At 72.2% G+C, this 57,671-nt stretch carries 46 protein-coding genes, 2 pseudogenes and 1 riboswitch (1 of these 49 running past the window's edge); of the genes and pseudogenes, 33 read left to right on the top strand and 15 right to left on the bottom strand.

Going from position 1 to position 57,671, the window contains the following annotated elements; translation table 11 throughout:
* Window positions 1–1,592, top strand: partial view of a cobaltochelatase subunit CobN gene (cobN, locus tag AB0D32_RS13925; RefSeq protein ID WP_357089181.1) — the 3' end only. Its footprint begins 2,047 nt before the window's first position; the window shows 1,592 of its 3,639 coding nt (coding positions 2,048–3,639); its start codon lies off the left edge, out of view; it ends in the stop codon at window positions 1,590–1,592.
* A 45-nt stretch (window positions 1,593–1,637) separates the two neighbouring features.
* Here the strand turns inward: cobN and cobA are convergent, their stop codons facing one another.
* The 4 genes and pseudogenes from cobA to AB0D32_RS13905 form a co-directional block, all read right to left on the bottom strand.
* Window positions 1,638–2,417 (bottom strand): uroporphyrinogen-III C-methyltransferase, encoded by a 780-nt coding sequence (gene cobA / locus AB0D32_RS13920; RefSeq protein WP_357089504.1) that lies wholly within the window; start codon window positions 2,415–2,417, stop codon window positions 1,638–1,640.
* A 126-nt stretch (window positions 2,418–2,543) separates the two neighbouring features.
* Window positions 2,544–3,935: pseudogene (locus AB0D32_RS13915) on the bottom strand (cobyrinate a,c-diamide synthase); the annotation flags it as partial.
* Window positions 3,929–4,543 carry a cob(I)yrinic acid a,c-diamide adenosyltransferase gene (cobO, locus tag AB0D32_RS13910; protein ID WP_357089178.1) on the bottom strand — a complete coding sequence of 205 codons (615 nt, stop codon included), beginning with the start codon at window positions 4,541–4,543 and terminating at the stop codon, window positions 3,929–3,931. The pseudogene AB0D32_RS13915 and the gene cobO, both read right to left, overlap by 7 nt.
* Window positions 4,543–6,606, bottom strand: a complete 2,064-nt coding sequence (locus tag AB0D32_RS13905; protein WP_357089501.1) for a magnesium chelatase subunit D family protein — start codon at window positions 6,604–6,606, stop codon at window positions 4,543–4,545. The genes cobO and AB0D32_RS13905 overlap by 1 nt, the downstream gene beginning before the upstream one ends.
* Before the next feature lie 117 nt (window positions 6,607–6,723).
* Window positions 6,724–6,826: riboswitch (cobalamin riboswitch) on the bottom strand.
* Between the two features lie 88 nt (window positions 6,827–6,914).
* Between AB0D32_RS13905 and cbiE the strand changes: the two genes are divergently transcribed.
* From cbiE to cobF, 3 genes are read left to right on the top strand one after another with little or no spacing between them, the layout of a single operon-like run.
* Complete coding sequence (gene cbiE / locus AB0D32_RS13900; RefSeq protein WP_357089498.1) at window positions 6,915–8,132, top strand: precorrin-6y C5,15-methyltransferase (decarboxylating) subunit CbiE; 1,218 nt, start codon at window positions 6,915–6,917, stop codon at window positions 8,130–8,132.
* Window positions 8,129–8,899 carry a precorrin-4 C(11)-methyltransferase gene (cobM, locus tag AB0D32_RS13895; RefSeq protein WP_357089176.1) on the top strand — a complete coding sequence of 257 codons (771 nt, stop codon included), beginning with the start codon at window positions 8,129–8,131 and terminating at the stop codon, window positions 8,897–8,899. Before cbiE ends, cobM begins: the two co-directional genes overlap by 4 nt.
* A 5-nt stretch (window positions 8,900–8,904) precedes the next feature.
* On the top strand, window positions 8,905–9,675 hold the full coding sequence (gene cobF / locus AB0D32_RS13890; protein ID WP_357089174.1) for a precorrin-6A synthase (deacetylating): 771 nt from the start codon (window positions 8,905–8,907) through the stop codon (window positions 9,673–9,675).
* 499 nt (window positions 9,676–10,174) lie between these two features.
* On the opposite strand, the gene AB0D32_RS13885 is transcribed toward cobF, so the two are convergent.
* On the bottom strand, window positions 10,175–10,630 hold the full coding sequence (locus AB0D32_RS13885) for a MarR family transcriptional regulator (protein ID WP_357089172.1): 456 nt from the start codon (window positions 10,628–10,630) through the stop codon (window positions 10,175–10,177).
* A gap of 86 nt (window positions 10,631–10,716) precedes the next feature.
* On the opposite strand from AB0D32_RS13885, the gene AB0D32_RS13880 reads away from it, so the two are divergent.
* From AB0D32_RS13880 to AB0D32_RS13865, 4 genes are all read left to right on the top strand, one after another.
* Window positions 10,717–11,631 carry an ABC transporter ATP-binding protein gene (locus AB0D32_RS13880; RefSeq protein ID WP_357089171.1) on the top strand — a complete coding sequence of 305 codons (915 nt, stop codon included), beginning with the start codon at window positions 10,717–10,719 and terminating at the stop codon, window positions 11,629–11,631.
* Entirely contained in the window at window positions 11,624–12,412 is a 789-nt protein-coding gene (locus AB0D32_RS13875; RefSeq protein ID WP_357089167.1) for an ABC transporter permease subunit, read from the top strand. Before AB0D32_RS13880 ends, AB0D32_RS13875 begins: the two co-directional genes overlap by 8 nt.
* Before the next feature lie 321 nt (window positions 12,413–12,733).
* The gene (locus tag AB0D32_RS13870; RefSeq protein ID WP_357089164.1) at window positions 12,734–13,624 is read left to right on the top strand and encodes an ABC transporter ATP-binding protein; all 891 of its coding nucleotides are present in this window, start codon (window positions 12,734–12,736) and stop codon (window positions 13,622–13,624) included.
* Window positions 13,621–15,258 carry a hypothetical protein gene (locus tag AB0D32_RS13865; protein WP_357089161.1) on the top strand — a complete coding sequence of 546 codons (1,638 nt, stop codon included), beginning with the start codon at window positions 13,621–13,623 and terminating at the stop codon, window positions 15,256–15,258. Before AB0D32_RS13870 ends, AB0D32_RS13865 begins: the two co-directional genes overlap by 4 nt.
* A gap of 108 nt (window positions 15,259–15,366) precedes the next feature.
* Here the strand turns inward: AB0D32_RS13865 and AB0D32_RS13860 are convergent, their stop codons facing one another.
* Window positions 15,367–16,308, bottom strand: a complete 942-nt coding sequence (locus AB0D32_RS13860) for a helix-turn-helix transcriptional regulator (RefSeq protein ID WP_357089159.1) — start codon at window positions 16,306–16,308, stop codon at window positions 15,367–15,369.
* Window positions 16,309–16,568: 260 nt separating this feature from the next.
* On the opposite strand from AB0D32_RS13860, the gene AB0D32_RS13855 reads away from it, so the two are divergent.
* The 20 genes from AB0D32_RS13855 (at window position 16,569) to AB0D32_RS13760 (ending at window position 40,009) form a co-directional block, all read left to right on the top strand.
* Window positions 16,569–16,928, top strand: a complete 360-nt coding sequence (locus AB0D32_RS13855; protein WP_357089157.1) for a hypothetical protein — start codon at window positions 16,569–16,571, stop codon at window positions 16,926–16,928.
* A gap of 219 nt (window positions 16,929–17,147) precedes the next feature.
* Entirely contained in the window at window positions 17,148–17,429 is a 282-nt protein-coding gene (locus AB0D32_RS13850) for an acyl carrier protein (protein WP_350917821.1), read from the top strand.
* 6 nt (window positions 17,430–17,435) lie between these two features.
* Entirely contained in the window at window positions 17,436–20,645 is a 3,210-nt protein-coding gene (locus AB0D32_RS13845) for an amino acid adenylation domain-containing protein (RefSeq protein WP_357089155.1), read from the top strand.
* Window positions 20,642–22,180, top strand: coding sequence for an amino acid adenylation domain-containing protein (locus AB0D32_RS13840; RefSeq protein ID WP_357089152.1), 1,539 nt, complete (start codon window positions 20,642–20,644; stop codon window positions 22,178–22,180). Before AB0D32_RS13845 ends, AB0D32_RS13840 begins: the two co-directional genes overlap by 4 nt.
* Complete coding sequence (locus AB0D32_RS13835) at window positions 22,177–22,929, top strand: SDR family oxidoreductase (RefSeq protein ID WP_357089150.1); 753 nt, start codon at window positions 22,177–22,179, stop codon at window positions 22,927–22,929. Before AB0D32_RS13840 ends, AB0D32_RS13835 begins: the two co-directional genes overlap by 4 nt.
* Before the next feature lie 7 nt (window positions 22,930–22,936).
* The gene (locus tag AB0D32_RS13830) at window positions 22,937–24,262 is read left to right on the top strand and encodes a glutamate-5-semialdehyde dehydrogenase (protein WP_357089148.1); all 1,326 of its coding nucleotides are present in this window, start codon (window positions 22,937–22,939) and stop codon (window positions 24,260–24,262) included.
* Window positions 24,255–24,548 (top strand): acyl carrier protein, encoded by a 294-nt coding sequence (locus tag AB0D32_RS13825; RefSeq protein WP_278136073.1) that lies wholly within the window; start codon window positions 24,255–24,257, stop codon window positions 24,546–24,548. Before AB0D32_RS13830 ends, AB0D32_RS13825 begins: the two co-directional genes overlap by 8 nt.
* A complete protein-coding gene (locus tag AB0D32_RS13820; protein WP_357089145.1) occupies window positions 24,545–25,897 on the top strand; it encodes a TrpB-like pyridoxal phosphate-dependent enzyme in 1,353 nt (450 codons plus the stop codon). Before AB0D32_RS13825 ends, AB0D32_RS13820 begins: the two co-directional genes overlap by 4 nt.
* Window positions 25,894–27,135, top strand: a complete 1,242-nt coding sequence (locus AB0D32_RS13815) for an acyl carrier protein (RefSeq protein ID WP_357089143.1) — start codon at window positions 25,894–25,896, stop codon at window positions 27,133–27,135. Before AB0D32_RS13820 ends, AB0D32_RS13815 begins: the two co-directional genes overlap by 4 nt.
* Window positions 27,125–28,627: a class I adenylate-forming enzyme family protein gene (locus AB0D32_RS13810; RefSeq protein WP_357089141.1), complete on the top strand. Its 1,503-nt coding sequence runs from the start codon at window positions 27,125–27,127 to the stop codon at window positions 28,625–28,627. The genes AB0D32_RS13815 and AB0D32_RS13810 overlap by 11 nt, the downstream gene beginning before the upstream one ends.
* Window positions 28,620–29,939, top strand: coding sequence for a type III PLP-dependent enzyme (locus AB0D32_RS13805; RefSeq protein ID WP_357089138.1), 1,320 nt, complete (start codon window positions 28,620–28,622; stop codon window positions 29,937–29,939). Before AB0D32_RS13810 ends, AB0D32_RS13805 begins: the two co-directional genes overlap by 8 nt.
* Before the next feature lie 6 nt (window positions 29,940–29,945).
* Window positions 29,946–30,206, top strand: a complete 261-nt coding sequence (locus AB0D32_RS13800; protein WP_278136078.1) for a phosphopantetheine-binding protein — start codon at window positions 29,946–29,948, stop codon at window positions 30,204–30,206.
* A complete protein-coding gene (locus AB0D32_RS13795) occupies window positions 30,203–31,363 on the top strand; it encodes an acyl-CoA dehydrogenase family protein (protein ID WP_357089135.1) in 1,161 nt (386 codons plus the stop codon). Before AB0D32_RS13800 ends, AB0D32_RS13795 begins: the two co-directional genes overlap by 4 nt.
* Window positions 31,356–32,522, top strand: a complete 1,167-nt coding sequence (locus AB0D32_RS13790; RefSeq protein ID WP_357089133.1) for an acyl-CoA dehydrogenase — start codon at window positions 31,356–31,358, stop codon at window positions 32,520–32,522. Before AB0D32_RS13795 ends, AB0D32_RS13790 begins: the two co-directional genes overlap by 8 nt.
* Window positions 32,519–33,208 carry a 4'-phosphopantetheinyl transferase superfamily protein gene (locus AB0D32_RS13785; RefSeq protein ID WP_357089130.1) on the top strand — a complete coding sequence of 230 codons (690 nt, stop codon included), beginning with the start codon at window positions 32,519–32,521 and terminating at the stop codon, window positions 33,206–33,208. The genes AB0D32_RS13790 and AB0D32_RS13785 overlap by 4 nt, the downstream gene beginning before the upstream one ends.
* Complete coding sequence (locus AB0D32_RS13780; RefSeq protein ID WP_357089128.1) at window positions 33,208–34,128, top strand: hypothetical protein; 921 nt, start codon at window positions 33,208–33,210, stop codon at window positions 34,126–34,128. The genes AB0D32_RS13785 and AB0D32_RS13780 overlap by 1 nt, the downstream gene beginning before the upstream one ends.
* Window positions 34,125–35,687: an amino acid adenylation domain-containing protein gene (locus AB0D32_RS13775; RefSeq protein ID WP_357089126.1), complete on the top strand. Its 1,563-nt coding sequence runs from the start codon at window positions 34,125–34,127 to the stop codon at window positions 35,685–35,687. Before AB0D32_RS13780 ends, AB0D32_RS13775 begins: the two co-directional genes overlap by 4 nt.
* Window positions 35,684–36,196: a flavin reductase family protein gene (locus AB0D32_RS13770; RefSeq protein ID WP_357089124.1), complete on the top strand. Its 513-nt coding sequence runs from the start codon at window positions 35,684–35,686 to the stop codon at window positions 36,194–36,196. Before AB0D32_RS13775 ends, AB0D32_RS13770 begins: the two co-directional genes overlap by 4 nt.
* On the top strand, window positions 36,193–38,682 hold the full coding sequence (locus tag AB0D32_RS13765; protein ID WP_357089121.1) for a condensation domain-containing protein: 2,490 nt from the start codon (window positions 36,193–36,195) through the stop codon (window positions 38,680–38,682). Before AB0D32_RS13770 ends, AB0D32_RS13765 begins: the two co-directional genes overlap by 4 nt.
* Window positions 38,672–40,009, top strand: a complete 1,338-nt coding sequence (locus tag AB0D32_RS13760) for an MFS transporter (RefSeq protein WP_357089118.1) — start codon at window positions 38,672–38,674, stop codon at window positions 40,007–40,009. Before AB0D32_RS13765 ends, AB0D32_RS13760 begins: the two co-directional genes overlap by 11 nt.
* A gap of 46 nt (window positions 40,010–40,055) precedes the next feature.
* Here AB0D32_RS13760 and AB0D32_RS13755 read toward each other — a convergent pair whose 3' ends face one another.
* From AB0D32_RS13755 to AB0D32_RS13735, 5 genes are all read right to left on the bottom strand, one after another.
* Window positions 40,056–40,457, bottom strand: coding sequence for an integrase (locus AB0D32_RS13755; protein WP_357089115.1), 402 nt, complete (start codon window positions 40,455–40,457; stop codon window positions 40,056–40,058).
* Window positions 40,454–40,825 carry an AbrB/MazE/SpoVT family DNA-binding domain-containing protein gene (locus tag AB0D32_RS13750; RefSeq protein ID WP_357089112.1) on the bottom strand — a complete coding sequence of 124 codons (372 nt, stop codon included), beginning with the start codon at window positions 40,823–40,825 and terminating at the stop codon, window positions 40,454–40,456. The genes AB0D32_RS13755 and AB0D32_RS13750 overlap by 4 nt, the downstream gene beginning before the upstream one ends.
* Window positions 40,826–40,997: 172 nt before the next feature.
* Entirely contained in the window at window positions 40,998–41,204 is a 207-nt protein-coding gene (locus AB0D32_RS13745) for a hypothetical protein (RefSeq protein ID WP_357089109.1), read from the bottom strand.
* A gap of 339 nt (window positions 41,205–41,543) precedes the next feature.
* A complete protein-coding gene (locus AB0D32_RS13740; RefSeq protein ID WP_357089106.1) occupies window positions 41,544–42,191 on the bottom strand; it encodes a hypothetical protein in 648 nt (215 codons plus the stop codon).
* A 65-nt stretch (window positions 42,192–42,256) separates the two neighbouring features.
* A complete protein-coding gene (locus AB0D32_RS13735) occupies window positions 42,257–42,430 on the bottom strand; it encodes a hypothetical protein (protein ID WP_357089103.1) in 174 nt (57 codons plus the stop codon).
* 383 nt (window positions 42,431–42,813) lie between these two features.
* On the opposite strand from AB0D32_RS13735, the gene AB0D32_RS13730 reads away from it, so the two are divergent.
* The 3 genes from AB0D32_RS13730 to AB0D32_RS13720 all read left to right on the top strand — a co-directional run bounded on the left by AB0D32_RS13730 (window position 42,814) and on the right by AB0D32_RS13720 (window position 45,734).
* Window positions 42,814–43,446, top strand: coding sequence for an ABC transporter ATP-binding protein (locus AB0D32_RS13730; RefSeq protein ID WP_357089101.1), 633 nt, complete (start codon window positions 42,814–42,816; stop codon window positions 43,444–43,446).
* A 1-nt stretch (window position 43,447) separates the two neighbouring features.
* The gene (locus AB0D32_RS13725; protein WP_357089099.1) at window positions 43,448–44,983 is read left to right on the top strand and encodes a DUF6297 family protein; all 1,536 of its coding nucleotides are present in this window, start codon (window positions 43,448–43,450) and stop codon (window positions 44,981–44,983) included.
* A gap of 370 nt (window positions 44,984–45,353) precedes the next feature.
* Window positions 45,354–45,734: a glyoxalase gene (locus AB0D32_RS13720; RefSeq protein WP_357089096.1), complete on the top strand. Its 381-nt coding sequence runs from the start codon at window positions 45,354–45,356 to the stop codon at window positions 45,732–45,734.
* Window positions 45,735–46,143: 409 nt separating this feature from the next.
* Here AB0D32_RS13720 and AB0D32_RS13715 read toward each other — a convergent pair whose 3' ends face one another.
* The 3 genes from AB0D32_RS13715 to AB0D32_RS13705 all read right to left on the bottom strand — a co-directional run bounded on the left by AB0D32_RS13715 (window position 46,144) and on the right by AB0D32_RS13705 (window position 55,134).
* Entirely contained in the window at window positions 46,144–49,077 is a 2,934-nt protein-coding gene (locus tag AB0D32_RS13715; protein ID WP_357089092.1) for a hypothetical protein, read from the bottom strand.
* 55 nt (window positions 49,078–49,132) lie between these two features.
* Window positions 49,133–51,976 (bottom strand): S8 family serine peptidase, encoded by a 2,844-nt coding sequence (locus tag AB0D32_RS13710; RefSeq protein ID WP_357089089.1) that lies wholly within the window; start codon window positions 51,974–51,976, stop codon window positions 49,133–49,135.
* Between the two features lie 206 nt (window positions 51,977–52,182).
* Window positions 52,183–55,134: an AAA family ATPase gene (locus tag AB0D32_RS13705; RefSeq protein WP_357089087.1), complete on the bottom strand. Its 2,952-nt coding sequence runs from the start codon at window positions 55,132–55,134 to the stop codon at window positions 52,183–52,185.
* A 388-nt stretch (window positions 55,135–55,522) separates the two neighbouring features.
* Between AB0D32_RS13705 and AB0D32_RS13700 the strand changes: the two are divergent.
* Window positions 55,523–55,952, top strand: a pseudogene (locus tag AB0D32_RS13700) (transposase); the annotation flags it as partial.
* Window positions 55,953–56,121: 169 nt separating this feature from the next.
* Complete coding sequence (locus tag AB0D32_RS13695) at window positions 56,122–57,021, top strand: 2-hydroxyacid dehydrogenase (RefSeq protein ID WP_357089084.1); 900 nt, start codon at window positions 56,122–56,124, stop codon at window positions 57,019–57,021.
* 335 nt (window positions 57,022–57,356) lie between these two features.
* Here AB0D32_RS13695 and AB0D32_RS13690 read toward each other — a convergent pair.
* Window positions 57,357–57,671: transposase (locus AB0D32_RS13690; protein ID WP_357089081.1), on the bottom strand; the 315-nt coding region annotated here is incomplete at its 5' end.

Below are 57,671 nucleotides of genomic sequence, written 5' to 3'. Positions count from 1 at the left end.
GGGTCAACCTGATGCTGGCCATCCTGCGGGCCCGTCAGGTGTTCGGCGGGCAGGCCGATGCCGTGCCCGGGTTGCGCGCCGCGCTCGGCCTCGACGAGTCCGGGGCGGAGCAGACCGCCGAGGTGGACCGGATCGAGGCGGTGGCCCGGCGGCTGGTCGAGGCGATGGAGGGCCACGGCTGGGCGTCCGAGGCGGTGGATCGGGTCAGCGCGGAAGTGCTCGGCGTCGACGCGCCCCGCGTCGATGCCGTCCGGCGGGTGCTCACCTTCGCCACCACCGAGGTCGCGCCGCGGCTGGCCGGCACCGCTGGGGAACTCGACGCGGTCCTGCACGCCCTCGACGGCGGGTACGTGCCCGCCGGACCGAGCGGCTCACCCCTGCGCGGGCTGGTCAACGTGCTGCCGACCGGCCGCAACTTCTACACCGTCGATCCGAAGGCGATCCCCAGCCGGCTGGCCTGGGAGACCGGACACGCCATGGCCACCTCGCTGCTGGAGCGGTATCGCCGCGACACCGGCGACTGGCCCCGTTCGGTCGGCCTGTCGGCGTGGGGCACGTCGGCGATGCGCACCTCCGGCGACGACATCGCCGAGGTACTCGCGCTCATCGGCGTACAGCCGACGTGGGATCCCGCATCCCGGCGGGTCACCGGCTTCGAGATCATCCCGCTGGCCGACCTGGGCCGGCCCCGCATCGACGTCACGCTACGGATCAGCGGCTTCTTCCGGGACGCCTTCCCGCACGTGGTGCTGCTGCTGGATGACGCGATCCGGGCGGTTGCCGCCCTCGACGAGCCGGACGAGGACAACTACCTCGCCGCGCACGCCCGCGCCGACGCCGCCCAGCACGGCGACGAGCGCCGCGCCACCACCCGTATCTTCGGCTCCAAGCCCGGGGCGTACGGGGCGGGACTGCTGCCGCTGATCGACAGCGGCAACTGGCGTGACGACACCGACCTCGCCGAGGTGTACACGGTCTGGGGTGGTTTCGCCTACGGCCGCGACCTCGACGGGCGGCCCGCCCGGGATGATATGGAGTCGGCGTACCGGCGGATCGCGGTGGCTGCCAAGAACACCGACACCCGTGAGCACGACATCGCCGACTCCGACGACTACTTCCAGTACCACGGCGGAATGATCGCCACGGTACGGGCGTTGACGGGGCAGGCTCCGCGCGCCTACATCGGCGACAGCACCACCCCGGACGCGGCCCGGACCCGGTCGTTGACCGAGGAGACCGCGCGGGTGTTCCGGGCCCGGGTGGTCAACCCGCGCTGGCTCGCCGCGATGCGCCGGCACGGCTACAAGGGCGCGTTCGAGATGACCGCCACGGTGGACTACCTGTTCGGTTACGACGCGACCGCCGGGGTGGTCACCGACTGGATGTACGAGCAGCTCGCCCAGAGCTACGTGCTGGACCCGGAGAACCAGCAGTTTCTGCGCCGGTCGAACCCGTGGGCACTGCGCGGCATCGTCGAACGGCTCACCGAGGCCGCCGACCGAGGGCTGTGGGCCAAACCCGACCCGGCGTTGATGGACGCGCTGCGCCAGGCGTACCTCGACGTCGAGGGTGACCTGGAGGACGCCGGCTGACCTGCGCCACCCCCGGGGCCGGCCTGGCTCCCGGGGGCGGCGCGCTCAGGCGTCCGTGAGTTGCCCGGCGTCGGCGAACGCCGCGACCTGTCCCACCACGGTGATGGCGGGTGGCCGCAGGCCGTGGGTGGCGGCGATGGCCGCGATGGTGTCCAGCCGGCCCGGCAGGACCCGCTGCTGGTCTGTGCCACCGTTCTCGATGCTGACCGCCGGCGTGGCCGGATCCATGCCGTGCGCCAGCAGCGCCGCCACTACCTCGGGCAGGGTCTGCACCGCCATCAGCAGCACGATGGTGGTGCCCGCACGGGCCACGCCGGCCCAGTCGACGGTGCTGCCAGGATCATCCGGGGGCAGGTGGGCCGACACCACGGTGAAGCCCTGGGTGAGACCACGGTGGGTCACCGGCACTCCGGCCAACTCCGGTACGGCGATGGCGCTGGAGATCCCCGGCACCACCTCCACCGGCAGGCCGGCGGCCTGGCAGGCGTGCACCTCCTCCATGCCGCGGCCGAAGACGAACGGATCGCCGCCCTTCAGTCGCACCACCCGGTTTCCGGCGCGGGCCTCCTCGACGAGAATCTGGTTGATCCGCTCCTGAGGAACGAACGCGCCACGCGGCACCTTCGACACATCGACGACCCGCACCCCCGCCCTCAGCTCGCGGAGCAGGGCGTGCGGCACCAGCCGATCGGCGACCACGACATCGGCCTCGGCGAGGCGGTCCAGTCCCCGCTGGGTGACCAGACCCGGATCGCCCGGGCCGGCGCCCACCAGGGTGACCCGGCCGACGGTGGGTGGGCTGACCGTTGCGGCGGGCCAGGGCACCGCAGGCGTGCCCACCGTCTGGGCTGGGATTCCCTCAGACCGCCGCTCGGCCGCCGGGCCACCACGGGGCGCCGTGGCAGTCGGGCGGGTGGTTCGCGGCGCGGGTCCCGCCGATCCGGTGGTGTGCCGATGGACGGCGGCAGCGAACCGAGCGGCCAGCTCCGGATGTCCGGCCCAGTGCACGTGCAGGTAGGAGGCGTGCACGGTGCCGCCGGGACCACCGACGATGCCGTCGAGCGTCAGCGCGGCGGTGCCGTGCGCCGCGGACGGTCGGGGCCGGAACCGCCAAGCGGGCCCCGCCCCGGGATCCGCCTCGACGCGGGTGCGGTGGAACTCGTGCCCCGTGACCGGGTCGTCGACGTCGGCGATCATGCTGGCGGTGGCGGCGCGGGCCTCCCGGTAGCCCAGCACCAGCCGGTCGGTCATCCGGGCGCGCACGGGCAGCACTCCGGTCATCGCCGCACCGTCGAGGTCACGGCCGAGGTAGAGCAGCCCGGCGCACTCGGCCACGACCGGTAGGCCGGCCGTCGCGGCGCGGGCCACCGCCTGGCGCAGCGGTACGTTCTCCGCCAGCCCGTCCGCGTACACCTCGGGGAACCCGCCGCCGAGGTAGAGCCCGGCCGTGCCGTCGGGCAGCGCCGGGTCGTGCAGGGGATCGACGGAAGCCAGCCGGAGGCCGGCGGCGTCGAGCAGTTCGTCGGTCTCGGCGTACCGGAAGGTGAACGCCGACCCGGAAGCGACCGCGACGGTCGCGTCGACGCTGACGCCGCCGACCTCAGCGGTCGGGTCCCAGGCGGGGCCGGGGAGCGCGGGTGCGCGGCGGGCGACCGCGACGACCGCGTCCAGGTCGACCCCGGCGGCGATGTACGCGGCGAGAGTGTCGACCGTGCGTCGCGCGGCGGCGACCCGCTCGGCGGCCGGCACCAGGCCGAGGTGCCGGCTCGGGGTGTCCAGCGCCAGATCGCGGCGCAGTGCGCCGAGCACCGGGACGCCGGTGGCGGCGAGTGCCTCCCGGATCTCCGTCTCATGGGTCACCGAGCCGACCTTGTTCAGGATGACTCCGGCGACGGTGAGCTGTGGGTCGAACGTGGCGAAGCCGTGCACCAGCGCGGCGATGCTACGCGAGGCGCCGGAGACGTCCACCACGAGCAGCACGGGGGTACGGGTCAGCCGGGCCACGTGCGCGGTGGAGGCGAAACCTGCCCTGCCGACGGCACCGTCGAGCAGGCCCATCACACCCTCGATGACCGCGACGTCGGCGGGTGCCCCGACCGTGGCGCCGTGCCGCAGCAGCGGCAGGACACGCTGCTCGCCCTGCAGGAACGGATCGAGATTGCGGCCTCGGCGTCCGGTGGCCAACTCGTGATAGCCGGGGTCGATGTAGTCGGGACCCACCTTGTGGCCGCTGACGGTCAGACCGCGCTGCCGCAGCGCCGCCATCAGGCCCGTGGCCACGGTCGTCTTACCCTGCCCGGAGGCGGGAGCGGCGACGAGCACCCGCGGTGGGACGATCACCATTCGATTCCCCGTTGGCCCTTCTGACCGGTGTCCATCGGATGCTTGACCTTGGTCATCTCGGTGACCAGGTCCGCCGCGTCGATCAGCCGTGGGTCGGCGTCGCGGCCGGTGATGACGACGTGTTGGTGGCCGGGTCGCTGCCGCAGCGTGTCCACCACCTCGTCGACGTCGACCCATCCCCACTTCACCGGGTACGTGAACTCGTCAAGCACGTAGAGATCGTGTTCGGCTGCGGCTAGGCGACGCTTGATCTCCGCCCAGCCCTCGGCGGCCTGCGCGGCGTGGTCGTCCTCGGTACCGCGGGTGCGGCTCCAACTCCATCCGGCGCCCATCTTGTACCAGGCCACCGGGCCGCCTTGCCCGGTCTGGTCGTGGAGCTGGCCGAGAGCACGCAGCGCGTTCTCCTCTCCGACCGTCCATTTGGCGCTCTTGACGAACTGGAACACCGCGATCGACCAGCCCTGGTTCCAGCCGCGCAGCGCCAGGCCGAAGGCGGCGGTGGACTTGCCCTTCATCTGGCCGGTGTGGACGATCAGCAGCGGCCGGTTGCGGCGCTGGCGGGTGGTGAGCCCGTCGTCGGGGACGGTGACCGGTTGGCCCTGTGGCATCAGGCGGCTTCCCTTCGGTGCCGGGTGGCGGTGTGGGATCGCACCACGTGGGTGAGCGTGTCGGCGGCGACACCCTCCAGAGGCAGGTGTTCCCCGCCGAGGGTGACGGCGAGCTCCGCGGCCAGCCGCATCCTGACCCGGCCCTGCTCGCAGTCGACGACCACGACAGGGGTGCCGTCTGCGGCGAGTAGCCGGGCGGCGTGCTGGGCTCGCGCCACGGCGTCCGGGCCTGCGGTGGCACGCCCATCGGTGACGACCACCAGCAGCGGGCGCCGACGCGGGTCACGGATCCGCTCGACGCGCAGTACCTCGCGGGCGCGCAGCAGCCCCTCCGCCAGTGGTGTGCGGCCCCCAGTCGGCAGGGTCGCCAGGCGGGCGGCGGCCACCTCCACGCTGGCGGTCGGTGGCAGGGCCACCTCGGCGGCGGCGGCCCGGAAGGTCACCAGACCGACCTTGTCGCGGCGCTGGTAGGCGTCCAGCAGCAGGGACAGCACCGCAGCCTTGACCGCGGCGACGCGCTGGCGGGCGCCCATCGAACCGGAGGCGTCCAGGCAGAACAGGATCAGGTTGCTTTCCCGACCGTGCCGTACGGGCAGGCGGACGTCCCCCGGGCGGACCAGGATGCCGGGGCCACGCCGACCGCGGGCCTGCTGGTGCGGGGCGGCGGCGCGCAGCGTCGCCACCAGGTGCGGCCGGCCGCTCGCCGCACCGGCGGGACGCCGCGCGCCGACGGTACGTCCGCTGGTGGTCAGGGCCGGGGACCGGCGCCCGGCCACACCGGCACCGGTCCCGGTGACCTGCAACAGCCGCGCCCGGTAGGGCGCGCCGGCCGGGACCGGCGTGGTACGAGGCCGGTCACCGTCGGTTCCCGTGGCAGGTGGGGCGTCGGTGCGCTGCCGGTACGGCCGCTCGTCATCTCGCCCGCCGCGCTCCGCCGGGCCCCCCGGTCCGCCGCCGTCGGGCGGCTCAGGCGGGCCATCGGGGCCGTCCGGACCTCCGGAGTCGTCTGGATTGTCCGGGCCGTTGGGGCCCGACGGTCCGTCCGATGGCGGATCCGGGTCGCCGTCGGGCGGCGCGGAATCGTCCAGGCCGGCGTCGCTGAGCGCACGGTCGAGGTCCGCGGCGTCCTGCTGGGGAGGGTCGAACGGGTTGCGGCGACGACGGTGCGGCAGGGCAAGCCGGGCGGCGACCCGCACGTCGCCGACAGCCACCTCGGTGCGTCCGCACCAGGCGGCGTGTGCGATCGCGGTGCGGGCGATGACCAGATCAGCGCGCATCCCGTCGACCTCGGCGGCGGCACCGAGGGCGGCGATGCGGGTCACCATGGCGTCGTCGAGGCGCACCGCCGGCAGCAGCTTCCGGGCGTGGGCGACCTGGGCACCCAGCGCAGCGTCGGCGTCGGCGTAGCGGGTGGCGAAGCCGTCCGGGTCGGCCTCGTACGCCAGGCGCCGGCGCATCACCTCGGCCCGTACCTGCGGGTCTCGGCTGGCGGCGACCTCGACGGTGAGACCGAAGCGGTCCAACAGCTGAGGCCGTAGCTCCCCCTCCTCGGGGTTCATGGTGCCCACCAGCACGAACCGGGCCGCGTGATTCACCGACACGCCTTCGCGTTCGACGGTGGCGCGTCCCATCGCCGCCGCATCGAGCAGCACGTCAACCAGGTGATCGTGGAGCAGGTTGACCTCGTCGACGTAGAGCAGGCCACGGTGGGCGGCCGCCAGCAGGCCCGGATCGTAGGCGGTCACGCCCTCGCTGAGGGCCCGTTCGAGGTGCAACGCGCCGAGGACCCGGTCCTCCGCGGCTCCGACCGGTAGCTCCACCAGCCGTGCCGGCCGGGTGCGCGTCGGCGGGGAGGCCGGGTGCGGCCCGTCCGGGCAGTGCGGGTCAACCGCGACAGGGTCGCAGGAGAACCGGCAGTCTGTCACGACCTCGACGGGCGGCAGCAGGGCTGTCAGGGCCCGGACCGTGGTGGACTTCGCGGTGCCCTTCTCACCCCGCACCAGCACGCCGCCGATCGCCGGGGAGACGGTGCACAACGCCAACGCCAACGCCATGTCGTCCATGCCGACGACGGCGGAAAACGGGTACGACCGCACGGTCACACCTTTCACCTCGCGTGGATCCTCGTCCACGGCCGGTCAACGACCGCGCCAGCGAACAACGGCGCGGTACGGCGCCGCGAGTGTCTGGCTCCCGGATCCGGCACAGGGCCGTACCGGTCACAGTGGCGGGACCGCCCCGGAGTCGTCGGCCCTGCTCGGGCCGACCCACCGGTGTTCCTCACCGCGCCGTCGCCGCCGATGATGTCACACCCGCACCCGGGACGGCAGAGCCCCGACCTGCTGGGCTACCGTTGCGCCGCGTGAAGTCCATGACACCCGATAAGCCAGTCACCGTCGTCGGCGTCGGCGCCGACGGCTGGGCGGGCCTTGACGACAGCGGACGCAACGCCGTCGAGCACGCTCAGGTGATCCTGGGCGGGCAGCGGCACCTCGACCTGCTGCCGGCGACCGTGCCGGCACAGCGGGTGCCCTGGCCGACGCCGCTGCTGCCCGCCCTACCCGATCTGTTGTCCGCACATGCCGGGCGGCGGATCTGCGTGCTGGCCAGCGGCGATCCGATGTGGTTCGGCATCGGCAGCCACCTGGTGCGGCTACTCGGCGCCGAGCGGGTACGCGTGGTCACCCACCCGTCATCGATCGTGTTGGCGTGCGCGCGGATGGGCTGGCCGGTGGAACAGGTCACGGTGCGCAGCGCGGTGGCCCGCGAGCTGGATGTCATCCGCCGCGACCTCGTTCCAGGCCGGCTACTGCTGGTGCTCAGCCAGGACGCCACCACCCCCGCCGCCGTGGCCCGCGTCCTCACCGACGCCGGGTACGGCGCCAGCGAGATGAGCGTCCTCGCCGCACTGGGCGCCGATCGGGAACACCGGGTTGACGGCTGTGCGCAGGAGTGGGCTGCCGAGCCGGGCGATCCCCTCAACGTCGTCGCGGTCCGGGTCGCCGCCGCGCCCGGCACCCGCGTGCTTCCCACGGTGCCGGGGCTGCCCGACGACGCCTTCGACCATGACGGTGCCCTCACCAAACGGGAGGCGCGGGCGCTCGCCCTGTCCCGCCTGGGCCCCGCCGCCGGGGAACTGCTCTGGGACATCGGTGCCGGTAGCGGCAGCATCGCCGTCGAGTGGCTGCGCAGCGACCCCGCCACGTCGGCCGTAGCGGTGGAAAGCCGCGACGACCGCGCCGACCGGATCACCGCCAACGCCCGGCGCCTCGGCGTACCGCAGCTGCGCGTGGTCCGTGGCCGGGCACCGGACACCCTCGCCGGGCTACCCGCACCCGACGCGGTCTTCATCGGCGGCGGACTCACCACTCCGGGGGTTTTCGACGCCGCCTGGGCCGCACTGCGCCCCGGCGGACGGCTCGTCGCCCACGCCGTCACCCTGCAAGGGGAACGCGAACTCGTCGACCAGGCGGCCCGACACGGTGGGGACCTCACCCGGGTCTCGGTCGAACGCGTCACGCCGCTGGGCAGCTTCACCGGCTGGAAACCCGCCCGACCCGTCGTGCAGTGGGCGGTGAGCAGGCCGTGACCGTCTACTTCATCGGCGCGGGACCGGGCGCAGCCGACCTGATCACCGTGCGCGGGCAGCGGATCCTCGCCCGCGCCCAGGTCTGCCTGTACGCCGGCAGCCTCGTCCCCGCCGACCTGCTCGCCACCTGCCCACCCGCAGCGCGTCTGATCGACACCGCCGACCTGACCCTCGACCAGATCATCGCGGCGATGACCGACGCGCACCGCGACGGCCACGACGTGGCACGGCTGTGCTCCGGCGACCCCGCCGTGTTCAGCGCCGTCGCCGAACAGGCACGCCGCCTGGATGCCGCCGACGTGCCGTACGAGATCGTCCCCGGCGTGCCGTCCTACGCCGCCGCGGCAGCCGCACTGCGCCGGGAACTGACCGTGCCGACGGTCGGGCAGACCGTCATCCTCACCCGCACCCAGGCACGCTCGACACCGATGCCCCCCGGCGAGGACCTCGCCGAACTGGGCCGCAGCCGCGCCACCCTGGTACTGCACCTGGCTGTCGCCCGCACCCGCCACCTCACCGACCAACTGACCCCGCACTACGGCGCGGACTGCCCTGTCGCCGTGGTCGCCCACGCCAGCCGCCCCGACGAGATCATCCTGCGTGGCACCCTCGCCGACATCGCCGACCAGGTCGAGGCACACGGGATCCGCCGTACCGCCGTCATCATCGTCGGCGCCGTCCTCGCAGCCGACTCCTTCCCCGACAGCTACCTCTACTCCCCCGGCCGGGACCGCGACGCGAAGCGCCCGGCCGAGCCGGCAAGGTGACCCGCATGCGCACCATCCTCGTCATCGGCATCGGCGCCGGCGACCCCGATCAGCTCACGCTGGCCGCCGCAGCGGCGATGCAACAGGCCGACGTCTTCTTCCTGCTCGACAAGGGCGCCGAGAAGCACGACCTGATCGCGTTGCGGCAGGACCTCATGACCCGCTTCGCCCGCCCTGACCACCGGGTCGTCGAGGTGCGGGATCCTGACCGGGACCGCACGACCGACGGGTACGTCACGGCAGTGGACGACTGGCGGCGACAGCGAGCCGACCTGCTGGAGACGGCCATCGCCGAGCATCTGCCGGACGGCGGCTGCGGCGCCTTCCTGGTCTGGGGCGACCCCGCCCTCTACGACAGCACCCAGGCCGTCGTCGAGGACATCCTGGCCCGCCAGCGCGTCGCCTTCACCTACCGGGTGATCCCCGGCGTCAGCAGCGTGGCGACCCTCGCCGCACGGCACCGGATCAGCCTCAACCGGGTCGGCCGCCCGTTCCTGGTCACCACCGGCCGCCGTCTGGCCGCGCAACTACCGCGCGATGTCGACGACATCGTGGTGATGCTCGACGCACACTGCACCTTCGCCCGCTACGTGGACGAGGACCTCGACATCTTCTGGGGCGCCTACCTCGGCACCCCTGACGAGATCCTCATCGCCGGCCACCTCGGGGAGGTCGCGGAACGGATTGTGCGCACCCGCCGGGAGGCTCGGGAACGCAAGGGCTGGATCATGGACACGTACCTGCTGCGCCGCCGGGACAGGCCAGCCGGACCGTAACCAGAGAGTTGGGTCCCGGTGGTGAAGGCAGTGCACCACCGGGCCAGCACATCGGCGGGGTGCGGGACAGCCGACGTCGTCCCAACGATCCGCCTTACACCCCGGCATGACGATGCCCTCAGACACGCTTCGCCTCGCCCGCCGACTTCCCGCCCGCCAGCCAGCAGCGGTGGACGGAAACCTGCTGCCCGACCAGCTACAGGACTGGGCCCGCCGCGAATGGCACGTCGAGAACCGGCTACACGGGGTCCGCGACCCCCACCCGTTGTCCTCGCTGGGGCCTGCCTGCTGGCCGTCACGGACCTGCCTCACGCCGCAGCGCCGGGAACTCCAGCCGGCACAGACGCTGCTGCTCGGCGGCGAGTGCCGGTCGGCGTGGCACGCAATCTGTGAGCCAACCCCAAGAGCGGCAAGGACCATGCGGACCCGAGCCAACTGACGCCTTGGGCGCCATGGCTGCAGACCCTCGCGTCTGTCCCCGATCTAGGGAATCGAACCCCTAGCCTTTTGATCCGTGGGCCTTCCACTGGTCGATGAGGGCCGGCAGTTCCCGCCACAGGTAGTCGTAGAAGTCCCGCATCTCACCGAGACGGCGGCCAGCGACGCTGTCTTCGCCAGTGGCCGCTATGCCCTGCTCAGCAGCCTCTCGCATCACCCTCACCAGCTGGTTCTGCTCCGACATCAGGGTCGCCCAGGCGCCTTCGCGGAAGCGGAAGTGCTCCCGGCGGCTGCCAGGGGCGGGCACCTTCTCGATCAGTCCGACCGAGGTGAGCGACTTCAACGCCGTCGAGACGCTACCCGAGCTGATGACCAGCAACTCGGTGATCTCGCCCGCGGTCAGCGTGTCCTGCTCGGTGAAGAGCAGCGCCGCCAACACCCGCGCGGTCATCCGCTGCATCCCCCCCTGGGTCAGGGCCAGGGCAAGGTGCTCCGCCGGATCGCTCAACGCTGACACCCCGGGTCCTCCTGTCACACATCTTGACGAAATCCTAACAGCTTCGAGTCTTCAGAGATCTCTGAATACTCGATAATGTCTCCGTCATGGAAGACGTGATTCAGCTGGAAAAGCTGACCAAGACGTACGGGACCCGCCGAGGGCTGGTCGAGCTGGACCTGGCGGTGGCCGAGGGTGAGGTGTTCGGCTACCTCGGCCCGAACGGCGCCGGGAAATCCACCACCATCCGGCTGCTGCTGGACCTCATCCGCCCCACGAGCGGCCAGGCCCGGCTGTTCGGCCGTAACCCGCGCGAGCACGCTGTCGCACTGCATCGGCGAATCGGCTACCTCGCCGGCGAATTCGTGGTCGACCCCCGCCAGCGGGTCAGCGAATGCCTGGCCTTCCTGGCCGACCTGCGCGGCGGCATACCCCGGACGCGGATCGACGAACTGGCCACCCGTCTCGATCTCGACCTGTCCGTCCGGATCAAGGCGCTGTCCAAGGGAAACCGGCAGAAAGTCGGCCTGGTCCAGGCGTTCATGCACCGACCCGACCTGCTGATCCTCGACGAGCCGACCTCCGGGCTCGACCCGCTCGTCCAACAGACCTTCCTCGACCTGGTCCGCGAGGCCAGGGCCGCCGGACAGACCGTCTTCATGTCGTCGCACATCATGACCGAGGTCGAAGCCGTCGCCGACCGGGTCGGAATCATCCGCGAGGGCCGGCTCGTCGCCCTCGACACCGTCGCCCGGCTCCGCGACCACGCCCAACACCGGTTCGAGATCACCTTCACCGGCCCGATCGACCAGGCCGCCCTCGCCACGCTCCCCGGCATCTCGGACCTGGCCATCGACGGCCCGACCGCCCGTTTCACCCTGGCCACCGACCCGAACGAGCTGATCACAATCCTCGCCCGACACCAGGTCGCCAGCCTACGGGCCAGCGAACCCGACCTCGAGGAACTCTTCTTCACCTACTACCAGACCACCGAGGTCGCCAAGGAGACCAGCCGTGCCTGACATCCTGACCAAGACCCTCTGGGACTCCCGCCGCAGCCTCACCGGCTTCACCGTCGGCACCGCACTGGTCGGCACCATGTACGCCAGCTTCTACCCCCAGGTCGCCGACGGGGCCATGGGCCAGGCCGTCGAGGGCTTCTCCCCCGCCCTGCGCGAAGCCCTCAACATGGAAGACATCGCCAGCGCCGCCGGCTACCTGGGCTCCAGCGTCTTCGGCATGATCGTGCCCCTGATCGCCGTCATCTACGGCATCGCCACCGGCACCAGGGCCATCGCCGGCGACGAGGAAGCCGGCTACCTCGACCTGCTCCTCGCCCACCCGATCAGCAGGACACGGCTGCTACTGCACCGCTGCGCCGCACTCACGATCGGCTCCTGCACCCTCGCCGGCCTCGTCCTGCTCGCCATGCTCGCCGTCCGTCCCAGCGCCCAACTCGACACCATCAGCATCGGCCAGTTCGCCGCCCAGTCCGTGGCGCTGGCACTGCTGTGCACCCTCTTCGGCGCCATCGCGATCACCATTGGCGCTGCCACCGGCAGCCGCGCCGCGGCACTCGCCGGCAGCACCGTCGTCGGCGTTCTCGCCTACGCCGCCAACACCTTCGCCACCCAGCTCGGCGCCGACGGCCTCCGCCATCTCTCCCCGTTCCACTACTACATCGGCAACGAACCGTTACGTAACGGCTTCCAATGGGCCGACCTCGGCGTCCTCGCCGCAACCATCGGCGTACTCGTTGCCATCGCCACCGCCGCCTTCAACCGCCGCGACCTAACCAGCTGAACCGCCAGCCCGTCTCCACCGACCGATACCCCGACGGGACGGTCAGAGGCCCGGCACGTGGCCCAGGTGCCGACCCGCCCACCCTCAGCCGGTCGGGTCGGCGCCGCCCTCGGCCAGCCGCCATGCTCCGGCTGCCGTCGAGGACCGCGACAGCGACGCCGACGGCGTTCGCCGGAACCGAGGTGGACAACCCACGGCCCCAACCTCCGCGGCTACCTGACACGCGCTTCCTAACGGTGGCTTCCGGGCGTACGCTCCGCTGAGGAGCGCCGGGAAGTCTGGTCGGCAGTGGTCATGTCGCGTCGACCGAAGAGGGCTCCCATGGATACTTTCGCCATCCGCACCGAAGGTCTCACCAAACGCTACGGGCGGCTCCTCGCGCTCGACGCGCTCGACCTCGCCGTGCCCGCCGGATCGGTGTTCGGGTTCCTCGGCCCGAACGGTGCCGGCAAGTCGACCACCATCCGCCTGCTGCTCGGCATGGCCCGACCGACCGCGGGACACGCCCGGATCTTCGACACCGACGCCCAGGACGTACGCACCGCACACCGGTCCTTGGCGTACGTGCCCGCCGACGTGGCGCTGTGGCCGCAACTGACCGGCGCCGAGACCCTGGAGCTGCTGGCTCGCACCGGTCCCGGTGTCGATCGAGGCTACCGTGACGAGTTGGTCGAGCGGTTCGCGCTGGACGTGTCGAAACCCGGCCGGACGTACTCGACCGGGAACCGGCAGAAGGTGGCCCTGGTGGCGGCCTTCGCCACCCGCGCCCCCCTGCTGGTGTTCGACGAGCCGACCAGTGGCCTGGACCCGTTGATGGAACGGGAGTTCCAGCGGGCGGTGGCGCAGGCCCGCGAGCGGGGACAGACGGTGTTCCTCAGCTCCCACCAGCTCGCCGAGGTCGAAGCCGTGTGCGACCGGGTCGCGATCCTACGCGCCGGCAAGCTCGTGGAGATCGCCGATGTCGCGGACCTCCGACGACTGCATCGCGGCCAGGTCGAGGTCACCTTCGCCGGCACGGCACCCCGGCTGGACGAGGTGCCGGGTGTCGAGGCGGTGGAACGGGTCGGGCCCGCCCGGCTACGGTTCACTTTCACCGGCCCGCCCGCGCCGGCCCTGCGGGCGCTGGCCACGGCGGACGTGACCGCGCTGACGATCCACGAGCCGACCCTTGAGGAGATCTTCCTCGACTACTACAACGAGGTGTCCCGGTGACCGCCGTCGACGCGCGGGCACCGCAGGCCACCCGGACAGCGGGGGACGCCCGCGCGAGAAGCGCGGTGACCTGGCTGGCTGTCCGCCAGGTGCGGCGCGGAGCGCTCATCGTCATCATCCTCGTGGGCGGCATGTCGGCGATGGTCGCCACCACCTATGCCAGCACCGTCGGCGACGCCATGGACGCCGCCACCCTCGCCGCGCTGGCCGAGAACCCGGCGATCCGTACCCTGTTCGGGCAGCCGGTCGCCCTCGACTCCGCCGGCGGCTTCACCGTGTGGCGCACCGGCACCATCCTCGCCGTCCTGGTCGGGGCCTGGACGCTGCTCACCGCCACCCGGATCACCCGCGGCGCCGAAGACGCCGGCCACTGGGACCTGCTGCTGGCCGGCAAGGTCCCCCTGTCCACCATCGTGATGCGCCACGCCACCGTGATCGTCACCGCCGCGCTGCTCGTCGGGCTCGCCACCGCGACCGCCCTCACCGCCGCCGGCACCCCACCGGCTGGTGCCGTGCGGCACGGCGCCGGTGTCGCGCTGGTCGGCGTGTTCTTCGCCGCCGCCGGAACCCTCGCGGCACAGGTCTTCCCGAGCCGCGCCGCCGCGAGCGGCGCCACCGTCGCACTGCTCGGCGTCGGGCTGCTCCTGCGCATGATCGGAGACGGCGTCGACGCACTCGGGTGGCTGCGCTGGCTGTCCCCGTTCGGCCTCACCGCGCTCTCCCGGCCGTACCACGACAACCGGGTCCTTCCGCTGGTCGTGCTGGCCCTGGCCGCGTCCGTTCTACTCGCCGCCATCCCCGCGGCCACCGCGCGCCGCGACGTGCGGGGCGGCTGGCTCGCACCTCGCACCGGCCGCGCGCCACGGCTGCGGCTGCTCGGCTCGATCCCCGCGTTCGCTCTGCGGCGCCTGCTACGCCCGCTCGCCGGCTGGACCGCCGGAGTCGGCGCCTACTACCTGCTCATCGGGCTGCTCGCGGTCTCCATGACCGACTTCCTCGCCGACAACCCACGATTCGCCGACCTCGCCGCGCAGGCCGGGTTCGCCGGCCTCGGCTCGGTCGAGGGCTACGTGGCGGCCATGTTCGCGCTGCTCGCCATCCCCGCCGGAATCTTCACTGCCGTCCACGTCGCCACCACCGCCACCGCCGAAGCCGACCGCCGGCTCACCCTCATCTACGCCGGACCCGTCACCCGGCTCCGACTCCTCACCGCCGAAGCCGCCACCGCCGCAACCGGTGCCGCGGCACTCACAATCACGGCCGGGCTGGCCACCTGGATCGGGGCGACAGCCGTAGGCGCACCCCTGCACCTCGGAACGGCACTCGCGGGCGCGGTGAACGTCCTGCCGATAGCCGCGCTCTGCCTCGGGGCCGCGATCTTCGCGCTCGGCTGGCTACCCCGCACCGTCGCGCTCGTCGGCGCCCTACCCGCCGCAGGCGGTTTTCTCCTCCAGGTCATCGCCGACAGCACCAACGCCCCCCACTGGATCAGTACCCTGTCCCCATTCACCCACCTCGCCGCAGTGCCCGACACCGCACCCGACTGGCTCGGAGTCATCGGCATGCTCACCGCTGCCACCGCCCTCGCCGCCCTCGGCGCCACCGGATACCAACACCGCGACCTACGTACCTGACCAGCGCGCCGGTATCGACGCCGGATCCGCGCCGGCGCCGTCGTGCCGAGGAAGATCATGGACCACGGGTACGACATCTCCGTCCCCGGCCGGCGCCACGGCAAAAGGTCACGCGGCGTCGATCCACCCCCGGGCGGCGGCCAGCGCGCCGGCCTGGAACCGACTCCGGGCACCGAGGCGTTTCAGCAGGTCGGCGGTGATCCGGCGGCCGGTCCGGACGGAGATGCCGAGCCGACGGGCCACGCTGTCGTCGGTGTGACCCTCGGCGAGCAGGTGCAGCACCTCGCGTTCCTGGCTGGTCAGTCCCGACTCGTCCCGGTCGCGCTCGGCACCCAACGGGTGGGCGGCCCGCCAGGTCTGCTCGAACAGCGCGCAGAGCGCCGCGACCGTCCCCCTGCCGTGGTGCAGGGCGGCGCCCCGCTGGTGCTGCTCCGGATCGATCGGGACGAGGGCGACCTCCCGGTCGAAGATCGTCATCCGCAGGGGGAGTGCGGCGGTGGTGCGGATCTGCACCCGCTGTTCGTGGAGCCGCTGCAGGTGGTGCAGGGTCGGTGGATGGTTGCGCACGCTGTCGAGATAGACGCCCCGGGCCTGGATGCCCCGCTCGGCCCAGGTGACGCCGAACGACCGGGCCGCCATCGAGGTCTCCTCACACTGTGCTCCGCCGGGAACGAAGGAGAGGATCTCCGTCCGGCAGGAGTGGACCAGCTCCTCCAGCCGGTGACGGACCGAATCCAGGCTGGCCAACTGCTCCACCTCGGCCCGGCTCTGGGCCGGTCGGAGTTCGGCGTAGTCGGCCACGATCGCGGCGACTGCCCGGCGGCTGGCCGCGATCTTCTCCTGGTGCATGGCGAGTTCGGTCTCCTGCCGGGCCAGGAGCGCAGGCAGCCCGACCTCGGGGCTGATCGCGCGTTGGGCTCCGGGCTCGTCGCGGGAGGCCCGCAGTAGGGACAACCGGCCGAGTTCGTCGAGCGCCTCGTGGACCTGCTCGGTTGTCCAGGACAGTCGGGCGGCGATCTCCGCGACGCCGTACCGGGGCTCCTCGAGCATCACACGGTAGACGGCTTCGGAAGCTACGTGCAGGCCCAGGACTTCGAGCATCGTGATCCCCCTCGCACTGCACACACATCGAACCGAGTCTATACCGGGACGATGCTGGATGGGCCTGCCGAGAATGTTTGCGGAGAGTGACCATGCGCCGTTTCCTGGCATCCCACGAGACGGCCGTCGCAGGGGCAGAAATCCGAAGCCGGGGATCCTGTAACCGCCAATGTCTGGTGACCTTGACTGAAAGCGGACATTCTGCTGGTATGCACCTTGTCATCGCGCGCCTGCAAGGCGGCCGGACTCTGGTCGACCGAGCCGAGCTGCACAGGCTGATCCAGCTCGTCGCCCTACCTGGAGACGGACTCGAACACGTGTACGTCATGATGAATCCAAAAGGAGCGGAGCTGGCGTTCTTTGTCCTGCAACCGACCGTCGCCGCGGCGGAAGCGGTCGTCATGCAGTTGTGCCGGCGCGCGATCGCCGTTTCGTCGGCCCTCCACCTGTGGCTTGTGGTGCATTGCGGATCCGGGCTGGTGCCAGGGAGCGAAGCGCTGCTCATGGGGAATTCCACAGACGGTGGCAGGGGGCTGCCATGGCAGGATCCTGACACCGGACGGTGCTGACAGTCGGAGAGCCCGCAGGCAGGATCGTGGACGGCGGAGAAATGTCCGCCGGAGTGCGCGCGGCAGTGCTGGCAGTGTTTGTCCGGTTCTGTCGACGCCATTCCTGACCCGATTCCGGCGTCGTCTCGGCCATGAACCGACCAGCGTCCGAAAGGGCGCTGGTCAGCCATGACGGGAGCACTCGAACCGGACCCGTGCACCGAGAGGTGGTAGCCGTCCGTGACAGTTTCCGGGCATCCGCTGAAAATTGTCGAACGGAACGAAGTCGTACTCGCCGAGCGCCTGCGCGTCGCCATTGGCAGGCGTACCGGTGAGTTTCCTGAGGGTGCGGGTGGCGACACGGAACTGACCGCCCTGGGCGTCGACTCCCTGCTGTTGCTGCGGATCATCGCCGACCTGGTCGCCGACCCCGGACTGGAGATCGACGTGGTCGAGCTGGGCGACCTGGTGACCGTCGCCGACCTGGAACGTTTCCTCGTCGCCCTCACGAGCCGGAGCTGAAGCGCCATGGTCCAGATACCCGTCACGCCCTCCCAACGCAGCCTGCTCTTCATCCAGGAGGCGGTCCCCCGCAAGGACCTCTACAACATCAGCTTCCGGGTGGTCTTCGACACGGCGGTCGACGAGGCAGCCCTGCGTCGGGCGCTCGACCGGTTGATCGCCGTCCAGCCCACGCTGCGTACCCGGTTCGACGCCGCAGACGGTGAACCGGTCGCCGAGATTCGACCCCCCATGCCGGCACCGATGGACGTGGAGCGGGTCGACTGCCCGCCCGAGCAGTGGCCCGCGCGGCTGGCCGAGCAGAGCCGGCGCTTCGCCGCCACTCCGGTCGACCTGCGGCAGGCCCCGCTGTGCCGGTTCCGGCTCCTGGTCGGCCCGGTGCAGACCGCCCTACTCTGCAACGTCCACCACGCCATCAACGACGGCGTCTCGATGCGGGTCTTCCTCGACGAGCTGGTCGAGGGCTACCGGTTGGCCGGCGCGACCGGGGCCGGGCCGGCGGGCGTTGTCGAGGACGTCGACGTGGTCCAACGGGAGCGGTGGCTCGTCGGTGAGCTGGCCGCCCAGTGCCGGGTCAGCCAGGCGGCGATCGAGGCCGGGGAGGTCGAGGCGCTCGCCGCCACGCTCGCCGGCGTACCCCCGACGTTGCTCTATCCGGTGCCGGAGCGCCCGGTCGACACCCGGTTCAACGGCCGGCTGCGCAGCGTCGTCCTGCCCCCGGAGCAGCGCGCCGCCGTCGAGCGCACCGCCCGGACCCTCGGCACCACGCCGTACTGCCTGCTGCTGTCCTGCTATGCCCTGCTGCTCGGGGACTACTCCGGCAACGCCGAGGTGATCGTCGGCGGGCCGTTCGTCAACCGCCGTACCATCGCCTCGCACGACCTGTGCGGGTTCTTCGTCAACACGCTGCCGGTCGTACTGCCGGCGCGGCACCGGCCCTTCGCCGAGCAGTGCGCCGAGGTCTCCGGTGCGGTACGCGCCGCCCGCCGCTTCCAGTCCATCCCCTTTGACGCCCTGGTCGCGGCGGTCGGCCCGGAGCGCGGCAGCAACCGCAACCCGCTGTTCCAGTGCATGTTCGCCATGCAGGACGACCTGGTCACCCGGCGGGAGATCGTCCCTGGGCTCGGCATGCGACTGGAGTACACCCACAACGAGACGGCGAAGTTCGACATCTGGTTGGCCGCCACCCCGGTCAGCGACGGGCTGGAGCTGGAGCTGGAGTGGGACAGCGACCTGCTGCCCGACGCCTACGCCCACCGCTTCCTGGACGAGTACGTCGAGCTGCTGGCCCGGGTCGTCGCCGACCCGACCGGCGACACCGGCCCGCTGACCGCCGCCTCGGCGCACCGCCGGCAGCCGGCCCTGCACGCCGGGGGCCGGGCCGACACCGCAGGCGGTCGCGGGCTGCTCGCCCTGCTGCGGGAATCCGCCGCCGCCCGGCCCGAGGCGGTGGCGATCAGCGCCCCCGACGCACCCGACCTGAGCTACGCCGGGCTGATGGACCGGGCCGACCGGATCGCCGCCGCGCTCAGCACCGACGGCGTCGGCGCCGGTGACGTGGTGGCCATCGTCCCGCACTCGCTGCCGGACACGACTGCGGCGATGGTGGCGGTGCTGCGCTGCGGAGCGGCGTACCTGCCGCTGGACCTCTCCCTGCCGGCCGACCGGCTCTCCTACATGCTCCGTCAGGCCGGTTGCCGGTACGTGGTGAGCCCGGCGCCGGTCACATCCGACGAGCCGCCGCGCGCCAGCGTCGACGACCTCGCCGACCGGGGCGCCGACCTGCCGGTGCCGGCCCAGCCGAGCGGCACCGACCCGATCTACGTCATGTTCACCTCCGGCTCCACCGGCCAGCCCAAGGGCGTCCACATGGGGCAGGATCCGCTGGTCAACCTGCTGCGGTGGCAGATCGACGCGATGGGCATGGGCCCGACGACCCGGTTCCTGCAGTACGCCCCGCTCGGCTTCGACGTCTCCTACCAGGAGATCTTCCCGACCCTGGTGGCCGGCGGCACGGTGTACGGCCTCGGCGCGACCGACCGGCGTGACCTCGACGCCGTCGCCCGCCTCGTCGACCGGGCCCGGCTGACCCACATCTACCTGCCGGTCGCCGTGCTCGGTGCCTTCGCCGCCTCGGTGACCGACGCCGATCTGGCGCTGGCCGACCTCGAGGTGCTCAACGTCTCCGGCGAGCAGTTGCACCTGGACAGCCGCAGCCGCGCCCTGCTGGGCCGGATGCCCGGCAAGCGCCTGATCAACCTGTACGGGCCGACCGAGACGCACGCGGTCACCGTGCACACCCTGGCGGGCGGGGCGGGGCAGCACCCGTCGCACGTCCCGATCGGGTTGCCCCTGGCCGGGGTCGACGTGCACCTGCTCGACGCAGAGGGGCGGCCGGTGCCGCCCGGTGCGGCCGGTGAGGTCTTCCTCGGCGGGATCTGCCCCGCCGACGGTTACATCAACGATCCGGACCGGACCGACGCGGCGTTCCGGCCCGACCCGTTCACCGACCCGCCCGGTCGGATGTACCGCACCGGCGACCTCGCGGTGGCCGCCGACGGCCCGGACGGCCCGACACTGATCTTCCTCGGGCGCCGGGACGGTCAGGTGAAGATCCGGGGACACCGGGTCGAGCTCGGCGAGGTCGAGATCGCGGCGGAGCGGTTGCCGGCGGTCGCCGCTGCTGCGGCGGCGGTGCACGGCAGTGGTGAGAGCGCCGCGCTCTGCCTCTTCGTCCGGACCACGCCGGGTGGTGCGTTCGACGAACGTGCCATCCGGGCCGCGCTCCAGCAGACCCTGCCGACGTACATGATCCCGAAGCACATCGTCGCGGTCGACGCGATCCCGCTGACCCCGAACGGCAAGGTCGACCGCAGCGCGCTGGCCGCCCGCTTCGACAGCGGCGAACTCCGGCCGGCCAAGCAGCGTGACGCCGACCCGGACTGGTCGCCGACCGGCACCGAGGAGTTGCTGGCCGGGCTCTGGGAACGGCTGCTCGGCCGTCGACCGCAGAGCCCGCAGGACTCGTTCTTCGTGCTCGGCGGCACCTCGTTCGACATGTTGAAGCTGATCGACGCCCTGCGCGTCGAGACCGGCCTGCGGATCGCGGTCAGCGACGTGTTCCGCCGGCCGACTCTCGCCGCGCTGGCGTCCCTGGTCGACGAACGTGGCGCCACCACCGGGTCACTCGCCCTGGCCACCGGGCGGTCGGTGTGAGCACCGTGGTTGACCTGGTGCGCCAGCACGCGCTGGCCGCACCCGGGAAGACGGCGCTGCTCTGCGGCGACCGCACGGTCAGCTACGGCGAGCTGTGGCGCCGGGCCGGTCGGCTCGCCGCCGCGTTGCGCGACCGGCGGGTGGGCCCCGGTGACCTGGTGGCGCTCCACGGCCCGGCGACCCCGGAGTTCGTGGCGGCCGCCCTGGGCAGCTGGTTGGCCGGTGCCGCCTGGGTGCCGGTCGACCAGCAACTGCCGGCCGACCGGATCGGGCACCTGCTCGGCGACAGCGGCTCCCGGCTGGTTCTGGACACCGGCTCCCGCAGGCACCCCGCCACCACGCTGCCGGTGGCCGACGTCGAGTCGCTGACCGGCGCCGACTCCGGCGTGGACGACGAGGCCGGGGCCGACGCCGGTGTGCCGGGCTCGGGGCCGTCCGGCACGGACCTGGCGTACGTCATCTACACCTCCGGCTCGACCGGCACCCCGAAGGGTGTCTGCGTCGACCACGGGCCGCTGGCGCTGCACCTGCGCCACGTGGCGGTCGACTACGGGCACGTCGAGGGGGACGTCTGCCTCTCCTTCTCCTCGCCGAGCTTCGACGCCTCGATCGAGGAGATCTGGCTTCCCCTGGTCCAGGGTGGCGTCCTGGTGGTGCGTGGTGCCGCCATGTGGACCGGTCCCCAGCTCTTCGACCGGATCCGTGGTTACGGTGTCACCCGGGTGCAGTGCCCGACGGCGTACTTCGAGGCGTTCTTCGCCGACGACCTGACCGACGCCGACGTCGCGGCACTGGCCGGCGTGCGGGGCATCTACTTCGGCGGCGAGGCGGTCAGCGCCGCCGTGGTGCGCAGATGGTCCAACGGGCCGCTCGGGCACATCCCGCTCTACAACACCTACGGACCGACCGAGGCGGTGATCACGGCCACCTACCGGCGGATCGACCGGGGCTGGTCGGGCGGCGACCGGGTGCCGATCGGCTCGGCCGTCGGCGGTCACGAGCTGCTCCTGCTGGATGCCGACGGCCACGAGGCCCTCCCGGGCCAGCCGGCGGAGCTGTATCTCGGCGGGCCGTGCCTGGCCAGGGGTTACCTCGGCCGGGACGACCTCACCGCCCAGCGGTTCGTCCGGCTGCCCGGCCGCGACGGCGTCTTCTACCGCACCGGTGACCTGGTGCGGCTCGACGACGACGGCGAGCTGATCTTTCTCGGCCGTACCGACCGGCAGGTCAAGCTGCGTGGTTTCCGTATCGAACTGGAGGAGGTGGAGGCGGTGCTGGTCGGCCTGCCGCAGGTGCGCAACGCGGTCGTGGTGCTCGACAGCGGCCCGCAGGGTCGGCCCCGGCTGACCGCCTGCGTGGTGCCGCAGGGGCCGGCGGCCGACGAGCTGCCCGCCGAGGTACGCCGCCGGATGGCCGAGCTGCTGCCGGCGTACATGGTGCCGGACCGGGTGCTGGTCCTGGCCGAGCTGCCGGTCGGTGCCACCGGCAAGATCGACCGCGAGCGGGTGCTGGCCGTGACGGGTGGTGCCCGGTGACCGCCCCGCTGGCCGTGGTGAGCGGCGGCACCCGAGGGATCGGGCTGGCCTTCTCGACCCGACTGGTGGCGCTCGGTCACCGGGTCGTCGGGCTGTACCACTCCGACGAGGAGGCGGCCCGGCAGGCCCACGCCAAGCTCGGTGACACCTTCTGGCCGGTACGCCTCGACGTCGCCGACGCCGCCGACGTGGAGCGGGTCACCGCCCGGATCGTCGCCGAGCACGGCGGCCCGACCGTGCTGGTCAACAACGCCGGACGCAACATCGACCGGCCACTACTGGAGATGTCCACCAAGGACTGGGACCGGGTCCTCGGCACCAACCTCGACGGCCCGTTCTACCTGACCCGGGCCCTGGCACCGGCGATGCTGGCCCAGGCCGGCGCCGGTCCCGGGTCGGTGATCGTGAACGTCGGGGCCACCACCGGGATCCGGCCGCGTCTCAACGGTGTCAACTACTGCGCCAGCAAGGCCGGCCTGCTCCAGCTCACCAAGTGCCTGGCGCTGGAGCTGGCGCCACGGATCCGGGTGAACTGCCTGATCCCGGGGATGACCTGGACCGACGAGCTCGTCGGCCGCTTCAACCTGGACGACCCGCAGGCGCGGGCCGCCGTGCTCACCGAGATCCCCCAAGGTCGAATCGCCTCCACCGACGACATCGCCGATGCCCTGGAGTTCCTGGTCGGCGCGGGCAGCGCCTACCTGACCGGGCAAAAGCTGATCGTCGATGGCGGCCAGTTCATGTGGTAGGAGACCCATGACTTCCGAGATCACCGGCCCCGCCCGGTCGGCGCTGGCCGACGCACCGCCGCCCGGAGACCCCGCCTACCAGCGTTACTGCCGCGAACTCGCCGCCCAGCTCCGGCACGCCTGGCCGGCCATCCGCAAGGCCAACGCCGAGGACCTGGCCAGCGCCCGCCGACGCCGGCTGCCCGAGACCCTGGTCGACCGGCTGGTCATGGGCGACGCCCAGCTCGCCTACCTGACCGCCCTCGCCGACGCCGTCCACGACGCCCTGCCGGCCGTGACCGCCCCCGGGCCGGAGATCCCGATCGGCGCCTGGGGCGTACGCCGGCAGGTGCCCCGCCCGCTCGGCCTGGTGCTGATGGTCTACGAGGCCCGGCCGACGGTCACCGTCGAGGGAGCGTTGCTGCCGGTCAGCGTCGGCAACGCGGTCCTGCTGCGCGGTGGCCGGGAGATCGCCGCGAGCAACGTCGAGCTGGGAGCCGCCTGCCGGCAGGCCGCCGCGCTCGCCGGCCTGCCGCCGGACCTGGTGACGGTCCTCGACGACCCGACCCGGGCCACGATGCGCGCCCTGCTGGCGCAGCCGGACTCGGTCGACGTCCTCGTCCCCCGGGGCAGCCCGTCGCTGATCGACTACTGCCGCACCGCGACCTCGATTCCGGTGATCGCCAGCGGCGGCGGGGTCAACCACCTCTACGTCGACGACAGCGCCGACCTGCACTCGGCCGCCGCCATCGCACTGGACAGCAAGCTGCCCGACCCGACCGCCTGCAACGCGTTGGAGCTGGTCCTGGTCGAGGAGTCGGTCGCCCCCCGTTTCGTGGCGGCGCTGCTCGACCGGGCCGGCCGCGACGGCCGGAGCTGCGTCCTGCGGATACCGCCCGAGCTGGCACCGGCCGATCCGACCGGCGCGGTCAGCGTGCAGCCGCTGGAGCCGCACGACCTCGGCCGGGAGTTCCTCGACCCGACCATCGGCGTGCTCGCCGTGACCGGGGTCGACCAGGCCATCGCCCACATCCGCCGGCACGGCTCCGGCCACACCGAGGGAATCGTCAGCACCGACCGGCCGACCGTCGACCGCTTCGTCGCCGGGGTGGACGCCGCGACCGTCGTGGTCAACGGCTCACTGCGGCTGCACGACGGGCCGACCATGGGGATGGGACCGGAACTCTCCATCTCCACCGGCCGGCTGCACGTGCGCGGCTCGGTGGGGCTGCCCGCCCTGCTGACCAGCAGTTGGCTCGTCCAGGCCCACGGCGCCCTCCGCGACGAGGTGCCGACCCCCGCCGAGGCCCCCCGCCACCCCGACCCGCAGATGGGAGGCACCGCCGATGCCTGACCAACCGTCCACTACCGACGTCGACCGGGCCGCCGTCGCCACCGCCGTCAAGCGGGTGGTGATCGCGGAGTCCCGGCTGGCGTACCGCCCCGAGGACATCGCCGACGACGAGCCGCTCAACGGCAAGCTGCTCCGGGTGAACTCGCTGGGGTTCCTCGGCATGCTGGTCCGGCTGGAGGACGACCTGGACCTGGTGCTGCCGGACGACATCTTCGTCGGCCGCAGCTTCACCCTGGTCTCCGACCTGATCGACGTGGTCGTCGAAGCCGCCGGGGCCGACCGATGAGCGCCGGGGCCACGCCGACGAGGTGGCGCAGTGTGCTGCCGCACCTGGGCTACCAGCTCCCGCCGGACCGCTCCCCGGTGCGCCCGGACGGCACCCAGGTCACCGTCAACCTGCCGATGGAGCTGGTGCGGCAGAGCATCCGGCAGCGCGAACACTGGCCGATCCCGGACGAGGTGCTCGACGCGTACCGGCGGTTCCGGCCGACTCCACTGTGGCGGGCAACCGGCTTCGAACGCGCTGTCGGCGCCCGCGTCCCGATCTACCTGAAGTACGAAGGCGGCAACATCTCCGGCAGCCACAAGCTGAACACCGCGCTCGCCCAGGCGTACTACTACCAGCAGGCCGGCGTCGAGGAACTGGTGACCGGCACCGGAGCCGGGCAGTGGGGTACCGCGCTGGCGGCGGCCTGCGCCTGGTTCGGGTTGCGCTGCACCGTGTTCATGGTCGGCTCCAGCCTGGAGCGCAAGCCGTACCGGGGGGTGCTGATGCGGATGCTCGGCGCCGAGCTGCACGCCAGCCCGAGCGGGCTCACCGAGGTCGCCAGGGCAGCCGACGGCAGTACCGGCAACAGCCTGTCGCTCGCCATCGGCGAGGCCGTCGAGTACGCCGCCGGGCGCGACGGCGCGGCGTTCTGCATCGGCAGCGGTGAGACGTACAGCATCCTGCACCAGTCGGTGATCGGCCTGGAGGCCCTCGACCAGCTCGCCGCGCTCGGCGTCGAGGCCGACACGGTGGTCGGCGCGGTCGGCGCCGGCTCCAACTTCGGCGGTGTCGCGCTGCCGTTCTTCGCCGACGCGGCGGCCCGGGGGGTGCCCGCGCCCCGGCTGGTCGCCGCCGAGTCGGCCGCCACCCCGAAACTCACCCGGGGGGTGTACGCCTACGACCGGACCGACGAGACCGGCACCGGACCGCTGGAGGCGATGTACACCATCGGCAGCGACTACCGGATCCCCGACTCGCACTCCGCCGGCCTGCGCTTCCACGGTGCGGCCAAGCTGGTCTCCGCGATGCGGCACGCCGGTCAGGTCGAGGCGGTGGCCGTCGGGCAGGTCGCCGCCCTGGATGCCGGGCGGCACCTCACCCGGAGCGAGATGGTGCTGCCCGCGCCGGAGTCCGGGCACGCGCTGGCGGTCGCCGCGCAGCTCGCCGGTGGCGACACCGAGCGGGGGGCCCGGGGGCCGATCCTGGTCTGTGTCAGCGGCAGCGGATATCTCGACCTCGCCGCCTACCAGCAGTTGTTGGCCGGCGAGCTGACCGACGAGGAGCCGGCCGCCGCCGTGTTGCGGGCCGCCCAGGCCGGCTTGGAGCCGGTACCCGCCGCGCCGATCCTCGCGCAGGTGCGCCGGTGAACGAGCCAGCGACGATCCGGGCCGAGCTGCTGGACTGCGTCCAGGTCAACCTGGCCGTGCTCGCCGACCGCTGGCACGGCACCGGCACCCATCTGCGGCTGGGCGCCAGCCTGGAGCTGCGGCCCCGGCCCGGCGCCGACGGGCTGCCGACCGTCGAGCCGGCGGTCCGCGAGCACCTCGCCGAGGCCACCGACCGGCTCGGCGTCGGCTGGCGCGAGCCGGGCGCCGGGCACCAGCCCGCCACCCCGACGACACCGGACACCGGGCCGCTGCGCCACACCGACGGCGCGGGGCTGGTGGCCGAGGTCACCGAGCACGGGCTCTGCTACGTGGTCGCCGACGCGTACCACCTGCGGTGGGTGCCCTACCACGGGCAGCGCCACATGGAGCACAGCTTCCTGGTCGAGCCGGACGGCTCCGGGTTCGCGGTCACCGACGCGTACCACAACGACACGCCGTGGGGCGCGGCCCGGCCGGGCCGGTGGACGCTGACCGGCGCGGAGCTGGCCGCCGCCGTGCCGGACGGGGCCGTGGTGGCCGGTCCGGTGCCGGGTGAGCTGCCGGCGGCCCCGCAGCCGGAGTACGCCGTCGACGCCGCGACCGTCGACGCCTACGTCGCCGCCTACCGGGCGTACCCGGATCGAGTGGTGGCCCTGGACGCGCTCACCCTCCAGACGTGGCTGCTCGCCCGGCAGCGCCGGCTGCACGCCGCCTACCGGGCGGCCCACCGGGGCGGCGCCGAGACGGCGGCCGAGGCGGCGCAGCTCGCCCGCTGGGACCGGGTGGTGGAGCAGACCTACCTCGCGGCCCGCCGGGTGCAGCGCGGTCGGCCCGAGCCGACCGGCCTGCTGGCGACGTTTGCCGAGGCGCTCGACACCGACCGTTCGGTGTTCGCCGCCGCACCGGCCCGGCCGGCGGCACCGGCCGCCGTCGCCGGGACGGTCCGGCCCGAGCTGAGCGCCGAGGTCACCGAGGTGGTCCGGTCGGTCCTCCAGCTCGACGACACCGGGCCGGGCCTGACCGCGACCACCGCGCTCGACACCGTGCCGAGCTTCAGCTCCTTCCGCATGGTCGAGATCGTCGACCGGTTGGAGCAGCGGTTCCGGATCGAGTTCCACCCCGACGACCTGGTCCCCGAACGGCTGCACCGGGTCGCCGACCTGTGCGAGATCGTCCTGCGCGCCCGCCCCCGGCAGGAGGCCGGCGCGACCCCCAGCGGAGGTTCCCATGCGGCCTGACCGCCTGCTGCACGACCTGCTCGACGACGCGGCCGACCGCTGGCCGTCGCACCCGGCCGTCTCCGCCGGGGAGACCACCTGGACCTACCGGGACCTCGCCGTCGCCAGTTCCCGGATCGCCGGCTGGCTGGCCAGGCGCGGCATCCGGCCCGGCCAGCGGGTCGTGGCGGTCGCCCCGTCCGCCGTGGGCCTGGTCGCCCTGGTGTACGCCACGTCCCGGCTCGGCGCGGTCTTCTCGCTCCTGCACGAGCAGGTCCGGGGCCCGGCGCTGGCACACGTCCTCGACGACTGCGAGCCGGTCCTGCTGGTCAGCGACGACGACGCGGCCCGCACGCTGGCCGCCGACCGGGGCGTACCGACCGCCGGTGTCGCCGAGCTGGCCGCCGTCGGCACCGGCCCGGGGGCAACGCGGTGGGAGCCGGCCCGGCGGCCCCTGGTGGTCGACCCGATCTGCCTGATCTACACCTCCGGCACCACCGCACAGCCCAAGGCCGTGGTCAGCACCCACCAGCAGGTGGCGTTCGTGGCCGGGGCGATCCAGTCCGTGCTCGGTTACCGCGCCGACGACGTCGTGTACTGCCCGCTGCCGCTCTCCTTCGACGTGGGGCTCTACCAGCTCTTCCTCGCCGCCCTCAGCGGTGCGCAGGTCCGGCTGGGCAGCCAGGCGGAGGTGGGGCCACCACTGCCGGGGATCCTGGAGCGGACCGGTGCCACCGTGCTGCCGGCGGTGCCCGCCGTCGCCGAGGCCCTGGCCCGGCTGCAACGCCGCACCGGCATCGCGCTGCCGAAGCTGCGCCTGCTCACCACCACCGGCGCCGCGATGCCCGCGCCGGTCCTGCGCGACCTGCGGGCCGGGCTGCCCGACCTGCGGATCCAGGTGATGTTCGGGCTGACCGAGTGCAAGCGGGTGGCGATCATGCCGCCGGACGGTGACCTGGAACGGCCGGGCGCCTGCGGAGTCGCGTTGCCCGGCACCGAGGTCTTCACCATCGGCGCCGACGGCCGGCGGCTGCCGCCGGGGGAGATCGGCGAGTTCGTCATCCGTGGCCCGCACGTGATGGCCGGCTACTGGCGGCGCCCGGCGGAGACCGCCGCCCGCTATCACCGGGCCGAGGGCCTCTTTCCCGAGCTGCGCAGCGGCGACTACGGCTGGCTCGACGAGGACGGTTACCTCTACTTCCACGGTCGCCGCGACGACATCTACAAGGAACGCGGCTTCCGGGTGAGCACCACCGAGGTGGAGGCGGCGGCACGGCGCTGCCCGGAGGTCGAGACGGCGGTGGTGCTCGCGCCGACCGAGGGACGCCCGGCGGTGCTGGTGGCGGTCGCCGACGGTACCGCCGACGAGCTGCTGCGGGCGATGCGCGGCCAGATCGAGGAGTACAAGGTGCCCCGGCGCGCGCTGGTGGTGCCGGCGCTGCCGTTGACCGCCAACGGCAAGGTCGACCGCCGTGCCGTCGCCGCACTCGTCGAGGAGCGCCACCATGTCTAGCCTCCGGGCCGGGCCCCGGTCGACCGTCCACGCGGTGGCGTCGTCGCTGGACACCACCCCGGCCTACCTCTACGACCTGGCCGAGGTGCGCGGCAACCTCGCCGCGCTGCGTGCCGCCCTGCCCGAACCGACCACCGTGTACTACTCGCTCAAGGCGAACCCGCACCCGGACATCCTGCGGGAGCTGCTGCTCGGCGGGGCCCGCGCCGAGGTCTGCTCACCCGGTGAGCTGCACGCCGCCCTGGACGCCGGATGGGCGGCGGCGACCCTGCTCTACACCGGGCCGGGCAAGCGGGACACCGATCTCGACACGGCACTCGCCGCCGGGGTCCGGTCGTTCTCGGTCGACTCGGCGTACGCCATCGGCCAGCTCGACCGGCTCGCCGCCGCGCACCGGGCCCGGCTCACCTGCCTGCTGCGGATCAACGACAGCCGGCCGGCCCGGGGGCAGGGGCTGGCGATGACCGGTGTCGCGTCCCAGTTCGGGGTGGACACCGCCGAGGTGCTCGCGGCACCGGCCCACTTCGCCGGCACCGACCGGGTGCTGGTCGAGGGCCTGCACCTCTACATGGGCAGCAACATCGGTTCGGTCGACGAGCTGCTGGCGCAGTTCCGGCACGCACTGGAGACCGCCCGGGAGCTGGCGGCGGCGCTTGAGCCGGAGGGTGTCCGGTTCCGGGTGCTCGACCTCGGCGGGGGATTCGGTGCGCCGTTCGCCCAGCCCGGTCGACCGGTCGACCTGACCGGCCTGCGGGAGCGGCTCGCCGGGTTACTCGACGAGCTGGCGACCGGTTGGCGGGACCGCCGACCCGAGGTCGTCTTCGAGTCCGGCCGGTATCTCGTGGCCACCGCCGGCACGCTGGTGGTCACGGTGCTCGAGGCGAAGCGTTCGCACGACCGGGACGTGATCGTGCTCGACTCGGGGATCAACCACCTCGGTGGCATGTCGGGGCTGCGCCGGCTGCCACCACTCAACCCCCGGCTGCTCGCCGCCTCCGCCGACCTTGCCGACTCTGCCGAACCCTCGGCCGGTGCGGGTGGTGCCGGCGTGGCCGTACCCACCCGGCCGACCCTGGTCACCGGCCCGCTCTGCACCCCGCTGGACACATGGTCCCGCAGCGCCGACCTGCCGCCACTGCGTCCCGGTGACCGCCTCACCGTGCCCTCGGTCGGCGCGTACGGGCTCTACGCCAGCCTGCTCGCCTTCCTCGGGCACCCCATCCCGGACGAGGTCGTCCTCGACAGCGACGACCCGGACCGGGCACCGCGTACCACCCGCCTGGAACTGGCCCGCCGTCCCGAAAGGTCGTAACCACCCGTGAGCACCCTGGATCCGCGCTTCGTCGCCATGCTGGAGCCCTTCCTGCCGTTCGCCGCCGGCGAGCCGATCACCGAGGAGTCGGACCTGCGCGAGCTGGGCCTCGACTCGATGCAGGCGATCGAGTTGATGTTCGCGGTGGAGGACACCTTCGCCGTGGTCCTGCCGGACGACGCGCTCACCGAGCACACCTTCGCCACCGCCGGCAGCCTGTGGCAGGTCGTCTCGCGCGCCATGGGCGACTCCGTGGTGACGTCGTGACCGCCCGGCCGGAGGTGACCGCGCTGGTCGAGCGGGTCTGCGCGGTGGCGGCCGGGCACGTCGACAAGACCGACGACCTGGCCAGCTTTCCCGTCGAGGCCCTCGACGAGCTGCGGGTCACGGGCCTGCTCGGCCTGCTGGTCGACCGGGCGCACGGTGGCCTGGGCGGCAACCTGCGCGACGTGCTCGCCGCCAGCATCCAGCTCGGCCGGGTCGACATGTCCCTGGCGATGATCTTCGCGATGCACTGCCAGCAGGTCGCCGCGGTGGTCGGTTACGCCGAGCCGAAGCTCGCCGACGAACTGCTGCCGGAGATCGCCGCCGGTCGGGTCTATCTCGCCTCGGTCACCACCGAGGCCGGCAAGGGCGGCCACCTGCTCAGCTCGGAGACCGAACTCGGCGTGGCGGCCGGCGAGCTGACCATCGACCGGTTCGCCCCGATCGTCACCGGTGGCGCGGTCGCGGACGGGTTCCTGGTCACCATGCGCAGCCCCGGTGCCCGCTCGGCCAACCAGGTCTCGCTGGTCTACGCCCACCGCGACCAACTGGAGGTGACCGCGTCCGGCGACTGGCAGCCGATGGGCATGCGGGCCAGTCACAGCCTCGCGTTGCGGCTCACCGGCCGGGTGCCGGAACACCAGGTCCTCGGTGGGCAGGGCGGCTTCCGGCAGATCGCCCTCCAGACCTTCGCCCCGTTGGCACACCTGGGCTGGTCCGCGTGCTGGTTGGGGACCGCGACCGGGGCGCTCTCCCGGGTGCTGCGGATGCTGCGCAGCCCGACCGGCCGGGGCAGCGCCGACCTCGACTCCGAGCTGCTGCTCACCCGCCTGTCGACGGCCCGCCAACGGGTCGACACGGTGCACGCGCTGCTCTGGCACACCGCCGACGTCGTCGAGTCGGCGCCGGAGCTGTCCGTACCCCGGGTGCAGTTGCTGCTCAACGCGCTGAAGATCACCGCCGCCGAGCAGTGCTACCAGGCCGTCGAGGCGCTCATCGACGCGGTCGGGCTGCGCCACGGGTACCTGCGCGGCTCGGTCACCGGGCTGGAACGCGCCCACCGTGACCTGCGGTCGGCGGCGCTGAACTACAGCAACGACCGGCTGCACCTGGCCGACGGCAAGCTGGCCCTGCTCGACCCGGACGTGCACCTTGTCTAGCGGGCCGGCGCTGGCCGTCGCCTCCCGGGCACCGGCCGACCCCGATGGCCGGTCACCGGACCTCCGCGCCGACCTGGACGCCGTGCTCGGTCCGGTGCCGCCGGACGCCGACGGGCGCGCGGTCTGGCGCGCGCTGGGCACCGGTGGCCTGCTCGACCGGCTCTACGCGCCGGGTCGTCCGGGTCACCGGATCGACCCGGACGCGCTGGCCACCACCCTGTCCACCCTGGACGCCGCCCGGCCCCCGGGGGTGACCCTCTCCGTCCTGGTCCAGGCGTCGACCGCCGTGCCGCTGCTCGCCGAGTTCGCCGCCGGGTCACCGCCGGCCACCGAGGCCCTGGAACGGGTGCTCTCCGGCGCCGCCACCGTGGCGCTCGCGGCCACCGACGCCGGCGCCGGCTCCGACCTCACCGCGCTGGCCACCACCGTCGAGTCCGGCGCTGACGGTGTCCTGACCGTCAGCGGCACCAAGAGGTGGATCACCGGGGCGACCCGGGCCGATCATCTGCTGGTGCTCGCCCGGCAACGGCCGGGCCGACACTTCACCTGCTTCAGCTGGGTGCTGGTGCCCGCCGGGGCGCCCGGGGTCACCGTGACCGCCGCCGACACCGACCTGTTCGGCGGTTCCGGGGTCGGCCACGTCGAGCTGGACCGGGTCCGGCTGCCCGGGGCGCGCCTGCTGGGGCGTACCGGCCTGGGGTTGCCGCTCTTCGCCCGGCGAATGGCCACCGAGCGGCTCGCCGGTGCGCTCTGGGCGGTGGCGCTCTGCCGGCGGGTCATCGCCGACACCCGGGCCCGGCTGCTCCGGCGGCACGTCGCCGACGCCCCGTTGTGGCACTCCGACGCCGTCCGGCAGCGCCTCGCCCGCTGCCTGACCGAGGTGGTCAAGCTCGACGCGCTCTGCCGGGTGCTGGGCCCCGCCGCCGTCGACTCCGACGGTGCGGCCGGAGCGCTGCTCAAGGCGGCGGTCGGGCCGACCGTCGAGGTGGTGCTCGCCGAGTGCGCCCAGTTGCAGGGCGCCGACGGGTTCGCCGTCGGCGGGGCCCAGCGGCTGCGGGCCGAGGCGGCCGTCTTCGGTATCGGCGGTGGCACCACCGAGGTGGTGCTCGGCGTGGTCGCCGACCACGTCGACGCGATCCTGCAGCGGATCGACCGATGAACGGCGTACGGGTGCGGCTCCGGCCGGGCATCACGGTGCTGCTCGTACCGGCCGCCGACACATCGCCCGGTCCGGTGGACCGCGCTGCCGACGGATCGTCCGGTCCGGTGACCGGTGCCGCCGACGGATCGTCCGGTCCGGTGGCGGGGGACCGAGCCGGTCTGGAGGGCCTGCCGCCCTGGCGCCGGGCCGAACTCCTCGCCGGGCGTGCCGCGTTGCGCCACCTCCTCGCCGAGGTGCTTCCGGAGGCCCGGGACGCGACCGTCGCGTACGCCGACAGCGGCCGGCCGTACCTGGTCGGTTGGCCGTACGTCGGGATCAGCATCGCCCACGACGCCGGTAGTGTGGCGGCCGGCGTGGCGGTGGGCCACACCGTCGGGGTCGACGTGCAGCATCCGGCCGACACGGTGCCGGACTCGCTGCTGCACCGCTGCCTGCGGCAGCACACCGACGAGCTGGCCCGACTCCCGATGCGCCACCGGGCCACCGAGCTGGCCTGGGTGTGGACGGTGCAGGAGGCGTGCGTCAAGGCCGCCGGCACCGGGATGGCCGGCCAGCCGTGGTCGATCGACGTCCGGCCGTACGCCCACCACGGGCGCTGGGGGCGCTACCGCTGGACCAGCCTGCGTGAGGCGTCCGACATCCCGTTCAGCTGTGCCTACGCCCCACTCCCAGGGAGCCGATGATGCTCGGGTATCCGGAGTTGACCTGCTACACCACCAACCTGGTGGCCTGTCTGGAGCCGACCGACCCCGCGGTGCGGCAGCGGCTGGCCGACGGTGTCCGGCTCGCCGTCCGGACCGACCTGCCGGACGGGCTCGCGTTCTCGCACCACCCGCGACTGGACGTGGACGACCGGGGGCACGGCCTGACCTACCGCTCGGCACCGGCCTGGGAGCCGGCGCGGGCGGAGCTGCGCGCCGAGCTGGCCGAGGCCGGTCAGGTGCTCGCCTGCGGTGACACGTACCAGCTTCCCTGGTCGCCGTCATACGGCCGGACGCACGCACCGCACTGGCTGCTGCTGCGCGAGCACGACCAGGGGCGCTGGCTGGTCGACGACCACTTCGCCGCACTGACCCCGGCCGGGCGGCAGGACCCGTACCTCGGGTGGTTAGACGACGCGCAACTGTCGGCGGCCCTGCGACCGATCGCCGACCCGGCCCCCGAGCAGGTCGACCGGGACCGGTACGCGCTCGGCACGCCGGTCGAGCTGCCCCCGGTGACCCACGTCCGCTGGCTGGCCCGCCGCCCCGACGCGGCCACCACCCGGGAGGGGACCTGGATCGACGAGCCGGGCGCCGCGCTGCGGCACGTGGCGCAGACCCTGCTCGCCAACGGTCAGCTGCTCGCCCGGCACATCGAGGACCTCTGGGCGGCCAGCCGGCACTTCCGGTACCGGTACGGCGAGCACGCCGCCGCCGGCCGGATCGACCCGCACGCGGCCCAGGTCGCGTGCGACGCCTGGGAGCAGTTGCCGCGTGCCCTGCGCTTCGCCGCCGACTCGGCCACTCGTGGCCGGCCCCGCCCCGGCGTACTGACACAGGCCTTCGACCAGTTGATCAGCACCCTGCCCGCCTGCGTCGCCACGATCGAGGAGTCGCCATGACCGCTGCCTCCGGACCCCCGTATCCGACCTCGCTCTATGGCTGGTTCGCCCGCTCGGCCGCCCTGCACCCGTCCGCGACGGCGCTCGAGGTCGGCGAGCACGTCGTCAGCTACGCCCGGCTGGAGTCGATCGCCGGGCGGTTGGCCGCCGGGCTGGTCGAGGCGAACGGGGGACGCCGGCCCGCCCGGGTCGGGCTGCTCGCCGGCCGCACCCTCGCCGCCTACGCGGGCTACCTCGCCGTGACCCGGCTCGGCGCCACCGTCGTACCGCTGAATCCGTCCTTTCCGGCCGCGCGCAATGCGGCGATCACCCGAGCGGCCAAGCTGGACCTGGTCCTGGCCCAGGCCGGCGGCGCCGCGGCCGAGCTGCCGGCGCCGCTGCTGACGGTCGACGACGCGACGCTGGCCACCGGGGAGCCGACCGCCGAGGGCCCGCTGCCGGCCGCTGTCGAGCCGGCGCCGACCGAGCTGGCGTACATCCTGTTCACCTCCGGCTCGACCGGGGTGCCGAAGGGGGTGCCGATCCGGCATCGCAACGTCTGCGCCTACCTGGGTCACATCATCGAGCGTCTCGACCTCGGGCCGGGCTGCCGGGTCTCGCAGACCTTCGACCTCACCTTCGACGTCTCGATGCTCGACCTGTTCGCCACGTTCGGCTCCGGCGCCACGCTCGTCGTACCCGGCCGCAACGACATCCTGACCCCGGTCCGCTTCGTCCAGCGCCGCAGCCTGACGCACTGGTTCTCGGTGCCCTCGGTGATCTCCTTCGCCCAGCGGCTGCGGGCCCTGCCGCCGGACTCGATGCCGACGTTGCGGCGCAGCATGTTCGCCGGCGAGCCGTTCACCCTCCAGCAGGCGCGGGCCTGGGCGGCTGCGGCACCGGCCAGCGTGGTGGAGAACGGCTACGGCCCGACCGAGCTGACCGTCACCTGCACCGGGTACGCGCTGCCCCGGGATCCCGACCGGTGGCCCGCCCCACCGAACGGCACCGTGCCGATCGGCACCGGCTTCGCCGGGCTGGAGTATCTGGTGCTCGACGAGGACGGCTGTCCGGCCGGCGAGGGTGAGCTGTGCGTCCGTGGCGCGCAGCGCTTCCCGGGCTATCTCGATCCGGCCGACAACGCCGGCCGGTTCCTGGCCCACGACGGCGGCACCGCGACGGCGTACGACCCGGCCACGCCGCTCACCGACGCGCACTGGTACCGCACCGGGGACCGGGTCCGGGTCACCGCCGACGGCTTCGTCCACTGTGGTCGACTGGACCACCAGGTGCAGATCCAGGGGTACCGGGTCGAGCTGGGCGAGGTCGAGGCCGTTCTCCGGGAACAGCCCGGGGTACGCGAGGCGATCGTCGTCGCCCGGAGCGGGCCCGGTGGCGAGCAGGTCCTCGACGCCGCCTACACCGGCACCCCGCAGGACCGGGAGACCCTGCTGGCCGCGTTGCGCGACCGGCTCCCCGCCTACATGGTGCCCACCACCCTGACGGCCTTCGACGACTTCCCGCTCAACGCCAACGGCAAGATCGACCGGCGGGCGCTCGCGGAGGTGCTGGCCCGATGAGGCAGCCACCCGCCGCCGTCGACACCACGCTGTCGCCGGCCGCCTTCCGGGACGCCATGACCCGGTTCGCCGCCACCGTCACCGTGGTCACCACCGGCACCGCCGAGCAGCCGGTGGGCTGCACCGCGACATCGGTCCTGTCCATCTCGGCCGACCCGCCGAGCATCGGGGTCTCGTTCGACTCCGGCAGCCGGACCCTGCGGGCGATCCTCGACGCCGGCACCTTCGCGGTCAACGTGCTCGCCCGGGGGCAGTGGGCGCTCTGTGCCCGGTTCGCCACCGGGGCGCCGCAGCACCGCTTCGACGACGTGCCGATCGAGCACCGGTACGGTGTCCCGCTGCTCACCCAGGCCGCCAGCAGCGTGGTCTGCCGGGTGCTGGGCACCGCCCCGCTGCTCGACCACACCCTGGTCATCGGCCAGGTGCTGCACGCCGAGGCGGGCACCGGGGAGGGCCCACTCGTCTCGTACGACCGTCAACCGCACCGTCTGCTCCGGGAGTTGCCATGACCGTGGAACCGTCCGCCCCGCAACAGGAGGCGCTCTGGTGGGTGCAGCAGCGGTCGACGCGTAAGGACCTCTACAACCTCACCTGGCGGATGGCCGTCGGCGACCTCGACCCGACGGTGCTCGGCCGGGCCTGGCAGGCCGTGGTGGACCGGCACGAGGCGCTGCGCACCGCGCTGGTCGCCCACGACGGCGCGGTCTGGCAGGAGATCTCCGCGACGGCTCCGGCCGTACTCACCGAGCTGGCCTGGCCGGCACCGGCCGCGCCGGCCGGCACCGACCTGTTCGACCTGGTCGCCACGCACACCCACCGTCGGCCGTTCGAGCTGGGGCGGGCACCGCTGGCCCGGCTCTGCCTGGTCACCGTCGGCGACCGGCACGAGTTGCTGCTCACCGTCCACCACGCGGTGCTCGACGGCTGGTCGGTGCAGCGGGTCGTCGAGGAGCTGGCTCAGGCGTACGACGTCGAGAGCCGCCGGCCGGGCGGTGCGTCGACCGCCTTCGACAGCGAGCCGGTGCCGTTCCTGCCGCACGCGCGGGCCGCCCGGACGGCGCTCGCCGACGGAAGCTGGCAGGAGAGCATCGACTTCTGGGTGCGGCACCTCGGCGGCGGGGAGCCGGTCGCCTGCGCCACGGTGCTCCCCGACCGGGCTCCGGCCGGCCGGGCCGCCGACGACCTCGGGTCGCCCGGCGCGGTGCTGCGTCACCGGCTGAGCCCGGCCGCCGTCGACGGGGTGCGGGGGTTGACCGAGCGGGGTGGCATGACGCCGATCGCCGGATATCTGGCCGCCGTGCACGTCGTCCTCGCCCGGGGTGGTGCCGGTGCCCGGGTGGCCGTCGGTGTCGCGGTGGCGAACCGGCTCGGCGAGCGCGACGAACGGTGCGTGGGATACCTGACCAACGTGGTGGTGGCCGCCGGCACCGTGCACGACGACGACACCCTGGACGAGGTGGTGGGCCGGGCCCGGGACGACTTCTGGGACGGCCTGGAGCACCAGCAGGTGCCGTACGCGGTGGTGCACGCCGCCCTGCCGGTCGAGGCACGCGAACGCATCGGTGCCATGCCGGCGGTGCTGCTGACCTACCACGGTCACATCGGCGGCGGTGTGCGGCTCGGTGACCGGGAGACCGAGCTGCTGGCGAGCCCCAGCACCGGGGCCACCAACGATCTCGCCCTCGGCGTCTTCGAGCACCCAGACGGCACCACCGTCGAGGTGGAGTACGACACCGGCCGGTTCGACGCGGCGACGGTGTTGCGGTTCCTCGCCGACCTCGACGGGGTGCTCGCGCACGGCGGCCGGGCCGACGTGCCGGTGCACGCGATCCAGGTGGCCTCCCGCACCGCACCGGCGTACCGGATCGCGTCGGCGCATCGGGTCGGGCCGGCGACCGGGTCAGCGGACCCTCCGGTGGCGGACGGATCGACGGTCGGGCCGGTGAACCCGGTCGCGGACGTCGTCACCGGGCTGTGGCGACGGACGCTGCGGGTCGACGAGGCGACGGCCGACAGCGACTTCTTCGACCTCGGCGGCCACTCGTTGCAGGTCTTCGACCTGATGGCGGAGATCGAACGGCACACCGGCGCACCGGTCGACGTGCTGGAGTGGCTGGACCGGCCGACCCTCGGCCGGCTGATCACACTCAGCGGGCCACCCGGCACCGTTGCCGAAACGGCCGAAATGGACGGCCCGGCGGGCGACGCGACACTGCGCGCCGGGACCGGCGACAGGGTGCACCTGCACCTGATCCGTCCGGCGGGCGGTGCCGACCACTCCATCTACCGGGAGCTGGTGGCGGCACTGCCGCAGTCCTGGCGGATCACCGGCGCACCGGACGACGACGCCGGGACCGTGCCGGCGCTGGCCGAGCGGTACGCCTCGGCGCTGCTCGCCCAGCCGAGGCTGCCGGACATCATCGGCGGCTGGTCGTTCGGCGGGCTGGTCGCCTACGCGATCACCCTGCGGCTGCGCCAGCAGGGTGTCCAACCCCCTCGGCTGCTGATCGTCGACTCGCCGCCACCGGACGGCGCGCCCGCCAACGACGACGAGGGGGATCTGGAGGCCTTCGTCGGCGTGATCCTGCGCTCGATCGACGCCGGGCACCTGGTGCCGCCGCGCCTGCGGCTCGACGACGACGACGTGGAGCACGGTCTCGGGGTGCTCGACGCGCTCCTGCACGGGCACGGCTCGCCGGTGCCGATCGAGGTGCTGCGGCACCGGCTCACGGCGATGGTCCGGCACTGGCGGGCGATGGGCGGTTACGTGTCGACCGAGCCGGTCGACACCCCGGCCGTCCTGGTGGACGCCGAACTCGGCCACGCCGATGTCGAGGGGTGGACCACACTGCTCGGTCCGGGCACTATCGTCGTCGATGTGGACACCGACCATTACGCCGCGATGAAGGAGCCGTCCGTCCGGGACGTCGCTGCCGCCCTGACAAAGCTGGCCGAGTCGACCGTCGAGGTTGGAGCGTCGATCGGTGACCGGTGACGAGCGGTCGACGACCGATGCCAGTGTCGCCGCCGACAGCGGCCTGGTGCTGACCGCCGGTCCGCACCAGGCCGGGGAACCGCCGGACACCTCGGCGACGCCCTCCCCGGTCGCCGGTGCGCGCAACTCGTTCGCCCTGGTCGCCTTCACGGCCCTGACGAACCTGGCCGACGGCGTCACCAAGATCGTGCTGCCGCTGCTGGCGACCCAGTTGACCAGTTCACCAGCGCAGGTCGCCGGGGTGGCGATCACGCTGACCCTGCCCTGGCTGCTGGCCTCCCTGCACGTCGGTGTGCTGGTCGACAGGTTCGACCGACGACGGCTGCTCTGGCTGGCCGACGGCGCCCGGACGCTGGTCGTGGTCACCCTCGCCTGGCTCTATCTCGCCGACGGGCTCACCATGCCCGCGCTGTATGTCGGTGGGTTGGTCCTCGGGGTGGCGGAGGTGGTCGCGCTGACCGCCGCCGTGGCGATGATCCCGGCGGCCGTGCCGCGTTCCGGCCGGGAGCGGACCAACGCGTGGATCGCCGGGGCGGAGACCGTCTGCAACGAGTTCGCCGGCCCGTTCGTCGGCGGCCTGCTGGTCGCGCTCGGCAGCGCGATCGCGCTCGGCGCGACGGCTGTCGCGTACGTGGCCGGCGCCCTGCTGCTGGTGCTGCTGGTGGGCCGGTTCCGGCCGGTGGCCGTGACCGGTGACGAGCCTCCCAAGGTACGGCGCCAGATCGTGGAGGGGTTGTCCTTCCTCTGGCGGCATCGGCTGCTGCGCTTCATGGCGCTCGCGCTGACGGTGCTCTGCTCGGCCTGGGCCGTCTGGCTGGCGCTGATGCCGCTGATGGCTACCCAGGTCATGCGCGCTAGTCCCCAGGAGTACGGCCTGATGCTGAGCATGCTCGGCGTCGGCGGCCTGGTGGGTGCCGCCACCGTCGGCTGGATCAACCGGCTGCTCGGGCAGCGGTGGGCGCTCTTCGGCGACCTGCTCGGCACGGTGGTCATGGTCGGGATTCCGGCGGTCACCACGAACGTCGTCGCGGTTTCCGTGGCCGCGTTCCTGGGCGGCATGGGTGGGGTGCTCTGGACGGTGAACTCCCGGACCATCAGCCAGGCGCTGGTCCCCGACGAGTTGCTCGGCCGGTACAACGCGGCGGCCCGGTTGTTCAGTTGGGGGGCGATGCCGGTCGGTGCGGCGATCGGCGGAGCGGTCGCCCAACTGTTCGGGCTGCGGGTGACGTTCGCCCTGTTCGCCCTCGTTGCGGCGGTGCTGATCGTCCCGTTCTTCGTGGTGATCCGCCCCGAGCTGCTGGCGGAGGCGACCTCCGCCGAGCGCTGAGCCCGCCCCGCGTCACCCTGCCCGCCCGACCGCCCCGGCACGATGATCAGCGCCGGAGCGGCCGGGCGGTCGGGTGGCCAAGAAAGGTGCGGTACAGACAGCGCAACGCCGCGATCAGATGCTCCGCCGCACTGCGCCCACCCCGAGCGTTGCGCCGAGTCACCACATGCGCCTTGACATACTCCGCCAACCGCTCGATCTCCGACGATGTCGGCTCATCGATACGCCGCTGACCCCACTGCTCGACCACACGCTTCCAGTACGAGCCGTACGCCCGCCGCGTGCCGGCCGTGACCGCAGCCGCCACCACCGGCACGTACTCCGCGAACGTCGGCGCCACCGGACGATCCGACGCCGCCCCCACCAGATCCGCCGGCGAGATCCCCATCCGCGCCAGCAACAACCGCGCGGCATCCAACTCCGCCCTGCCCGCCATCGCCGCACTCACGCATCATCACCACCCAACACCGCACCCTGAGCCTGAGCGACCATGTCGTCCAAGGCCGTCGGCGGATACACCACAAGCAGGTCTGCGACAGGATCAGCGGTCAACAAGGCCCGATCCCCAGCTTCAAGGCCACACCAGTGCCGCACCGAAGCCGGCAGCAACAGGTGTCCCTGACCGGTGAGAGCGAACACTCCACCAGGATCCCGACGCACGACAATGACGCCAACTCTCTCGCGGATCTCCAGTCGGGCACCCGGCTCCCAAGCCAGGGCACGGACGATGCCTTGATCACGGATTCGCCCGCTGGCATCGACCGCCGCCAGGCGGTACACCTTGGCCTCGGTCCGCTGCTGCGCGACCGCTGGCATCGGTAGCGGAGCCCGTCGCAGGGATGCGTGTGAGTCACGAGGGTTGCTTCGCCCACGGTCCGGCAGAAGAACCGGGGAACGACAGAAGCCAGAGAGGACTCAGCCACAGCGACCACCACCGTCGACCGACACAGGGCCGGTGAGGTTGGTCGCGAAGATCAGATTCACGTGGTCAAGGAGCCTTGACCACCAGTACGTAAGAGACGGCATGGATGCCGCAAATTTGTGTCCGAGGGGCGACGTTGACCACAAATCCATGATCGCCGTTCATGCCAGCCTGCAACTGGCACCCACAACCAGCCGCCGATGCAGCAAAATCGCCATGACCAGGCCAACCAACACGATTGTGGAGGTAGGACAAATCCCAGAGGTTGTTCATCGCATCGCAAGGGACCCCGGCTGAACCGAGAAATCGATACAAGGTTGGCGCGGGTGATGCCAACCTCGCCGAACGGCGAGACGACAGAGATGCGGCCCGCACCAATACGAAGTCAGCCAACGCCGCGCAGCGAAAGGATCTTTCACACGACGTGACGTCCCCCGAACAGATTGAAGGGGGCGGGGCTTGGACCCCGCCCCCTTCACTCGTGCTGGCTCAGTTCACCAGTCCTCGCACGGGGCGTGGCTCGACCTCAGGCAGTGGTCATCCAGCATGAGCGCCACCCGGTACCGGCCCGTGTCCGCCAACTTCTGGTACACCCGCTCCCCCACCTCCGCCTCACGCCCCTTCTCGGTGGCGAGCCGGAGATGGAAGGGATGGCTCAGGGGCTGCTCGTCGTCTCGCGGCCACGCCGGGCATGGCGCGGCCGGACCGCCAGGTCGGGCTCACCATCTTGACCCAGCCCGAGGCGGTGTAGTTGAGCGTGGACTGCAGCGCCAGGAACCACAGGACCGCGTCGGTCACGCGCGGCTGGCGGCTCGACCGGGCCAGTATGGCGGTGGCCTGTACCAGGAAGGACGCCTGATCGGAGCCGTCCGTGCCGTATACGTAGCTGGGAAAGGTGCCCACCGAGGAGGCTGCGATGATCGCATTCGCGGCCGCGCGTGACCTGCGGAAACGTCCCGTAGGGGCGAGCAGGAAGGCGGCGCAGGCGGCGCGGGTCACGTGCAGGACCGTGGCCGTTCCCGGCTGCGCGGTCGCGGCGAGCACCCGGCGCGCGACGGGACCCCGGCCGTCGAGTCGACGGCGGGCGACGGCCCAGTCGTTCGACCCACCCGGGCCGCAGTCGGCGCGCCGGGTCAGCAGCTCCAGGCTCGCGACCAGGTGGGTCAGGGCGCCGAACCGCTCGGCGGTGGCGAGGGTGCGGTCACGGTCGAGCGACCGCGGGGACAGGACAGCACGGGCGAGTCGCGCAGGTAGGCCCATTCGTCACCTTCCATTGGTGGTACGGGACGGCGCGTGGCGCCGTCCCGTACGCGCTAGGGGTTGAATCAGGCCGAACCGATACCGAGCGACCCGACGGCGGTAATCAATGCGGTGGCCACGATGACCGGCAGCAGGCCGAGCGGCTCGCCGTCGTTCATCTTCCGGGCGCGCGACTCTTCGGACAGGTCCTCGAACTGTGAATTCGACACCATGTTGGCGTGTTCGGCGATGTTGGGCATGTGACCTCCCACAGATTGGCGGGGCAACACCCAGGGCAGCACGATTCCCGGCATTCTTACGCACGGCGAATCTGTGCCATCGGTCTACCTGTAGCGCCCCCGCTGATTGGCCGGCCTATTGGCCTCCATCACTGTAACAGTGGATGAGACTACACTCAGTAGCGGTTCTGTGACAAGCCCCATATTGACCGAGAATCCACAGTCGACCAATGTGCCGTCGTTGCTTGGCAAGGCAATGCGCTGGGCATCCCCATATTCGCCCTCCACGGGCTTCCCGGCGCGCCGCGCTTCCGGTTGCCGCCGAATTTCTGCCACTATGTTCGGGCGAAATGCGATACGACTTCTACGGCGGAATGCGGAGTCCTGATCTTGAGATTGCTGCGATGACCTGGGCTGTCGACGTCCGGCAGGTGACTGTCACGTACGGCTCGACGCTGGTCCTGGACGGCATCGACCTCCGGGTTCCCGAGGGCGCCGCCGTCGCGCTCATCGGTGAAAACGGCGCCGGCAAGTCGACCCTGCTGCGCTGCATCACCGGCCTCCAGGAGCCGTCCGCCGGCGACATCTGCGTCTTCGAGGCGGTGCCCGGGCGCGGCGCGGACTTCTGGCGGCAGGTCGCCACCACGGTGGAGTCGCCCAGCTGGTACCAGGGCCTGACCGTGCGCGAGCACCTCGACCTGGTCCGGGTGGTCAACGGCGGCGACCCCGGCGACGGGCACATCGACGAACTCTGCACCACCCTCGGCCTGACCGGGCTCTCCGACAGCCTGCCCATCACGCTCTCCTCCGGCCAGCGCCAGCGTTTCCTGCTCGCCTCGACCCTCATACGGCCCAGCCGGCTGCTCGTCCTCGACGAGCCCGAACAGCGCCTCGACATTCGGATCAAGCGCGCAATCGCCGCGCACCTGCGGTCGTACGTCGAGGCCGGCGGCACGCTGATCATGGCAAGCCACGACGACGGGTTCCGGGTCGGCGTCGGCGCGGACGAGATCGTGCTTACCCGCCCGGAGAGCTGAGGTGACCCCGATCGAGGCCCCGGTCCGGCCGGGCTCCCCAGCCGCCGTCGACGCCCGCCGCTGGATCCGCCACCGCCGGATCGCAGCCGAGGGCCGCGCCGACATCGGCACGGTCTACGCGGTGACCCTCGCTTTGCTGATGGCCGCCGCGCTCCTCGGGCAGCCGCTGGTCCGCGTCATCTGGCCGCCGGACGCGCCCGGCGTTGACCCGGCGATGACCCCGTTCGTCGGCGCCGTGGCTGTCCTCGCCGCCTTCTTCGTCGTCCTGCGCCAGCTCGGCCCGCTGTCGGTCAGTCGCAGCGACGCCACATGGCTGCTGCCGGCCCCGCTGCCCCGGCGCACCCTGCTCGCACCGGCGCTCACACTGACCACCGTCGCCGCGCTCGTCGTCGGCGCCGTCACCGGTATCGCCGTGACCGGGCACGTCGCCGCCCGCCCGGCCGGGCTCCTGGTGCTGGCGGCTGGCGGCACCACCGGCGCGGCGGCCTCGGTCCTCGCGGCGCTGCTCGCGCTCGCCTGCCAGCGACGGCCCTCCGCCGCCCGGCTCGCCGACGGCATCGGCATCGCGATCGGCGCGGGCTGCCTCGTCCTGGCCGCCGCGCTGCGCACCACCGGCGACCACCGGCTGTCCTCCTCGCTCATCTCGCCCGTGACAGTGCTTGCCACCGGCACCGCCGCCCTGGCCGCCGGGCTGATCGCGGTCGTGCTGACCTGGCGGGCGCTGGAAAACTGGCCGACCGCGCCGATCGCCGAGGCGTCGATCAACGCGGGCGCGTACGCCGACGTCGTCTACGCGGTCGAACCGTCCTACCTGACCGAGATGAGCGCCCGCCGCTTCTGGCGCAGCCGCACCCGCATACGGACAACGCGCCTGCTGCCCGCCCGCCGGGTCCCGCCGCTCATCGCCCAGGATCTGATCATCCTGCGCCGCAAGGCCGCGCGGCTCTGGTGGCCGGTGGGCGCGGCTGCCGTCCCGGTCTACCTCGCCGACGGCCCCGCCTGGCTCCTTCTCGGCGTGGTCCTGATCGGCGCGCTGGCCGCCGCCGGCCTCACCGCGGAGTCCACCCACGGCGACGCCTCGAACCCGGCGATGCTGCGGCTGCTCGGTGCCACGGGCCGCCAGGTGACCGTTCAGCGGCTCGCGGTACCCGCCGTCGTCGCCGGAGTGTGGCTCGCCGTCACCCTGGCCGTGCTGCAGGTCGCCGGCTCGCTCGCCGGACCGTGGTGGGCGCTCGGTTTGCTGGCCGGCCCGGCCGTCGCGGTGGGCGCCTTCCAGCGGGCGAAGGCGAGCGCCGCCTCGATCGGCACCATCCTGATCGACACGCCGCTCGGGGCGTTCCCGGCCGGCATGCTGCTGTGGCTCCTCAACGGCATCGACATTCTCGCCGTCCTGACCCTGCCGGTCTCGGCCGGCCTGGTGATGCTGCAGGCGCCCGAGGCGCTCGGCTGGCACTGGCTGCTCGCGCAGGCGGTCAGTTCGGCGCTGGGGTGCGCATTGCTGGTACGGAGATCCGGCACCGCCGCCGGTTCACTCTGACCGCCGATACCGGTACGGGGTGTCCCGGCCCCGCCACGACCCCTCGGGCAGCTCGCTGTCGCCATCGGTGCCGCTCGTGGTCGTAGCGGACCGGAACCTACGCGATCACGCACTATTGGAGTATGGAGCCGATCGACCTCCGCATCTGGGGCGCTCGAGCAACGGGTCGCCGACCTGACCGCCCGGCTGGATCTGGTCGCTGAGCTGCCGGCCGAGCCGGCCGACCGGCAAGCGCACCAGGGAGAGGGCGTCGTCCTCGCGGGCAGAGTACGTCTGTCCACCGGTGAGCAGTGCGAACTTGGGGACAGCGCCACCATGGACCGACGCCAGCACCTCCAGCTTTGGTTACGGACCTGAGCACGACTCAGGCTTGGGCTACGGGCTGCACCACGCCCAACTGGCCATTCCTGCCGGCAGTGAGGACGAGTGTCGGGCCTTCTACGTGGGCGTGTTGGGGCTCGCCGAGGTGCGAAAGCCACCAGTGCTCGCCGCTCGGGGCGGGCTGTGGGTACGTGCTGACCGCTTGGAGATCCACCTCGGGGTGGAAGCGGACTTCCAGCCGGCCTGCAAGGCGCACCCGGGCATCCTGGTCGGTGACCTGGACGCCCTGGCCGCCCGCCTGAACGCACACAGGGTCGAGGTGACCTGGGACGACACCTTCCCGGGTCACCGCCGCCTCTACGCGTTCGACAACCTCGGCAACCGGCTGGAGTTCCTCCAGCCCGAGCCGGCAAACCCGACACGCTGGTGATCCAGCCCCACGTGGACGTGACCGTAGGCGAGGGCCCTCGGCTTGCGGGTACCACATCCTGCTGGGTCAACTTTATGGGCAACCGATTGCGCTCGATGTCGCCGAACACCTCAGCGGGCACGCCCGCGCCCGGCGCGCGGTTTTGCTCATCTACCCGCGGCGTTCGAGGGCCATGTCAATCCCCTGTGATCGCGGACCGCAAGGCCGAACCTGAGCGCGCCAGGCTGCCAGAGTGTCCAGGTCGCTTCGATCCAAGGTCCACGTTGACGACCTTGCTGGTTGGCCTGGGCCCATTAAGAGCATTTGGGATCGTGCCTCTCGCCTCAGCAGGATGAGACGGTGGATGGAGAGCGGCAAGTCCAGCGGGCGTGTGGTGACGCCACCGGAACTCGACGCTCTCCGTCCATGGTCAGCGGCCGTCGGTGAGAGTGAGCGCGTCGAGCACGGTCTGTTCGACGGTGTTGCCCCCGGCGTCGGCCGCCTGGGCCTTGATGCTGACGGTGCCCCCGGTCTCGGCCATCCGTGGGAGCCGGTAGCGCGCGGTGTACCTGCCGTCGCCCTGGCGGGTCGTCGGGGTGTGCGTCCAGGTGGTCCCGCCGTCAGTGCTGATCCAGAGCGAGACGCTCGTGATCTTCGGCGCGTCCGGGGCATGGTGGTACGCGGTGACGTCCAGCCGGTGCGTGCCGGGCGCGGTGACCGCGTCCGCAAGGTCCGCGTCCGTGTTGTACCGCAGGAAGACCAGCGGGGCCGCGTGGCACGAGGTGGCGGAACCCTCGGCACAGAGGAATCCCGGCGGTGGTGTCTTCCCGACGCCCGCGGCGGAGGTGAAGTTCCACGTCGTCGACGTGGTGCCGTTGGCGTTGCGCCCGGTCAACCGGTACCGCTTGGACTCGGCGGGTAGCTCGTAGGTGGCACCCCACCAGGGTGACTGGGTCTGTGGTATTTCCCGGCCGTCCGCGTACATCCGGACGTTGTCCGGCTCGAACACGTACGCCCCCATCGCCTGCTCGGGGCTGGCCCCGGAGACCAGGAACGTGATCGGGTAGAACGTGTTGCCCTGCCGGCAGAACGCGCAGACCTCGGTCGACCAGTCCGCCTCCCACTTGCCCGGTTGGCTCCGGAAGATCTTGGGTGACAGCTCCGGTGCGCCGGGCACGAGTGGTCCCGCCGTCCATCGCGCGGTGGACCGGTCGGCCCGGTCGACGACGTCGGTGGCCCGGGCGCCCGGCTTCGGTCCGGTGCGATCGTAGTCCTGTCGCCGCACCAGGTCCGGGGAGACCGGGCCCCGGTAGGTGGTGAACTTGACGGTGTCGGTGAGGTACCGGTACGGGACGCCGGCGGCCACGGTCTCGTTCGGTCGGAAGGCCGAGTAGACCAGGTCGGCCGGCTGTGACTGGGTGCCGTGCAGGGCGGTCTCGACTGTGGCGAGTTGCTTGTCGGTGACCTCGGTGTGCAGGGAGGCCGGGATCCGCCCCTGCTGGTAGATGTGCAGGGTGTAGAGGTACGGGCTCACCGCGTCGTACCCCGAGTACTCGATCTTCACCTGGCCTCTGCGCAGCAGGGTCCGCAACGTTTCCGCCTCGCCCGGCGCGATGGCCGCGTACGGGATGTCCGGCACCTCCTGCGGGTTGTACCACCAGTCCGGGTCGACCGGGAGCGAGCAGACCGTGGTCGGCCAGATCCCGCCGGAGGAGAAGGGTTCGATCAGCACCCCGACCGCGCCGGCGGCGCGTGCGCGGGCGAGTTGCGCCGCGCCGATCCGGCAGATTCCGCCGACCGGTTTGTCCGCGTCGATGCTGAGCAGCACGAGCTTGCCCCGGGCGTCGACCCGGTCGTAGTCCGCCGCTCTGCCGAGCCCGCCGTCGACCACCGCGACGTTCCGCCGGCCGTCGAACCGGACCACCTCGTGTCCGGGGCGCTTGTACCAGTCGGCCGGCAGCATCGGGTTCAGGTCGACGCGGCGCGGCGTGGTGACCGACATGGTGACCAGCGGCTTGCCCAGCACCCAGTTCACGCCCATGTGAAAGGTGCCGACGGTCACCGGAGCGCTGGGGATGGCCCAGAACCGTGAGTTGCCGTACCAGGTGAAGCTGAGCCAGGCCCCGCCGTGGCCGTTGCTGTAGGTGCGGAAGTTGGTGCGGGAGCCGATGAACGTCTCGGTCGGCCGTGGGGTGCCGACCGTCAGCTCCCTTGCGGCGTCGGCGTCGAGCCGGATCGTGGCGTCCCCGTCCACGGTGAACTCCGGCACCATCAGGTTGAGGTGTTGTTCGCGGCTGTCGAGCCAGAAGCGGGCGTTACCGCCGGCGACGTACTTGCCCGGTGGGACCTGGTAGGTCAGCTCCCACGTGGTGCACGGGTCCTGGTCCAGGCAACGCCCGCTGGTCGCCTCGTAGCCGGAGCCGACGGCGGACCCGGCGACCTGGGTGAAGCCGGGCAGTTCCGCCGCGCACATGATGAAGATGCCGGTGCCGCAGTTGACCGGTTCGCCCTTCGTCCTCTTGACGATCTGGGTGATCTGGTACTTCGGCTGCCCGGTGTCGGCCTGCGGCTTGGCAGCGGCGGAGCGCCGGTCGGTGGGCCAGATCCTTACGATGTCGCCGCCGAGCTTCGGGACGACGCCGTGGAACAGGTAGTCGTTCAGTTCGCCGATCGACGTACGGCCCTTGACCTCTGCCCAGAAGTCGGCCGCGTGGCGCAGCTCGACCCGCAGGTCGACCCTGCCGGTCTGCGGGTGCGTCGCCGTCGCCGTCACACCCGGCAGCTTCGCCACCCGCTGGTTCAGCGTCGCCGCTCCCGGCTGATCGCCGTACTCGACGGTCAGGGGGAGTGACCCGCTCTCGCCGCTCGCCGTCCGGGAGGCCATCCAGAGCACGTCGAAGACCTTCTGGTCCACGACACCACCGGCGATCAGCGCCCGCACGTCGCTGGGGAGCGCGTGGATGCTGGTGTCCGCCGGGTCCGGGCTGGTGTCGACCTTGACGTCGATCGTGGGACGGGTGCCGTCGGCGCGGGGCGTCGGGCTGGCGGTGATCGTGTAGCGACCGCCGTCGCGGGTCAACGTGACCTCGTCGCCGGTGATCAGCGTGACGGTGTAGGTCGATCCCTTCAGGCCGGGCAGCGAAACCGCCCGGAGACCGTCGCCGGCCGCGGCGGGTGCCGCGCCGCTGCCGGCCGTGGCCGCCGACGCGCCGGCCGGAGCCAGGGAGGGGCCGGGTCGGCTCTGGGCCGCGGTGGCGGACGAAGTCCCGGCTACGGTGAGCACCGCCGTGACCGCCGCCAGCAGGCGCAGGTACGGGCGGCGACGCCGATCCGAGGTACGGGGGTTGCTGCGTGATCTCGTCACCGGGTGACTCCTCGGGTCGGATGGCGATTCGCGGCGCGTGATCTCGTCGGGCATCTCAGCCGTCCTTCCGAACCAGCGACCAGTTCCCGGCCACGACCGCGTCCCGCCGCACCTGGACGGTGGCGGTCCGGGCCCGGTAGCCGGGTGCCGTCGCGGTGAATTCGGTGGGGCCGGCCCCGGTGCTGAACACCCAGTACAGGCCGTCGCCGAGGTTTGGGTCGGCCGGCGTGGTGACGCCCGAGCCGGATTCCTGCGGTCGCGCCGTCGAGGCCACGGTCGCGTGGACCGCGGCGCCGGTGTCGCGGTCGGTGACCGTCCCAACGACCAGCCCACCCTGGGCCGGCACGCAGGCGCGGGTACCGACGAAGGCATTGTCGACCGCCCACCACCAGGCGTCGCGGCCCTGGTAGTGGAACCGGACCCGGACCTTGTCCCGGCCGGCCGCCTGCGGCAACGGCACGACGACCTGTCCGAACGCGTGGCTGTCGGTCCGCCGCCACACCGTGCGCCAGGTCCTGCCGCCGTCGACGCTGACGTCGACCTCGGCCTGCTGCCCCTTGTCGTGCGGATAGTAGGAGGTGGTGAAGCTGAGCTGGGGGGCCTTCTGGCCGGTCAGGTCGAACCTCGGTGACGTCAGGGTGGTGTCGAGCTTCTTGCCGGCGGCCGCCGAGTCGGCGATGGGGAACCTACCGCCCCCGCCGTCGGGTGGTGGCCGGTGGCCGGGGTTGTCGAGCCGCCAGCTCGGCGTGCCCGTGGTCGTCCAGCCGCCCTGCGCGCCGGTGCCGGTCCAGTCGTCGAAGTCCTCGCCGAAGCCGTTCCACCGGTATCCAGGGGCGGTGCAGCTCGACAGGTCGACCGTCAGGGCCACGTCCCGGACCAGGTCCGTGATGCCCAGCTCGATGGTCTGTCGGGCGGTCTGGTAGCCGTCGTACTGGGCGGTGATCTGCATCTGGTACGCGGCGGAGGCGGGAAGCTCCACCGCGTACCGGCCGGTCACCGGGTCGGTGAAGATCGGTCCGTTCGGATAACCGTCGATGGTGATCTTGGCATACAGCGGCCAACCGTGTCCCGAACCGTCGGTGACGGTGCCGCTGACCCGGCTCATCGGCTGCGGTGCCAGTCTGAGATCGACCGTCGCGGTCGCTGCCTCGGTGACTCGCGCTTTACTGCTGGCGGACCCGTACCCGTACTTGCGGGCGTCGACAGTGTAGTCGCCGACGGGCAGCGCACCCGAGCGGTACGTGCCGTCGGCGCCGGTGGTCAGGGTGCGGTCGACCGGTCCTCCGATCGTTACGCGGGCGTCGGGGATCGGCTTCCCGGTCACGGTGTCGGTGACGATGCCGCCGACCCGGCCGGTGGGGCCGATCGGCGCCTGACGCAGCAGCGCGAGCGCGTCCAGTCGGCCCTCACCGAAGACGTTGTTGTCCTTGTCGGTCCCACCGCACTGATCGTCCGGGCTGTCGATGGCGGTGCCGTCCAGCAGCGCCTTGGTGCCGTCGACGTCGCCCACCATCGGCCCGGCCGCGGACCAGAGCAGGGCGATGGTGCCAGCGACGTGTGGCGTCGCCATCGAGGTGCCGTTGAGCTGGGTATAGCCGTCGCCCGGGGAACTCGATCGTACGTTCACGCCGGGTGCGGAGATGTTCGGCTTGGTCTCGCCGTCCTGGCCGGCGCCGCGCGACGAGAAGCCGGCGATGGCGTTGGCGGCGTCGTACGCGCCGACCGAGTAGTTGATGACGCGGCTGCCCGGCGAACCGCTCGTTTGGCAGGCCGAGCCGTTGTTGCCGTTGGCCCAGACGCCGAAGATGCCCGACGCGGCCCACGCCTGGCTGATGTCCTCCATGAGCGGGGCGTCCGACGGCGCGGTGGTGCCCCACGAGTTGTTCACGATGTGCGGCCGCTTGCCGGCGTCCGGATTCTGCCCGTTCAGGTCGGTCGGTTCCAGCATCCACTGGCCGGAGCTGATCAGGGCGGCGTCGTTCGGGCAGCAGCCGTTGGCCGTGATCCAGCGTGCCCCGGGGGCCACTCCGATCCGGTTGCCCGGGCCGGCGTCGCCGACCATGGTGCCCATCGTGTGCGTGCCGTGACCGTCGCGGTCGCACGGTGCGTCGCCGCAGCTACCCGCCGCGTCGAACCAGTTGTAGTTGTGGTCGAAGGTGCCGTCGCTCTTGGCGCCGCGATACTGTCTCACCAGCGCGGGGTGGTCGAACTGGGCGCCGGTGTCGATCGATGCGATCGTGATGTCCTCGCCGCGTACGCCGAACTGCTCCCACACCCGGTCGGCGTTGATGTTGGCGATGCCCCACTCGACCTCGTCGACCTGCTGCTGGGCGATGCCCTTGGCGACCGGTGGCGGCTCGACCCGCAGGGACGGCCACAGCGAGGTCACCTCGCTGCGGGTGGCCAGCCGCTCGGCCAGTTCCGGCCCACCGGTCACCTTGATCGCGTTCGCGGCCCAGAAGCTCTGGTACGCGACGCCGGCGGCGGTGAGTTCCTGGCGCACTGTGCGCTGGCTGTCGTTGGCGGCGTCCTTCAACGCCTTGGCGACCGCGGTCCCGCGCGCGTTCCAGTCCTTGATCGAACGGGCCTTGCTCAGGTCGGCCCTGGCCCCGAAGTAGACCCAGAAGTCCACGTCGGACGCCCGGTCGTGCAGTTGGCTACGCAACTGTGGACGGATCTTGTCCTGCGGAGCGACGGTCGCCCGCGAGGTCGCGTCCGGGTTCGCCGACGCGGACCCGTTCGCGGCGCTGCCCAGGGCGAGCACCGAGACCAGGAAGGCCACCGTCGCTGTCGTGTATCTTCGTCTCACCGAATGAGAAACGTGCATGGAATTCCTCTTCTCGGGATTGCTGTCGTGCTCCCGGTCGTGCTGGTCACAGGGGCAGGTACCGATCGTCATCCTCGGCGTCCGGCTCGTCGACCGGTCCGGCCGACGGGCCACTCGCGGCGGGAGACCGGTGGACCGGCTGGTCGCTGTTCTCCGGTGGCGAAGGCGTCCCGCCTTCGTCTGGGTCGTCTCGACGCGGCATGCCAGCATCGTGGCCAATCGCCGGTCGCGGCTGCGATCCCTCAGGTGAGTGAAAGAACCCGGAACGCTCGCCGCGTTCAGGTCCCTGGCGTCGCCCCGGGTTCGGAGACGATGCCCGTGGCGGTCACCTTCGCGGAGAGCGCGGCCCGCGAAGAGACACCGAGCTTGCGCATGGCCGACTTCATCTGGCTGGCCACGGTGTGGTGCGAGCGGTGCAACGCCTCCGCGATCTCACGGTTGGTCCGCCCCTCGGCCACGAGGGCGACCACCTCCAGTTCGCGCGGCGACAGATCCGAGCCGTAGCCCTTGCGACCGCCACGCCACGAGCGAGGCACCGCCCGTCCGTGGAGGCGGAGAGTATGGGCGACCCGGTCCACGTCGATGCTTGCGGGCAACGACGCCAAGGTGTCCAGGACCCCGGTCAGCAGGTCCACCCCGTCGGGCACCGCGCTGGCTCGGATCAGGCACATTGCCTGCCGCTCGCGGGAGAGCGCCGCGTTGTACGGCCTGGGCAGTGCCGCCCAGGCCGCCGCCGCCCGCGCGAACAGGCCAGCCGCCGCCTCGTACTCACCCGCGGCCTCGGCGAGCAGCCCACGACAGTCCAGCGCCGCCGCGTTCGGCGCGGGCGCCCCCCGGCCCCGCAGCCCCTGAGTGAACGCTTCGACCAGGTCCCGGGCCTCGGTCACGGCGCCGGCGGCGAGCAACGCCCGGGTACGCGCCGGCACCACCTCGGTTCCCCAGAGCCAGATGCCCTTCTCCGCGATGACGTCGCACGGGCCGCCGGAGAGCGCGAGAGCGTCGTCCGGCCGACCCTCACGCAGCCTGATCCGGGCCAGCGTCGCCGCCGCCTCCGCGAGGATGTCCCACGCGCCGAACCCGCGTGCGTCGTCGATGGCGCGCTCGAGATGTCTAGCCGCGCGTCGAAGGTCACCGCTCACCGTGAACAGCAGGCCCCTGACCATGACCGGTTCGAGGCGGCTGACCCGGTGGAGGTCGTCCCCGCTCGTCAACGCCGCGGTCCGCTCCATGAGACCGCCCCAGACGCCGACGAACCAGTCGAGGTGCAACTGCGTGCACTCGATGAGGTCCCTGATCCTGACCTGCTCGTACTCCTCGGCGAGCCGGCGCGCGGTGGCGAGCGACCGGCCCGACTCCGCGTACCGCCCCCACTTCATCGCCGCGTCGCCACAGTTGAGGTGCCCCACCGTGACGATCCGCCGGTCCCTGCCGACCCGGGCGGCCAGCGGGATCCGCTCCGCCTCCGCCCAGCCACGCTCCTCACCGAGCAGCAGCAGGGCGGCAGCCCGACCGGTGGAGACCCGCAGCCGATCCGAAGGATCCAACGCCACGGAGAACTCCGCCGCCCGGTCCAGCCAGGTCAGATGCCGGGCCGCCGGCGTGCGCCCCCGGGGCCAGCCGAGCAGCATCATGGCGACCGCCGGCGACGCGCGTCGGCGGTCGAGATGCGGCAGCGCCCTCTCCAACTCGGCGTGCGCGCCGTCGAACTCCTCCATGTCGTTGAGAATCCGGGCGAGTTGGAACCGCAGGTTCGCCTCCACGCCGGGATCGAGCGCGTCCCGGCTGAGCGCGCGATCCACGGCGCTGGCGAGATCCCGTAACCGGTCCGGCCCGGTGAACGAGCCGAAGGGCACCTTGTCCACCAACTCGTACATCTGCTCAGGCGGCACGTCGCCGTTGGTCAGCAGGTCATGCAGGAGAGCACCCGCCGTCGTCTCGTCGCCGGTCTCCAACGCGACGTCCACGGAGAGTTGCGCGTACCTGCACCACTTCTCGCCATCGCCAGCGAGCCGGAAGTGGTTTGCGAGCTGGGCCAGCGGCCGGGGCACGACCGACTCCAGCACGTGTCCGGCTCGCTCGTGCAGCACGCGTCGCTCCGGCTCCGCAACGGCGTCGTAGATCGCCCGACCGGCCAGCACGTGGCGGAAGGACACCCGCCGGCCGTCGCGCTGGTGCAACAGGCGGTGGGTGACGGCTTCGGCGAGGCCGGCGTTGAAGTCCGTCGGTGCGAGCGTGCTGATCGACAGCAGCAGGTGCTCGGCGATGGGGTCGGCGGCGACGGCGGCAGCACGCAGCACCGCCTGGGCGCGCGCGCTGAGGCGGCTGGCATGTTCGAGCACGGTGTCCCGCACCGTCGGTGGCACCACGATCTGATCCAGCGCCAGTCGCTTCCAGCTCTGACCACGGCGGACCAGGTCGCCGCGGCGAGCCATCAACCGCACCAGTTCCTCCAGGGCGAGCGGTACTCCCTCGGTGCGGGCGTGCAGGTGCTGAGCGAACTCGTCGGAGACGTGCTGACCCGCCAGCATCGACGAGGCGAGCGCAGCCGTCTCGGACTGGTCAAGTGGGTCAAGCACGAGCCGGAGCCGCGCCCGGTGCGGCCGTAGCCGTCCCGACAGGCGCAGCAGCCAAGGGTCACCGACCAGATCCTCCGGGCGGTAGGCCACCACCAGGCTGGGGCCCTGACCGTCTCTGTCCGCCAAGAACAGCAGGAATTCCCGGGTCGCGTCGTCGGACCACTGCGCATCGTCGACGACGAGCAGGTTCACACCGAGTCGGTCGAGCAACTCGGCGAGGGCCCGGAGCACCCGGTGCCGCGACACGCTCGCGTCCTCGGCGGGTTCGAGGGCCGGCGGCAGGTCCCCGGCCCACTCGGGGAACAACGGCCGCAAGGCCCCCGCCAGTCCGCTGAGGCGCAGATCCGCCAGCGTGCCGACGCCGGCACCGAGGACCGCGTCGACGATCGGCCCCAACGTGCACGGTTCCCGGAGCGGCGGACAGACCGCCGACAGCGTGGAGTGCGCGGCACCGGCGGACGACGAGAGAAACTCGTCCAGCAGGCGCGTCTTCCCGAGGCCGGCCTCACCTTCAACAAGCACCAGCGCCGGGGTGGTCGTGAGAACCCGACTCAGCCGAGCCAACTCGTCGTCACGGCCGATCAGGCTCGGGGTCGACACCTCGCCGCTGCCGGCGTCTCCACCCGCACCGCCGTGCGTGACCTCCCAGACCATCACCGCCTCCTCACCGCTGCGTCCCCGCCCTGCCGAAGCTCGACCAGCTACCCGATGCTGATCGTCGGCGGGTGAAGCGGTGACTGCCACCTCGTCCCTGCTTCGTGGTCGTCGCCGGCACGGCAGCCCCGGCTGGGCCTGCCGTCAGCATGCCGCCGAGAGCGGCGACCTGCCCGTGCATTTCCGCGAAGCAAGGCCGGAGTTGGCCGGCGGCGGCGCGTCTGCCGCCACGTCAGTTCGGTCGTCGGCCGCGATGATCGTCACCTCGCGGACTGTAGCGCAGAACGCTGTCCGCCTCGGTCGCCGACGGGTGCCGGGCCGCTGGTCAGGCCCTCTGCGGGCTGAAGACGACGCTGCTCGGGCGTGGACTCATCCTCGCAACTCGCAGGACATGTCCAGGATCCTTGGTACACCTCACACCGTCCGGAGCGACGCTATCCCCCTCGCCACAACGCTGACCGGCGGCAACCGCCACGACGTCACCCAACTGCTGCCCCTGGTCGACAAGGTCCCAACGGATCAAGGGCATCCGCGGCAGGCCCCGGCAGCGGCCCGACCGGATCTATGCAGACCGCGGCTACGATTTCGACAAGTACCGTCGCGAGCTACGGACGCGCGGCATCACGCCCGTCATCGCCCGACGCGGAGTTGGCCACGGCTCCGGCCTCGGCACCCGACGCTGGGTCGTCGAGCAGACCATCGCCCTGCTGCACTGGTTCCGCCGCCTGCGCATCCGCTGGGAGATCCGCGACGATATCCACGAAGCCTTCCTCACCCTCGCCTGCGCCATCATCTGCTGGCGCCGCCTCCAACGCTAAAAGAGTTAGGAGTTGTAAGACGTGCCATCGGCACGCGCGTCGATCGCAGGGCTGTTGCAACCGTTCGCGTGACCCGGCTCAGTGATCCTGCGCACGTTCGTGCCGATGAACGGATGTCGGCCGCTGTGCTCCCGGACATCCGACTGTCCACCGAGGCATGATGATCGGCATGCGTTACCTGCTGCCTCACCCCGACGCCGTGGCCGACCTCAGCGATCTTGACGTCGGGCTTTACGACGGCACGCAACCCCTCCCAGAGAACCTGGACGACGTCGAGTTGTACGCGGTGCCGTACGGAATCATCGATCCGCGCCTGTGTGAGCCGATCACTCGGATGCCTCGGCTCAACGTTGTGCAGACAGTGACCGCTGGTTACGACCACGTCCTGCCATTCCTGCGGCCTGGTCTGACCCTGGCCAACGGCCGGGGCGTTCACGATGCGGCTACCGCCGAACTCGCCGTGACGCTTACGCTCGCCGCCCGGCGCGGACTGCCGCAACTCGTGCGGGCGGGCGACGAGGGCCGCTGGGACCCGTACTGGTCGCGTGGACTAGCTGACGCCCGGGTCCTCATCGTCGGCTACGGCTCGATCGGCGCCGCGATCGAACGCCGGCTCGCCGGGTTCGAGGTAGCCGTCAGCCGGGTGGCCCGGACTGCCCGCCCCGGGGTCCGGCCGATCTCGGAGATCGCGGACATGCTGCCGCACGCGGACGTCGTCATCCTTTCCGCACCGCTAACCCCGGAAACCGAAGGCATGGTGAACTCGGACTTCCTAGCCAAGATGGCCGACGGGGCCCTGCTGGTAAACGTGTCAAGGGGCCGAGTGGTGGACACCGACGCGCTGCTCACCGAACTCAGCAAAGGCCGGATGCACGCCGCCTTGGACGTTACAGAGCCCGAGCCGCTGCCCGCTGGTCACCCGCTGTGGTCCGCGCCGAATGTCCTTATCAGCCCGCACGTCGGCGGCCTGACCGCTGCGTTGTCACCCCGGGCTCGCCGCTTGTTGGTCAACCAGGTCCGGCGGCACGCAGCGGGCGAACCACTCGCGAACGTTGTCGTCGCGCCATGATCGCCCACTGCAGACGTCCGAGGTAGCGACGACCCTCGCCCACGGGCACGTACCGCTGATGCTTCAGCCCAGGGCGGACGGGCCGGTCGAAACAGTGACCCAGGCTTGAAAGGTCAGACCCGGGTGTATGCATCGGCGGCTGGGGCAGCCGGTGTTCGAAGCGAGCCTTCCTCTGGTGACGAAGCATGCGTGCAATTGACGCTGGGATCGGTCCAGGCGGCAGGCCAGATCGTGATGCTGGCCGGTCGCACTACGCCGGTGCCTCGATGAAAGAACTCGTGCAGAGCGCTCGCCATCAGGTCGGGGGCCGTCGTAAGGCGTGTTTCATAAGCCGGTCAGAGCCACTCGGTGATGATGGTGATGGTCAGGACGGCTTGGAAGCGGACGGCGAGTTTGTCGTATCGGGTGGCGACGCCGCGATGGCGTTTGAGTCGGTTGATGCCGTTCTCGACGGCGTGGCGTAGCCGGTAAAGCTGCGGGTCGAAGGCGGGTGGGCGGCCGCCCTTGGAGCCTTTGGCCTTACGGTGGGCGTCCTGGTCCTTCTTGCTGGGGATGCAGGCCTTGATCCCGCGTGAGCGCAGGTATCGGCGGTTGCCGCGGCTGGTGTAGGCCTTGTCGGCCAGGACCAGGTCGGGGCAGGTGCGGGGCCG

The sequence above is a fragment of the Micromonospora sp. NPDC048170 genome (assembly GCF_040652795.1).
GTDB lineage: Bacteria > Actinomycetota > Actinomycetes > Mycobacteriales > Micromonosporaceae > Micromonospora.
Note: the sequence above shows the minus strand (reverse complement) of the source record. Positions and strands in the feature narration are given on the sequence as shown.

Coding starts and splice junctions, on each gene's coding strand:
- cobO (WP_357089178.1), bottom strand. CDS start 4,543: ATGCCACAGGGCCAACCGGTCACCGTCCCCGACGACGGGCTCACCACC.
- AB0D32_RS13905 (WP_357089501.1), bottom strand. CDS start 6,606: ATGGACGACATGGCGTTGGCGTTGGCGTTGTGCACCGTCTCCCCGGCG.
- cbiE (WP_357089498.1), top strand. CDS start 6,915: ATGACACCCGATAAGCCAGTCACCGTCGTCGGCGTCGGCGCCGACGGC.
- cobF (WP_357089174.1), top strand. CDS start 8,905: ATGCGCACCATCCTCGTCATCGGCATCGGCGCCGGCGACCCCGATCAG.
- AB0D32_RS13880 (WP_357089171.1), top strand. CDS start 10,717: ATGGAAGACGTGATTCAGCTGGAAAAGCTGACCAAGACGTACGGGACC.
- AB0D32_RS13870 (WP_357089164.1), top strand. CDS start 12,734: ATGGATACTTTCGCCATCCGCACCGAAGGTCTCACCAAACGCTACGGG.
- AB0D32_RS13860 (WP_357089159.1), bottom strand. CDS start 16,308: ATGCTCGAGGAGCCCCGGTACGGCGTCGCGGAGATCGCCGCCCGACTG.
- AB0D32_RS13855 (WP_357089157.1), top strand. CDS start 16,569: ATGCACCTTGTCATCGCGCGCCTGCAAGGCGGCCGGACTCTGGTCGAC.
- AB0D32_RS13845 (WP_357089155.1), top strand. CDS start 17,436: ATGGTCCAGATACCCGTCACGCCCTCCCAACGCAGCCTGCTCTTCATC.
- AB0D32_RS13830 (WP_357089148.1), top strand. CDS start 22,937: ATGACTTCCGAGATCACCGGCCCCGCCCGGTCGGCGCTGGCCGACGCA.
- AB0D32_RS13825 (WP_278136073.1), top strand. CDS start 24,255: ATGCCTGACCAACCGTCCACTACCGACGTCGACCGGGCCGCCGTCGCC.
- AB0D32_RS13820 (WP_357089145.1), top strand. CDS start 24,545: ATGAGCGCCGGGGCCACGCCGACGAGGTGGCGCAGTGTGCTGCCGCAC.
- AB0D32_RS13810 (WP_357089141.1), top strand. CDS start 27,125: ATGCGGCCTGACCGCCTGCTGCACGACCTGCTCGACGACGCGGCCGAC.
- AB0D32_RS13805 (WP_357089138.1), top strand. CDS start 28,620: ATGTCTAGCCTCCGGGCCGGGCCCCGGTCGACCGTCCACGCGGTGGCG.
- AB0D32_RS13785 (WP_357089130.1), top strand. CDS start 32,519: ATGAACGGCGTACGGGTGCGGCTCCGGCCGGGCATCACGGTGCTGCTC.
- AB0D32_RS13780 (WP_357089128.1), top strand. CDS start 33,208: ATGCTCGGGTATCCGGAGTTGACCTGCTACACCACCAACCTGGTGGCC.
- AB0D32_RS13775 (WP_357089126.1), top strand. CDS start 34,125: ATGACCGCTGCCTCCGGACCCCCGTATCCGACCTCGCTCTATGGCTGG.
- AB0D32_RS13770 (WP_357089124.1), top strand. CDS start 35,684: ATGAGGCAGCCACCCGCCGCCGTCGACACCACGCTGTCGCCGGCCGCC.
- AB0D32_RS13765 (WP_357089121.1), top strand. CDS start 36,193: ATGACCGTGGAACCGTCCGCCCCGCAACAGGAGGCGCTCTGGTGGGTG.
- AB0D32_RS13750 (WP_357089112.1), bottom strand. CDS start 40,825: ATGCCAGCGGTCGCGCAGCAGCGGACCGAGGCCAAGGTGTACCGCCTG.
- AB0D32_RS13745 (WP_357089109.1), bottom strand. CDS start 41,204: ATGAACAACCTCTGGGATTTGTCCTACCTCCACAATCGTGTTGGTTGG.
- AB0D32_RS13740 (WP_357089106.1), bottom strand. CDS start 42,191: ATGGGCCTACCTGCGCGACTCGCCCGTGCTGTCCTGTCCCCGCGGTCG.
- AB0D32_RS13735 (WP_357089103.1), bottom strand. CDS start 42,430: ATGCCCAACATCGCCGAACACGCCAACATGGTGTCGAATTCACAGTTC.
- AB0D32_RS13730 (WP_357089101.1), top strand. CDS start 42,814: ATGACCTGGGCTGTCGACGTCCGGCAGGTGACTGTCACGTACGGCTCG.
- AB0D32_RS13710 (WP_357089089.1), bottom strand. CDS start 51,976: ATGACGATCGGTACCTGCCCCTGTGACCAGCACGACCGGGAGCACGAC.
- AB0D32_RS13705 (WP_357089087.1), bottom strand. CDS start 55,134: ATGGTCTGGGAGGTCACGCACGGCGGTGCGGGTGGAGACGCCGGCAGC.
- AB0D32_RS13695 (WP_357089084.1), top strand. CDS start 56,122: ATGCGTTACCTGCTGCCTCACCCCGACGCCGTGGCCGACCTCAGCGAT.